Annotated in this window: 51 protein-coding genes and 2 tRNA genes (1 of these 53 cut by a window edge); 16 read left to right on the top strand and 37 right to left on the bottom strand. The window is 68.9% G+C overall.

Annotated features, from left to right (window positions below):
- The 15 genes from RT688_RS06235 to RT688_RS06165 all read right to left on the bottom strand — a co-directional run.
- On the bottom strand, positions 1–569 hold the 5' portion of the coding sequence (locus RT688_RS06235; RefSeq protein ID WP_313703974.1) for an AMP-binding protein. 1,111 nt of this gene lie to the left of the window's left edge; only the first 569 of its 1,680 coding nucleotides appear in the window; its start codon is at positions 567–569; its stop codon lies off the left edge, out of view.
- A 540-nt stretch (positions 570–1,109) separates the two neighbouring features.
- A complete protein-coding gene (locus RT688_RS06230; protein ID WP_313703973.1) occupies positions 1,110–2,804 on the bottom strand; it encodes a 4Fe-4S binding protein in 1,695 nt (564 codons plus the stop codon).
- Positions 2,801–3,529, bottom strand: a complete 729-nt coding sequence (locus RT688_RS06225) for a DUF3306 domain-containing protein (RefSeq protein WP_313703972.1) — start codon at positions 3,527–3,529, stop codon at positions 2,801–2,803. Before RT688_RS06225 ends, RT688_RS06230 begins: the two co-directional genes overlap by 4 nt.
- Positions 3,530–3,543: 14 nt before the next feature.
- The gene (locus RT688_RS06220) at positions 3,544–3,984 is read right to left on the bottom strand and encodes a DUF3305 domain-containing protein (RefSeq protein ID WP_313703971.1); all 441 of its coding nucleotides are present in this window, start codon (positions 3,982–3,984) and stop codon (positions 3,544–3,546) included.
- On the bottom strand, positions 3,981–4,586 hold the full coding sequence (locus RT688_RS06215; RefSeq protein WP_313703970.1) for a hypothetical protein: 606 nt from the start codon (positions 4,584–4,586) through the stop codon (positions 3,981–3,983). Before RT688_RS06215 ends, RT688_RS06220 begins: the two co-directional genes overlap by 4 nt.
- Positions 4,583–5,035 carry a hypothetical protein gene (locus RT688_RS06210; RefSeq protein ID WP_313703969.1) on the bottom strand — a complete coding sequence of 151 codons (453 nt, stop codon included), beginning with the start codon at positions 5,033–5,035 and terminating at the stop codon, positions 4,583–4,585. The genes RT688_RS06215 and RT688_RS06210 overlap by 4 nt, the downstream gene beginning before the upstream one ends.
- An 8-nt stretch (positions 5,036–5,043) precedes the next feature.
- Positions 5,044–6,159: a formate dehydrogenase subunit gamma gene (locus RT688_RS06205; protein ID WP_313703968.1), complete on the bottom strand. Its 1,116-nt coding sequence runs from the start codon at positions 6,157–6,159 to the stop codon at positions 5,044–5,046.
- 11 nt (positions 6,160–6,170) lie between these two features.
- A complete protein-coding gene (locus RT688_RS06200; RefSeq protein ID WP_313703967.1) occupies positions 6,171–6,389 on the bottom strand; it encodes a hypothetical protein in 219 nt (72 codons plus the stop codon).
- Positions 6,386–7,069 carry a formate dehydrogenase FDH3 subunit beta gene (gene fdh3B, locus RT688_RS06195; protein WP_312550355.1) on the bottom strand — a complete coding sequence of 228 codons (684 nt, stop codon included), beginning with the start codon at positions 7,067–7,069 and terminating at the stop codon, positions 6,386–6,388. The genes RT688_RS06200 and fdh3B overlap by 4 nt, the downstream gene beginning before the upstream one ends.
- A 48-nt stretch (positions 7,070–7,117) precedes the next feature.
- Entirely contained in the window at positions 7,118–9,952 is a 2,835-nt protein-coding gene (locus RT688_RS06190; protein ID WP_313703966.1) for a formate dehydrogenase subunit alpha, read from the bottom strand.
- A gap of 19 nt (positions 9,953–9,971) precedes the next feature.
- Positions 9,972–10,202, bottom strand: a complete 231-nt coding sequence (locus tag RT688_RS06185) for a twin-arginine translocation signal domain-containing protein (protein ID WP_313703965.1) — start codon at positions 10,200–10,202, stop codon at positions 9,972–9,974.
- A 24-nt stretch (positions 10,203–10,226) separates the two neighbouring features.
- Positions 10,227–10,913, bottom strand: coding sequence for a molecular chaperone TorD family protein (locus RT688_RS06180; protein WP_313703964.1), 687 nt, complete (start codon positions 10,911–10,913; stop codon positions 10,227–10,229).
- Positions 10,914–11,059: 146 nt separating this feature from the next.
- Positions 11,060–11,260, bottom strand: coding sequence for a DUF2474 domain-containing protein (locus RT688_RS23840; protein ID WP_409521887.1), 201 nt, complete (start codon positions 11,258–11,260; stop codon positions 11,060–11,062).
- Positions 11,260–12,267 carry a cytochrome d ubiquinol oxidase subunit II gene (gene cydB / locus RT688_RS06170; RefSeq protein ID WP_313703963.1) on the bottom strand — a complete coding sequence of 336 codons (1,008 nt, stop codon included), beginning with the start codon at positions 12,265–12,267 and terminating at the stop codon, positions 11,260–11,262. The genes RT688_RS23840 and cydB overlap by 1 nt, the downstream gene beginning before the upstream one ends.
- Before the next feature lie 15 nt (positions 12,268–12,282).
- Positions 12,283–13,740 (bottom strand): cytochrome ubiquinol oxidase subunit I, encoded by a 1,458-nt coding sequence (locus RT688_RS06165; RefSeq protein WP_313703962.1) that lies wholly within the window; start codon positions 13,738–13,740, stop codon positions 12,283–12,285.
- A gap of 232 nt (positions 13,741–13,972) precedes the next feature.
- Between RT688_RS06165 and fnr the strand changes: the two genes are divergently transcribed.
- On the top strand, positions 13,973–14,740 hold the full coding sequence (fnr, locus tag RT688_RS06160) for a fumarate/nitrate reduction transcriptional regulator Fnr (RefSeq protein ID WP_313703961.1): 768 nt from the start codon (positions 13,973–13,975) through the stop codon (positions 14,738–14,740).
- Between the two features lie 13 nt (positions 14,741–14,753).
- On the opposite strand, the gene RT688_RS06155 is transcribed toward fnr, so the two are convergent.
- From RT688_RS06155 to ccoN, 8 genes are all read right to left on the bottom strand, one after another.
- Complete coding sequence (locus tag RT688_RS06155) at positions 14,754–15,182, bottom strand: VOC family protein (protein ID WP_313703960.1); 429 nt, start codon at positions 15,180–15,182, stop codon at positions 14,754–14,756.
- Between the two features lie 249 nt (positions 15,183–15,431).
- Positions 15,432–17,267, bottom strand: coding sequence for a DUF885 domain-containing protein (locus RT688_RS06150; protein WP_313703959.1), 1,836 nt, complete (start codon positions 17,265–17,267; stop codon positions 15,432–15,434).
- A gap of 393 nt (positions 17,268–17,660) precedes the next feature.
- Positions 17,661–18,185 carry a FixH family protein gene (locus RT688_RS06145; RefSeq protein WP_313703958.1) on the bottom strand — a complete coding sequence of 175 codons (525 nt, stop codon included), beginning with the start codon at positions 18,183–18,185 and terminating at the stop codon, positions 17,661–17,663.
- Between the two features lie 12 nt (positions 18,186–18,197).
- Positions 18,198–19,580 carry a cytochrome c oxidase accessory protein CcoG gene (gene ccoG, locus RT688_RS06140; RefSeq protein ID WP_313703957.1) on the bottom strand — a complete coding sequence of 461 codons (1,383 nt, stop codon included), beginning with the start codon at positions 19,578–19,580 and terminating at the stop codon, positions 18,198–18,200.
- Positions 19,577–20,527, bottom strand: a complete 951-nt coding sequence (gene ccoP, locus RT688_RS06135; RefSeq protein ID WP_313703956.1) for a cytochrome-c oxidase, cbb3-type subunit III — start codon at positions 20,525–20,527, stop codon at positions 19,577–19,579. Before ccoP ends, ccoG begins: the two co-directional genes overlap by 4 nt.
- Positions 20,520–20,687, bottom strand: coding sequence for a cbb3-type cytochrome oxidase subunit 3 (locus tag RT688_RS06130; RefSeq protein ID WP_313703955.1), 168 nt, complete (start codon positions 20,685–20,687; stop codon positions 20,520–20,522). Before RT688_RS06130 ends, ccoP begins: the two co-directional genes overlap by 8 nt.
- Before the next feature lies 1 nt (position 20,688).
- The gene (gene ccoO, locus RT688_RS06125; RefSeq protein ID WP_313703954.1) at positions 20,689–21,306 is read right to left on the bottom strand and encodes a cytochrome-c oxidase, cbb3-type subunit II; all 618 of its coding nucleotides are present in this window, start codon (positions 21,304–21,306) and stop codon (positions 20,689–20,691) included.
- Positions 21,307–21,322: 16 nt separating this feature from the next.
- The gene (ccoN, locus tag RT688_RS06120) at positions 21,323–22,804 is read right to left on the bottom strand and encodes a cytochrome-c oxidase, cbb3-type subunit I (protein WP_313703953.1); all 1,482 of its coding nucleotides are present in this window, start codon (positions 22,802–22,804) and stop codon (positions 21,323–21,325) included.
- Positions 22,805–23,096: 292 nt separating this feature from the next.
- Here ccoN and RT688_RS06115 point away from each other — a divergent pair, with 292 nt between their 5' ends.
- Positions 23,097–23,492 carry a TraR/DksA family transcriptional regulator gene (locus RT688_RS06115; RefSeq protein WP_313703952.1) on the top strand — a complete coding sequence of 132 codons (396 nt, stop codon included), beginning with the start codon at positions 23,097–23,099 and terminating at the stop codon, positions 23,490–23,492.
- Between the two features lie 3 nt (positions 23,493–23,495).
- On the opposite strand, the gene RT688_RS06110 is transcribed toward RT688_RS06115, so the two are convergent.
- The 6 genes from RT688_RS06110 to RT688_RS06085 form a co-directional block, all read right to left on the bottom strand.
- Positions 23,496–24,935: an alpha/beta fold hydrolase gene (locus RT688_RS06110; protein ID WP_313703951.1), complete on the bottom strand. Its 1,440-nt coding sequence runs from the start codon at positions 24,933–24,935 to the stop codon at positions 23,496–23,498.
- A 65-nt stretch (positions 24,936–25,000) separates the two neighbouring features.
- The gene (gene ccoS / locus RT688_RS06105; protein WP_313703950.1) at positions 25,001–25,159 is read right to left on the bottom strand and encodes a cbb3-type cytochrome oxidase assembly protein CcoS; all 159 of its coding nucleotides are present in this window, start codon (positions 25,157–25,159) and stop codon (positions 25,001–25,003) included.
- Between the two features lie 2 nt (positions 25,160–25,161).
- Positions 25,162–27,585 (bottom strand): heavy metal translocating P-type ATPase, encoded by a 2,424-nt coding sequence (locus RT688_RS06100; RefSeq protein WP_313703949.1) that lies wholly within the window; start codon positions 27,583–27,585, stop codon positions 25,162–25,164.
- Positions 27,582–28,346, bottom strand: coding sequence for a sulfite exporter TauE/SafE family protein (locus tag RT688_RS06095; protein ID WP_313703948.1), 765 nt, complete (start codon positions 28,344–28,346; stop codon positions 27,582–27,584). The genes RT688_RS06100 and RT688_RS06095 overlap by 4 nt, the downstream gene beginning before the upstream one ends.
- A 4-nt stretch (positions 28,347–28,350) precedes the next feature.
- A complete protein-coding gene (gene hemN / locus RT688_RS06090; RefSeq protein ID WP_313703947.1) occupies positions 28,351–29,805 on the bottom strand; it encodes an oxygen-independent coproporphyrinogen III oxidase in 1,455 nt (484 codons plus the stop codon).
- 118 nt (positions 29,806–29,923) lie between these two features.
- Positions 29,924–31,474, bottom strand: a complete 1,551-nt coding sequence (locus tag RT688_RS06085) for a methyl-accepting chemotaxis protein (RefSeq protein WP_313703946.1) — start codon at positions 31,472–31,474, stop codon at positions 29,924–29,926.
- 163 nt (positions 31,475–31,637) lie between these two features.
- On the opposite strand from RT688_RS06085, the gene RT688_RS06080 reads away from it, so the two are divergent.
- The 14 genes from RT688_RS06080 (at position 31,638) to RT688_RS06015 (ending at position 50,817) form a co-directional block, all read left to right on the top strand.
- Positions 31,638–32,858 (top strand): metal-dependent hydrolase, encoded by a 1,221-nt coding sequence (locus RT688_RS06080; protein ID WP_313703945.1) that lies wholly within the window; start codon positions 31,638–31,640, stop codon positions 32,856–32,858.
- A 190-nt stretch (positions 32,859–33,048) separates the two neighbouring features.
- Entirely contained in the window at positions 33,049–34,371 is a 1,323-nt protein-coding gene (locus RT688_RS06075; RefSeq protein ID WP_313703944.1) for a sigma-54 dependent transcriptional regulator, read from the top strand.
- A 396-nt stretch (positions 34,372–34,767) separates the two neighbouring features.
- Positions 34,768–36,492: a hypothetical protein gene (locus RT688_RS06070; protein ID WP_313703943.1), complete on the top strand. Its 1,725-nt coding sequence runs from the start codon at positions 34,768–34,770 to the stop codon at positions 36,490–36,492.
- A gap of 106 nt (positions 36,493–36,598) precedes the next feature.
- Positions 36,599–37,042 carry a hypothetical protein gene (locus RT688_RS06065; RefSeq protein WP_313703942.1) on the top strand — a complete coding sequence of 148 codons (444 nt, stop codon included), beginning with the start codon at positions 36,599–36,601 and terminating at the stop codon, positions 37,040–37,042.
- The gene (locus RT688_RS06060; RefSeq protein ID WP_313703941.1) at positions 37,039–37,737 is read left to right on the top strand and encodes a C39 family peptidase; all 699 of its coding nucleotides are present in this window, start codon (positions 37,039–37,041) and stop codon (positions 37,735–37,737) included. Before RT688_RS06065 ends, RT688_RS06060 begins: the two co-directional genes overlap by 4 nt.
- 10 nt (positions 37,738–37,747) lie before the next feature.
- The gene (locus RT688_RS06055) at positions 37,748–38,287 is read left to right on the top strand and encodes a hypothetical protein (protein WP_313703940.1); all 540 of its coding nucleotides are present in this window, start codon (positions 37,748–37,750) and stop codon (positions 38,285–38,287) included.
- A 25-nt stretch (positions 38,288–38,312) separates the two neighbouring features.
- Positions 38,313–39,839 (top strand): hypothetical protein, encoded by a 1,527-nt coding sequence (locus RT688_RS06050; protein WP_313703939.1) that lies wholly within the window; start codon positions 38,313–38,315, stop codon positions 39,837–39,839.
- A 599-nt stretch (positions 39,840–40,438) separates the two neighbouring features.
- A complete protein-coding gene (locus tag RT688_RS06045) occupies positions 40,439–41,119 on the top strand; it encodes a hypothetical protein (protein ID WP_313703938.1) in 681 nt (226 codons plus the stop codon).
- Between the two features lie 215 nt (positions 41,120–41,334).
- The gene (locus RT688_RS06040) at positions 41,335–43,566 is read left to right on the top strand and encodes a TonB-dependent receptor (protein ID WP_313703937.1); all 2,232 of its coding nucleotides are present in this window, start codon (positions 41,335–41,337) and stop codon (positions 43,564–43,566) included.
- Positions 43,567–43,600: 34 nt separating this feature from the next.
- Positions 43,601–44,485, top strand: coding sequence for a carotenoid biosynthesis protein (locus RT688_RS06035; RefSeq protein ID WP_313703936.1), 885 nt, complete (start codon positions 43,601–43,603; stop codon positions 44,483–44,485).
- Between the two features lie 8 nt (positions 44,486–44,493).
- Entirely contained in the window at positions 44,494–45,909 is a 1,416-nt protein-coding gene (locus tag RT688_RS06030; RefSeq protein WP_313703935.1) for an oxygenase MpaB family protein, read from the top strand.
- Positions 45,906–49,433 (top strand): response regulator, encoded by a 3,528-nt coding sequence (locus RT688_RS06025; RefSeq protein WP_313703934.1) that lies wholly within the window; start codon positions 45,906–45,908, stop codon positions 49,431–49,433. Before RT688_RS06030 ends, RT688_RS06025 begins: the two co-directional genes overlap by 4 nt.
- Entirely contained in the window at positions 49,430–50,341 is a 912-nt protein-coding gene (locus tag RT688_RS06020) for a diguanylate cyclase domain-containing protein (protein ID WP_313703933.1), read from the top strand. Before RT688_RS06025 ends, RT688_RS06020 begins: the two co-directional genes overlap by 4 nt.
- Before the next feature lie 107 nt (positions 50,342–50,448).
- Positions 50,449–50,817: a transcriptional repressor gene (locus tag RT688_RS06015; protein ID WP_313703932.1), complete on the top strand. Its 369-nt coding sequence runs from the start codon at positions 50,449–50,451 to the stop codon at positions 50,815–50,817.
- 141 nt (positions 50,818–50,958) lie between these two features.
- Here the strand turns inward: RT688_RS06015 and RT688_RS06010 are convergent, their stop codons facing one another.
- The 8 genes from RT688_RS06010 to RT688_RS05975 form a co-directional block, all read right to left on the bottom strand.
- Positions 50,959–51,369 carry a MerC domain-containing protein gene (locus tag RT688_RS06010; RefSeq protein WP_313703931.1) on the bottom strand — a complete coding sequence of 137 codons (411 nt, stop codon included), beginning with the start codon at positions 51,367–51,369 and terminating at the stop codon, positions 50,959–50,961.
- Positions 51,370–51,420: 51 nt separating this feature from the next.
- Complete coding sequence (locus RT688_RS06005; protein WP_313703930.1) at positions 51,421–53,517, bottom strand: TonB-dependent receptor domain-containing protein; 2,097 nt, start codon at positions 53,515–53,517, stop codon at positions 51,421–51,423.
- 255 nt (positions 53,518–53,772) lie between these two features.
- Complete coding sequence (locus RT688_RS06000; RefSeq protein ID WP_313703929.1) at positions 53,773–54,387, bottom strand: PEP-CTERM sorting domain-containing protein; 615 nt, start codon at positions 54,385–54,387, stop codon at positions 53,773–53,775.
- Positions 54,388–54,470: 83 nt separating this feature from the next.
- Positions 54,471–54,803, bottom strand: a complete 333-nt coding sequence (locus RT688_RS05995) for a YnfA family protein (protein ID WP_409521885.1) — start codon at positions 54,801–54,803, stop codon at positions 54,471–54,473.
- A 255-nt stretch (positions 54,804–55,058) separates the two neighbouring features.
- Positions 55,059–55,397, bottom strand: coding sequence for a DUF1622 domain-containing protein (locus RT688_RS05990; protein WP_313703928.1), 339 nt, complete (start codon positions 55,395–55,397; stop codon positions 55,059–55,061).
- A 77-nt stretch (positions 55,398–55,474) separates the two neighbouring features.
- Positions 55,475–55,549: transfer RNA gene (locus tag RT688_RS05985), tRNA-Cys, on the bottom strand.
- A gap of 123 nt (positions 55,550–55,672) precedes the next feature.
- Positions 55,673–55,930 carry a hypothetical protein gene (locus RT688_RS05980; protein ID WP_313703927.1) on the bottom strand — a complete coding sequence of 86 codons (258 nt, stop codon included), beginning with the start codon at positions 55,928–55,930 and terminating at the stop codon, positions 55,673–55,675.
- Between the two features lie 71 nt (positions 55,931–56,001).
- Positions 56,002–56,075 (bottom strand) — tRNA-Cys (locus RT688_RS05975).
- Positions 56,076–56,203 lie beyond the last annotated feature (128 nt).

Here is a 56,203-nt window from a genome sequence, read left to right as displayed (position 1 = left end):
GTGACGCCCTTCGGCGTGAACACCGAGAGCACGCGGCGGCAGTCGTCGAAGTCGTGCCAGCCGTCGATGCTGCCGCCGACGGCGATGCGGGTGAAGTTGCCGCTCAGGCCCTCGAACTTGTGGGCCTCGGACACTTGCGCGATCACATGGCGAACCTTGCCGCGCTCCATGCGGTCCTGCAGGTCGGCGTTCGAGACCAGCATGGTGGTCGGCACCAGTACGGCGCCGAGCTTGATCCCGGCAAGCATGATTTCCCAGAGCTCGACACGGTTCGGCAGCATCAGCAGCACGCGGTCGCCGCGCTCGACGCCGCATTGCTGCAGCCAGCTGGCGACCTGGCTGGAACGCGCGGACATGTCGGCGAACGAGATCTTCTGCTCGCGCCCGTCTTCCTCGACCACCCACAGCGCAGAGTTGTCGTTGTTCCTTGCTTCGGCGTCGAAGAAATCGAGCGCCCAGTTGAACTCGTCGAGCTGGGGCGGCTGGTAGCCGGCGTAGGCGGTGTCGTAGTCGGTGCGGTGCTGTTGCAGGAAGTCGCGCGCCTGGGCGAAACGCTGGTACGGGGTCATGGTGTCTCCTGGTTGCTGATGACGATGGCCGGGGACGCGGCCTGCCGATGGCGGCCCTGTCTCGGCTGCTTATTGTCTGTTTGCATACATTGTGCCACGGGTTAGGCGCGACACGGGTTTCGCTGCGCAGGAGGCATTCGCCTATTGTGCGCCGCCGGCCCTTTGCGGTGCATGGTTATCGAAATGGAAAGGCCCGTCGTCGCACCGCCTGGTGCGGAAAACACCCGTAGGGTGGGCACGCTGTGCCCACGCGAAAGGCCGCGTCGCGTTTGCGCGGTTTAAACCCGACCCGGGGCCTCGTGTTGGCGCTTTCGGATAATCATTCGAAACGTCTCGACCATTCTCTGACGCGTTGTCAGGCCCTGTCGATGACACGCATCGTTCCGCGTGGGCACGGCGTGCCCACCCTACCAGGGCTGCCGACGATACGCATCGTTCCGCGTGGGCACGGCGTGCCCACCCTACGCAGACCTGGACAGGCCGCCATGGAATGCCGTGCCTGCCGTGGACCATGCCAGGCTGCGCGTGCGGAACCGGTCCTCAGTTGCGCGGAACAGGCCCGCCGGGCCGGCGCAGCGGCACGGCGAACTCGCCTTCCGGCTGCATCATGTCGATCACGCGGCAATCGCCGCACATGCGCAGGCGGTCGAGGTTGCCGGTGAAGGCGCTGTGCTGCGACAGGCGCGCGAGCATGTTCTCGACCATGTGCAGGGTGCCGAAGGGCTTGCTGCAGCGGATGCAATGGAAAGGCTGGGATTCGTTCAGGATCACGGTCTTGCGGCGGGTTTCGCCGAAGCTCATGCGCGGCACCAGCGCGATCGCGTTTTCCGGACAGGTGTTGGCGCACAGCCCGCACTGCACGCAGTTCTGCTCGACGAAGCGCAGCTGCGGCAGGTCCGGCGTGTCCATCACGGCCGAGGACGGGCAGGCGCCGACGCAGGCCATGCACAGGCTGCATTTCTGGGTGTCGACCGCGATCGCGCCGAACGGCGCGCCGCTTGGCAGCGCCACGTCGCGCGGTTGCTGCGGCGCGTGACGGTGCAGGTGATCGAGCGCGTAGTCGAGTGTGTTGCGCTTGTCCGGGGCCAGGTTGAAGCCGGCACTCTCGGCCGGGGCCTCGCCGCGCGGCGCATGGCGCAGGGCCAGGCCGAGTTCCTCGGGCGTGTTCACGCGCAGCAGCTGGAAGTGCGGGCCGGCGTAGCCCAGGCCGTCGAGCACGGTGTGGGCGATGCCCATCTGGTGGTCGAGGGCGGCGGTGTACTGGGGCGCCTCTTCGCCGGTCATCAGGACCGTGATGCCGGCCGCGCCATAGGCCAGCGCCGAGAACCAGACGTCGATGCCGGTCGAGGCCGTGTGGTGCAATGCCAGCGGGATCACCCGCCCCGGGATGCCGTCAGTCGCCTCGGCCTGCAGGCGCTCCAGTAGGCCGGCGCCGGCGTCGCTGTGCAGCAGCAGCACCGGGTCCTCGCCGCCGGCCTCGCGGTAGGCCGCCAGCGCGGCCTTGATGCGGCTGCCGGTGTGGGCGGCGGAGGGATAGGCATAGCCGAGCGCGCCCGTCGGGCAGACCGTGGTGCAGGCGCCGCAGCCGGCGCACAGGTAGGGGTTGACGCGGATCTTGTCGCCGGCGCCGGCGATCGCCTTGGCCGAGCAGATCTGGACGCAGGCATTGCAGCCGGCCTGGCCGTTGCGGCTGTGGGCGCACAGGCGCTCCTTGTAGCGGAAATACTTCGGCTTCTCGAATTCGCCGGTCATCTCGACCAGCTCGGCCGCGGCGGCGCGGCGCGCGGCCTCATCAAGACCCGGTGCGTAATAGCCGTGCGGATGCTGGTGGCTGTCGATCAGCGGGCTCGGGCAGAGGTCGAGCACGAGGTCGAACTTGCCCTGCTGCTGGGCCTGGCCCGGCGCCTGCCAGCGCGCCTCGAAGGCGCCCAGCCAGCCAGCCACGGCGACGGCCGGGGCCGCGAAGACGGGATAGGTGCGCGCAGCATCGCCGGCTTCACCGTCGAGCAGCAGCACGGTGACCGGCAGGCTGGCCGCCAGGTGGTCGGCCCAGGGCAAGGCCTGGGCGGCGGCGCCGACGACCAGGGTGCGCCCGAGCGAGCGGTAGCTGACCGAGTCGACGGCGTCGACCGGGGCGATGGCGTCGGCCGCCAGGATGGCGGCGGTCTTGGCGAGGGCATTGCGGCGTTCCTGCAGCGGATCGCCGGCCTGCCCTTCTAGGAATCGGATGTTCATGCTTGTCCTTGCAGGGATTGCTGGTGGGTGCCTGGCTGTGCGCAGGCGGGTCGTGCGTCAGTGTCGTGGACCGGTTCGTGGAATGGGCGCTGCGCGCCCCTGTCGAGGGCGGGCTCGGCGCCGGAGGGCTCGTCGCCATCGAACTCGGCGGCGGCGGCCGCGGCGGGCGGCTCGTCCTGGCCTTGCGCAGGCTGGACGCTGGCCGCAGGATCGGCGCCGGCCGGTTCCAGCGCGGGCGCGGCCGCGCCCTCGGCGGCATTCGCCGCCACCTGCGGCCGGTGCGGTTCCGAAGGACGCAGCGCGCTCTTCGCGTGCTCGAGGGCGGCGAACATCGCGGCCGACATCGGGCTCGGCTTGTTGTAGTCGTCCATGTACATGTCCAGCCCGTCCATCACGTGGAAGTGCGGATCGGCGAACAGTTTTTTCAGCGCCATGCGGCGCACCGACTTGTCGACGCCCTGGCCGACGAAGGCCGAGAAATCGGCGTCGGGCGTCAGGCGCGCGGCATCTTCCAGGGTCGGCGCATCCATGGCCGGCGCCGTGCCGGCGGCGGCGCGTGCGTGGGCCGCAGCGGACAAGGCCGGCTCGACCGGCGGCGCAATCGGTGGCGCAATCGGTGAGGTAACGGCGGGCGCCGCCGGCGCTGGGCGCGGCGGCGCCTCGGCCGCGTCGGCGCCGGTGGCCTTCAGGCGCGACCAGCGCCGCAGGAATCCTTCGTCAGGCATGCTTGCCGTTCCCCCTAGCCATGCTGGCGCCCGCGGCGCGGCTTCGGCTGGTAATGCTCGCGCAGGTAGCCGGCGACCCAGGCGTAGATCTCGGCCGGCATGGTGACGCCGTCGGCCGCTTCGCCCGAATCGAACATGCGCGTGCCCTCGACGTAGCTGACCGAGGCGCGCACCGGCATCGCGCGGCCCTCCTCCATGCGCCACAGCACGAAGACCTTGGATTCGGGCGCCATGCAGTTCTCGTAATAGCCCTCGTTCTCGTCGGTGAAGAGCTCGAGTTCCAGGCCTGAGACGAGATAGTAGTCGCGCTCCGGGCTTGCGCTGAGCACCTGCACCGGCGGCAGGTTGCCGCGGTCGGGCACGACGCCGACCGCGGCCCAGGCTTCGTCCACCCAGCGGTGCTGGACGGCGCGGCGCTGCATGATCACCGCGATCGGCATGCTGGCCATCTTCATTTGTTCTTCACCGCGTCCGCGTTGCCCTTGTCCACGGCCGGCGAAGCGCCCTTCGGCACCGACTTCGTCGGCGCCTTCTTGACGTCCTCGCTCGGCGCCGCGGTGCCCAGCTTTTCGCTCTTGATCGGCACGTTGGCCGAGTGCAGCGCCTGCGGGCTGAGCGGCGCCGCGCCGCGGCCCGGCGCCGCTGCCGTGGTGCCGGCGGCAGCGTTGGCCGGCGCGGCGGCGGCCACGCCGGCATTCGGCGGCGTCACTCCGGACGAGCCGACGCCAGGGGCGCCGGCGGCCGGCGCGGCCGTGCCGGGCGCCTGGATGCCGGGCGCTGGGGCCTGGGCGATGGCGGTCGGCGGATTGATCTTCCAGCCCTTGCCGGCGGCCTGCGAGCGCCAGCGCGCGCTGACCGCGTCCATCGAGGCGGACAGCAGCTCCTTGTCCTTCGCCGCCTTGGCGTCGGCCTCGGCCTTCTTGGCGGCGGCTGCCTGCTGCTGTTCCGGCGTCAGGGCCGGTTTCGCCAGCGCCGCCCAGGCGCCCTGCGCCAGCAGCGGGTTGATCGACAGCGCGGCGAACAGCAGCGCGGGGGCGGCAATCCATCGTTTCATCATTTCTTCTCCAACTGGTTCGGCGCCGCCGGGCCCTTGGGCGCGTCGTTGCTGGCCGCGCCCTTGTTCAGGTCCTGGGCCGAGGGGCCGCTCGGCGTGCCGGTATCGCCCGACGGGGCCTGGGTACCCTGCATGGCGCCCGAAGGCGGGGTCACGCCCGAGGTTGGGCCCTGCCCGGTCTCGCGCGTGGTGCCGCCGACCGCCGCGCCGGAGGTATTGCCGCCGGCGCCGCCGGCAATGCCCGGGGTGCCGCCGGCATAGGTGGCGTCGGTGACCGGCCGTTCGGTGCGGGCGATGATCTCGCCGCTGGTGCCGCCGCCGGCGGTGACCTGGCCGGGGAACTTGGTCTGGATCACGCCGTTGCTGGCGGGCGCCGTGTTGCGGCTGCAGCCCGTGGCGAGCAGCGCGCTTGCGGCCAGCGCGCAGGGGATCAGGAAGCTGTGTCGTTTCATTGCAATCCTCAGTGTGCGGGACCCGGGCGGGGCGGCGGCGGTGTACGCGGGACGCCCGGCGCACCCGGCGGCGTGCCCGCGGCCGGGCCGGGCGGCGTGCCCGGCACGCCCGCTTTCACGTCCTCGTACCAGAGCGAGTGGTGGGCCTTGGCCCAGTTCTCGTCGACGGTGCCGTGGCGCATGGCTTCGTAGGCGCCCGGCGTGCCCCAGGTGCCGATGTAGATGTGGCCCATGGCGGCCGCGATGTACAAGGTGGCGCCGATGATGTGCAGGTAGTTCGCGACCTGCAGGACGTAGCGGGTCTGGCCGAAGTTCACGAAGTTCAGCACCAGGCCGGTGATCGACATCACCAATCCCAGCAGGGTGACGCCGAACCAGAACCAGCTCTTCTCGCCGGCGTTGAAGTAGCCGGCCGGCACGTGCTTGTGCGAGACCAGTCCCCCGCCCTGCTTCACCCACTCCAGGTCGTTGCGGTTGTAGAAGTTACGGCGCAGGAAAGTGATGAACATCAAGATCGAGCACAGGATGAACAGCGGCCCGATGAAGTTGTGGACGTACTTCGAGATCCACGCGACCCAGGAAAAGAAGTTGTGTCCCATCCAGGGCAACAGGATCTTCTTGCCGAAGGTGATGATCAGCCCGGTGATGGCGAGCAGGATGAAGCTGATCGCCGTGGCCCAGTGCACCTGGCGGTCCCAGCGGCTGAAGCGCTGCAGCTTGCGTCCGGACTGCGGCTCTTCGCGCGCCGGTCCGATCGCCTTGTAGAACAGGAAGATCAACAGCGGCACGCCGATCAGGATGGTGCCGGCGATCGAGGCGATCGGGCCGTTGCGCAGGGTGCGCCAAGTATTGCCGCCGCGCTGGACGATGACGTTGCCTTCGCTTTCGCCGTACTGGCCGAGGAAGTGGCGGTCCATGTGCACGCGCCCGGATTCCGAGGACATCAGGCCCGGCTCGCGGACGCGCGAGTCGCCCTCGATCTGCAGCATGGTCTGTTCCTCGGCGTAGGCCGGCTCGGCACGCTGATTCGGCACCGCGCCCCAGGCGGCGGTCAGGGTAAGGCTTCCAAGCAGCGCCAGCACCAAGGCCAGCATGGCGCGCAGGACAGACAGGTTCGCTCGCATGGCAGGACTCCTCAGGGGTTGGCGCGGTTGTATTCGTTCTGCTTCTGGTTGCGGTTCTGGATCGTCGCCGACCAGGCCAGGCGGTCATTGTGGAAGTGCGTCTGGAAAGGGCGGTTGTCTTCCTTGCCGGCATATTCGCCGCGGATCCACTCGGGATGCTGGTCGACTTCCAGGCAGCCGGCCAGCAGCAACAGCGGCAGGGCCAGGATCAGGTAGCGTGGATTCTTCATTGAGGGAACCTCCCGCCGCCGTTCTGGAAGTCGCCGACCTCCTGGTTCTCGCGCGGCAGGTCGCCCTTGGCCTTGATCTCGCCGCCGCGCTTCGGACGGCCGTAGGCGATCTTCCAGCCCCACAGCTCGGGGCCGTAGCCGCGGGTTTCCACGCGCTGGCGGTAGATGTCGGCGATCAGGTCGGCTTCGCCGCCGAGCAGGGCCTTGGTGCCGCACATCTCGGCGCAGGCCGGCAGCTTGCCTTCGGCGATGCGGTTGCGGCCGTATTTCTTGAACTCGGCTTCCGAGGTATCCGGTTCCGGGCCGCCGGCGCAGAAGGTGCACTTGTCCATCTTGCCGCGGTGGTTGAACAGGCCGCTGCCGGCGAACTGCGGGGCGCCGAAGGGACAGGCGTAGTAGCAGTAGCCGCAGCCGATGCACTGGTCCTTGCTGTGCAGGACGATGCCATCCTCGGTGTGGTAGATGCAGTTGGTCGGGCACACCGCCAGGCAGGGCGCGTCGGTGCAATGCATGCAGGCGACCGACACCGAACGTTCGCCCGGCACGCCGTCGTTGATCGTCACCACGCGCCGGCGGTTCACGCCCCAGGGCGTCTCGTGCTCGTTCTTGCAGGCGGTCACGCAGCCGTTGCAGTCGATGCAACGCTCGGTATCGCAAATGAACTTCATCCTCGCGGCCATGTCAGCCTCCTCTGCTCTGCTTGTTTTTGTCTGCGCATGCGCGCCGGGTCAAGCCCGCACCACGCGGCACATCGACACCTTGGTTTCCTGCATCATCGTCACGGCGTCGTAACCATAGGTCCAGCCGGTGTTGATGGCTTCGCCGCGCACCGTCGGCGCGCCGTCCTCGGGGTAGTGTTTTTCCAGGTCCTCGCCCATCCACCAGCCGCCGAAGTGGAACGGCGCCCACACCAGGCCGATCGGCACGCGCTCGGTGACCATCGCCATCATCTTCAGGCGCGCACCGGTGGGCGTCTCGACCCAGACGTATTCGCCGATGCGGGCGCCGATCTGGGCCGCGTCCTTCGGGTTGATCTCGACGAACATGTTCTGCTGCAGTTCGGCCAGCCAGGGGTTGGAGCGGGTTTCCTCGCCGCCGCCCTCGTATTCGACCAGGCGGCCCGAGGTCATGATCAGCGGGAAGTCCTTCGAGTAGTCCATCGCCTGCACCGCCTTGTAGAGCGTCGGCAGGCGCAGGAAGTTGGCCTTGTCGTCGTAGGTCGGGTACTTGGCGACCAGGTCGCGGCGCGGCGACAGCAGCGGTTCGCGGTGGGTCGGGATCGGGTCCGGGAAGTTCCAGACGTTGCAGCGGGCCCGGGCGTTGCCGAACGGCGCGCAGCCGTGCGAGATGACGACCCGGATGATGCCGCCGGACAGGTCGGTCTTCCAGTTTTTGCCCTCGGCCATGGCCTGCTCGGCCGGCGTGAGTTCGTTCCACCAGCCCAGCTTTTTCAGGAACACGTGGTCGAACTCGGGGTAGCCGACGTCGAGCTGGCTGTCCTTGTTGGTCGAGCCGTCGGCCGCCAGCAGGCTTTCGCCGTTGTGCTCGACGCCCCAGTTGGCGCGGAACGGCAGGCCGCCCTCGGCCACGCTCTTGTTCAGGTCGTACAGGATGGGCGTGCCGGGGTGCTTCATTTCCGGCGTGCCCCAGCACGGCCACGGCAAACCGTAGTAGTCGCCCTTGCACGGGCCGTGGTCGGCGCGCAGCGTGGTCGGGTTGAAGGTGTGCTTGTTCTCCATGTGGAGCTTGAGGCGCTCGGGCGAGCAGCCCGTGTAGCCGATGGTCCAGCACGAGCGGTTGATCTCGCGCAGGATGTCCTCGACCACCGGCTCGTTCATCACGACCTTGATGTTCTTGCACAGTTCGTTGTGGAAGCCGAGCTTCTTGGCGAACAGGTACATGATCTCGTGGTCGGTCTTGCACTCGAACAGCGGCATGATGACGCGCTCGCGCCATTGGATGCTGCGGTTCGAGGCGGTGCACGAGCCCTGGGTCTCGAACTGCGAGGCGGCCGGCAGCAGGTAGACGCCGTCGGTGCGGCCGTGCATCGAGGCCGTCATGCTCGGATAGGGGTCGATCACGACCAGCATGTCGAGCTTCTGCATGGCTGCCTTCATGTCCGGCAGGCGGGTCTGGCTGTTCGGCGCGTGGCCCCAGTAGAACACGGCCTTCAGGTTCGACGGCTGGTCGATGTACTGGTTCTGTTCGTTCACCGCGTCGAACCAGCGCGAGACCGTGATGCCGGGCTTTTCCATCAGCTCCTTCGAGCCGAAGCGCGACATGATCCAGTTGTAGTCGACGCCCCAGACGTTGGCGAAGTGCTTCCAGGCGCCTTCCGCCAGGCCGTAGTAGCCGGGCAGCGAGTCGCCGTTCGGGCCGACGTCGGTCGCGCCCTGCACGTTGTCGTGGCCGCGGTAGATGTTGGCGCCGCCGCCGGGAACGCCGATGTTGCCCAGCGCCAGTTGCAGGATCGAGAGCGCACGCACGTTGGCGGTGCCCACGTGGTGCTGGGTGATCCCCATGCACCAGACCACGGACGACGGCCGGTTGGTGGCCAGCATCTCGGCGGCGGTGCGCACCGTTGCTTCCGGCACGCCGGTGATGTCCGATACTTTATCGGGCGTCCATTTCGCCACTTCCTTGCGCACGTCTTCCATGCCATAGGTGCGCGCGGCGATGTATTCCTTGTCTTCCCAGCCGTTGTTGAAGATGTGCCAGAGGATGCCCCAGACCAGCGGGATGTCGGTACCCGGGCGCACGCGCACGTAGTGGTGGGCAAAACGGGCCGTGCGCGTGAAGCGCGGGTCGATCACGATCATCTTCGCGCCCAGTTCCTTGGCGTGCAGGAAGTGCAGCATCGAGATCGGGTGGGCCTCGGCGGGATTGCTGCCGATGAAGAGCACGGCCTTGCTGTGATGCAGGTCGTTGAACGAGTTCGTCATCGCGCCGTAGCCGAAGGTCTGGGCCACGCCCGCGACGGTCGTCGAGTGGCAGATGCGCGCCTGGTGGTCGCAGTTGTTCGAGCCCCAGAACGAGACGAATTTGCGCAGCAGGTAGGCCTGCTCGTTGTTGTGCTTCGAGCTGCCGATCACCATCAGCGCGTCGGGACCGGACTTCTGGCGCAGCTCGAGCAGCTTGTCGCCGATCTCGTTGATCGCCTGGTCCCAGGAAATGCGGGTGTACTTGCCGTTCACCAGTTTCATCGGGTAGCGCAGGCGGTGCTCGCCGAAGCCGTGCTCGCGCACCGAGGCGCCCTTGGCGCAGTGCGCTCCCATGTTGATCGGCGAATCGAAGGCCGCTTCCTGGCGCACCCAGACGCCGTTGGCGACCACCGCCTCGACCGAGCAGCCGACCGAGCAGTGGCTGCAGACGGTGTGCTTGATCTCGGTCTTGACCGGCGCATCGGCCACCGGGTCGGCCGCCTGGGCCGGCTCGATGACGTTCAAAGGCAACTGGCGCGCCAGGGCGCCGGCGCCGGCCGCGACGCCGGCCCCGACCAGGAACCTGCGCCGCTTCAGGCCCCGATTGGCGCCCTGCTTGCTCGAACTCTTCACTAAGGACATGTCTGGTCTCCAGGCGCGCTCACCAGTAGGCGGCGGTTTGGTAGTAACGGCGGATGTGCTCGGTCTCGTGGTAGCCGCGCTTGACCTGCGGCTTGGCGGCCTCGCTTGGTTTCATCTCGGGCTTGGCCTCGGCGCCGCCGGCGACCGCGGCCAGGGCGCCCAGCGGCGCCGCCTTCAGGAAGCTGCGGCGCGCCGGATCGGGTTGCGCCTGTGCGGCCGGCTGCGTTGCGGGTGCGTGCTCGTGTTTCATCGCCTCGTCCTTCGCTTGCTTGGGTTAGTCATCATAGCCATCGTCCACGGCAAAGCCGGCCGCCTCGATCTCCAGCAGCGCACCGACGAAGTCGGTCACGACGCGGTAGAAATTGGCGCCCTCGGCGCGGCGGATGTCGTCCAGGCAGCGCGCGTACCAGGGAGCGATGCGGGCCTCGAAGAAGGCCTTCTGCTCGGCCAGGGGCTGGCGCCGGATGCCCGGCGCGCCGGCGACCAGGACGCGCATGGTCTCGCACAGCGCGCCCAGGTGGTCCTCGAACTCGGCGACGCCGCGCACGCGCCCGATCCCGAAACGGGCCAGGTCGCCGCGCAGCTCGGCCAGCGGCGCGTCGTTCATGAAGCCGGACAGGTAGAGCGAACCGTAGGGGTTCAGGGTCGGGGTGCCGTCGCTGACGAAGAGACGGTCGAATTCCTCGGCCACCGCTTGCGCGTCCACGACGCCGGATGCGAGGACCAGCTTTTCCCAGGCCCGTTCCAGGCCGGGGTCGCCGCCTTCGGAGAGGATGGGATCGGCCGCGGCCAACTGGCCCAGCAGGACCTCGCCCGGCGGCGCCAGCAGCAGGTGCGCGGCGAGGGCATACAGGTCGGCCCGGGCCTGGTCTTCGCTGGACAAGGGGTGCGCCACGGCGACCGGGGCGCGGACGGCGTCATTAGCCGGAGTGGAAGTGTGTTCGGGTAATGCAGACTGCATGGACACTGAGGCGCTCCGTTAATAAATCTTTATCGAAAGTGTAGTCCCTCACCCCGTCGAGGCGCGCACGTTTGAAACCGCTTGCATATCTCGACACTGACCAACAAGTCAATGCCGAGCTCCCTGTCGTGTTTCTTGCGGCCCAGCTAGCGCATGCCGGCCGCATGCATGATCATCCGGATCAGGCCCGCGACGAGGAACAGGGCCGCCACCCCGGCCGCCCACAGGCCGGCCATCCAGCCCAGGCGGCGCAGCCACAGCGGCGCCATGCGCTTGTCGGCCTGCCTGTTGGCCTGCCCGTTGGCCTGTCCGTTGGCGCCCGCCTCGGACCGGGAACGGGCGCGCATCAGTGGTACCCCGCGTCGGCCTTGACCTTGCCGCGGAACACCCAGTACGACCAGATCGTGTACATCAGGATGACCGGCAGGATGACCAGCGTCCCCACCAGCGCGAAGCCCTGGCTGGCCGGCGGCGAGGCCGCTTCCCAGATCGTGATGTGAGGAGGAACGATGTGCGGCCAGATGCTGATCGCCATGCCGGTGTAGCCGAGGAAGACCAGGGCCAGGGCGGCCACGAAGGGCCAGCGGTGCGGCCTGCCCTTGAGCGAGCCGAGCAGGAGCGCGATCGAGAGCAGCACCAGCACCGGCACCGGCGCCAGGAACAGGATGTTGGGGAAGGTGAACCAGCGGTCGGCCACCGCCGGGTCGCGCAGCGGGGTCCAGATGCTGACCACCACGATGGCGCCCAGCAGCATCAGCGCGAACGGGCGCGCCACCTGCACCATGCGCTCGTGCAGCTCGCCCTCGGTCTTCATGATCAGCCAGGTGCTGCCCAGCAGGGTGTAGGCGATGATCACGCCGAAACCGGCCAGGATCGGGAACGGCGCGATCCAGTCGAGCACGCCGCCGGCGTAGCTGCGCCCGGACACCGCGATCCCGTCCAGGAAGGCCCCGAGCGAGACGCCCTGGAAGAAGGCCGCCGTCACGGAGCCACCGATGAAGGCCTTGTCCCACAGGTGGCGCTCGTGCTCCTTGGCCTTGAAGCGAAACTCGAAGGCCACGCCGCGAAACACCAGGCCGACCAGCATGAAGATCAGCGGCAGGTAGAGGCCGGACAGGATGATCGAATAGGCCACCGGGAAGGCCGCCAGCAGCCCTTCCCCGCCCAGCACCAGCCAGGTCTCGTTGCCGTCCCAGACCGGGGCGACGGTATTCATCATGGTGTCGCGGTCGCGCTTTTGCTTGACGAAAGGAAACAGGATGCCGATGCCGAGATCGAAGCCGTCCAGCAGCACGTACATGAAGACGGCGAAGTAGATGATGACGGCCCATATGACCGAGGTGTCGATGCCCATGTCAGCTCCTCTCGTTCAGCGCTTGCCGTGGTCGGCGCCGTCGCCCGCGCCCTCGGCCGTGCCTTCGTCGTCGTTGCCCACGTCGGCGGCCGAGAGCGGACGCATCGGCGTGCGCTCCTCGCCCGGTCCTCCCTCGGGGGCGCGGTTCAGTTCGAAGTGCTGCGGCCCCTTGCGCATCAGGCGCAACACGTAGGCGGTGCCGGCGCCGAACACGAAGAAATACGCCACCACGAAGATCGCCAGCGTCAGGGCCAGGGCCGGGGCGCCGTGCGGCGACACCGCGTCGGCCGTACGCAGCACGCCGTACACCACCCAGGGCTGGCGCCCGACCTCGGTGGTCACCCAGCCGGCCAGGATGGCGACCAGTCCGGCCGGCCCCATCCACAAGGCCGCGCGCAGGAACAGGCGCTTCGTGAAGAGCTGGCCGCCGCGCCGCAGCAGCAGGCTCCACACGCCCAGCGCGATCATCAGGAGGCCCAGTCCGACCATCAGGCGGAAGCTCCAGAACACGATCAGGGAATTCGGCCGCTCGTCCTTCGGGAAGTCCTTCAGGCCGGGGAACTGGCCGTCCCAGCTGTGGGTGAGGATGATGCTGCCCAGGCGCGGGATGCCGACGGCGTAACGGGTCTGCTCGGCTTCCATGTCGGGTATGCCGAACAGCAGCAAGGGGATGGCCTCGCCCGGCTCGTTCCGCCAGTGCCCTTCCATCGCGGCCAGCTTGGCCGGCTGGTGCTCGGCGGTGTTCAGGCCGTGGAAGTCGCCGATGACGGCCTGGATCGGGGCGACGATGAGGAGCATCCACATCGCCATCGAGAGCATCTTGCGCACCGCCGGATTGTCGCGCCGCCGCAACAGTTGCCAGGCGCCGACCGCGCCGACGATCAGGGCCGTGGTGAGGTAGGCGGCGACCACCATGTGCAGCAGGCGGAACGGGAAGGAGGGGTTGAAGACGATCGCCAGCCAGTCGGCCGGCACCATGCGCCCGCCCTCGATGGCATAGCCCTGGGGCGTCTGCATCCAGCTGTTGGCGGCCAGGATCCAGGTCGCCGAGATCAGGGTGCCGACCGCGACCATGCAGGTGGCGACGAAGTGCAGCTGGGGCCCGACGCGGTTCCAGCCGAACAGCATCACGCCGAGGAAGCCGGCCTCGAGGAAGAAGGCGGTCAGGACCTCGTAGGCCAGCACCGGCCCCATGATGCTGCCGGCAAACTCGGACATATAGCTCCAGTTGGTGCCGATCTGGTAGGCCATCACGATACCCGAGACCACGCCCATGCCGAACATGACGGCGAAGATCTTCAACCAGAAGTGGTAGAGGTCGACGTAGACCTGGCGCCTGGTGCGCAGCCAGGACATCTCGAGCACGGCCAGGTAGCTCGCCAGGCCGATGGTCACTGCGGGGAACAGGATGTGGAACGACATCGTGAAAGCGAACTGGATGCGTGCCAGGTCCAACGCCGATAGGCCGAACATGAACCCTCCTCGTGATCTGCGGTGTCCAGAATCTAGCACGGCTTGGCAAGCGCACAATTGGCATCCTTGGCGCGCCTTGACCCGCATGCGCGCGCACAGAGTCCGCACAGGTCTCGCATCCATTGCACCAGCTTATCGATCTTTTCCGGCTGGACAGTCTTGCGGCAAAAGACTGGCCACGGCACCGGACCGGACTATAATCCCCGTATTGACCGCGACTATTCGTAGACCGATGACCCAAGCCACCCCTTCCCCCGCTTCGTCCCCGATCAGCATCCAGGCGCTGAAGGCCAGCTGCAGCGCCTGCAGCATGCACCAGCTCTGCCTGCCGATGGGCCTGGAAAACGCGGACATCGAGCGGCTCGACAAGATCATCGGGCGGCGCCGCCGCCTGGAGCGCGACGAGCGCCTGTACGCCATGGGCGAGCCCTTCCGCAGCCTGTACGCGGTGCGTTTCGGCCACTTCAAGACCTACCAGGTGAATGCGGCGGGCGAGCAGCAGATCACCGGCTTCCAGATGGCCGGCGAACTGCTGGGCATGGATGCGATCAGCGGCGACCGCCACCATTGCGACGCGGTCGCGCTGGAAAGCAGCGAGGTGTGCGAGATCCCGTTCTCGCGGCTGGAGGAACTGTTCGGCGAGGTGCCGGCCCTGCTGCGCCACTTCCACCGCATGATGAGCCAGGAGATCACGCGCGAACAGAACGTCATGCTCCTGCTGGGCAACATGCGCGCCGAGCAGCGCTTCGCGGTGTTCCTGGTGAACCTGTCGGCCCGCTACGCCGCGCGCGGCTATTCCTCGACCAGCTTCGCCCTGCGCATGTCGCGCGAGGACATCGGCAACTATCTCGGCCTGACCATCGAGAGCGTCAGCCGCCTGCTGTCGCGCTTCAAGAAACAGGGCTGGATCGCGGTCGACAAGCGCGAGGTCACCCTGCTCGAACCGGCCCACCTGCGCGCGATCGCCGCCGGCACCGAGCAGTGCAGTCCGATGGCGTGACCGGTTGGCCTGACTAGAACGTCACCTTGACCGACTGGGCGCTACGCGTGGCCGGACCATGGTACACGGCCTCGATGTTGTTGCCGTCGGGGTCGAGCACGAAGGCGCCGTAGTAGCCCGGATGGTAGCTGCGCTCGCCGGGCGCGCCGTTGTCCCGGCCGCCGGCCCGTAGTGCCGCTTCGTAGAACGCGTCGACCATGGCGCGGTCGGCGGCCTGGAAGGCCAGGTGGTGGCGGCCGGTCGGCACGCCCTGCGCCGCCGCGCTGCCGGGTGTCGAGACGAAGAGCTCGTCGACCCAGAAATAATCCTCGCCCTCGCCGCCCAGCGGCACGCCCAGGACCTCGAACACCGCGCCGTAGAACTTGCGGGCCGCGGCAAGATCGCGCACGACGAGCTGGAGGTGGTCGATGAGGCGTCCGCGGTGCAATTCCTGGGTTTCCATGCTGCGCTCCTTGTAGCGTGATCGGCGGGAGTCTCCAGATTACCGTAGGGTGGACACCCGTGTCCACGCCGTGTCATCGCACGCAGCCACACGCGGTTCTTGTTGTCGATGCGGCTGATCAGCCGCCCTACCGCGTGGACACAGGTGTCCACCCTACGCCCTTGCCGGCATCGTCATTCGGACGGAAGCAGTCGATCGGTCGACGGTTCGCGTGGGCACGGCGTGCCCACCCAAGGATCGCGTCAGCGCTTACGCCTTCGCCTTTTCCTTCGCGATCCACTGGTCGACCAGCTGGCCCAGCACCTCCAGCGGCACCGAACCGCTGCTCAATACCATGTCGTGGAAGCCCGGCAGCGAGAATTTCTCGCCCAGCTCGACCCTGGCCTTCTCGCGCAGTTCGACGATGCGCAGCATGCCGATCATGTAGGCGGTGGCCTGGCCGGGCCAGGCGACGTAGCGGTCGACTTCCTCGACGTTGATGCCATAGTCGACCGCCTGCTGGCGGGTCCAGCCCTTGGTGTGCAGGCCGGTGTCGACCACCAGGCGGCGGGCGCGGAACAGCTCGGAACCGAGCGCCCCCAACAAGCCCGGGACGTCGCCCTCGTACCAGCCCTGCTCCACCGCCAGGCGCTCGGTGTACAGCGCCCAGCCTTCGCTGTGCGCGCTGCCGCCGCTGAAGATGCGCCGGCTGCGGAATTTCGGGATGCCCTCCAGTTCCTGCTGGATCGCGAGCTGGAAGTGGTGGCCCGGCACCGCCTCGTGATAGGACAGGCTGCGCATGCGGATCATGCTGAAGGTGGGACCGCGCAGCGGCACCCAGAACACGCCCGGGCGGCTGCCGTCCGGCGCCGGCAGGCTGTAGTGGGCGGCGGCCGAGGCCTCGGTCAACGGCGGCTCGCGGCGCACCTCGACCGGCGCGCGCGGCTTCAGCTTGAACAGCGGCTCGCTGCGCGCTTCCGCGTCCTTCACCATCTCGGCATACTTCGCCAGGATGGCGGGACGGGGATCGCCCTCGCCCTTCGGCTGGAAGGTGGCGTCGAGCGCCTTCATGCGTTCCTCGATGCTGCCATCGTTGAAGCCGAGCGCGCGCAGGTGCTTGTCCATCTCGCCTTCGATGCGCGCCACTTCGCGCAGGCCGATGGCGTGGATCTGCTCCGCCTTCAGGTCGGTGCTGGTGTAGTTCGCCAGCGCGCGCTTGTAGGCGGCCAGGCCGTCCGGCAGGCGCGAAATGCCGGCGACGTCGTTCGTCTTCGGATGCAGCTCGGCCATGAAGGCCTGCACGCGGGTATAGGCCGGACGGATCTTGTCCTCGACGATGCGGGTCGCGCGCGCGATCGCGGCGGTACGGGCTTCCGGGCTCAGGTCTTGCAGCGACGCGGTGCGCTGCGCCAGCGAGGTGACCAGCACGTTCTCGGCGGCGGCCGGCTTGAGGAAGGTGTCGACCTGGTACTGGGCGCGCTCGAGGATGAAGCGCGGCGGGATCATTTTCTTCGCCGCGGCCGCGCGGGCGCGCCCCAGGGCTTCGTCCATGCGCGTGCCGACCTGCTCCAGGCGCGCCAGGTAGCTGTCCACGTCCGAGGCGCGGCGCATCGGGTGGGTCTGGGTCATGAAGTTCACCAGGCTGACCTGGGCGCCGCTGAACTGCTGGAACACGAAGCCATGGTCCTCGAAGGGCGCGTTGGCGACCGTGTTCGACAGCGACCAGCGCATCACGGCCGCCGAAATGCGCTGGGTCTCGTCCAGCGGACCGGCCATCCACTTGTCCAGGCGCGCGATGCCCTCTTTCGCCTTGGCGATCATCTTCTTGCGCTGGGCCGGGGTTTGCGGCGTGAGCTGGCGGTCCAGGGCATCCTGCTCGGCGCCGCCGAAGTACTGGGTGGCGGTGGCGAACTGCGGATTGCCGCGCACCCATTCCTGGGCGAACTGGTCGGCCCACTTGTCGAAGGCGGCGTTCGGCTTGACCGCCACAGCGGAGGTGGCCGGTGCGGCGAGCGCGGCCTGCGGGAGGACGGCGCCGGCGATGGCGAGCGGGACGAACAGGGAGGCGATGGCGGAGCGCAGGACGCGCTGGGAAGCTGCGGGCATGGGTGTCTCTTCTTTTAGTTAGACGGCAAGTTACCGTGACGAAAATCTAACATGGAAGAGTTGGGGAAGGACAGTCTTTACAGCTGCGGTGGGGGCGTAGGGTGGGCACTTGTGCCCACGCGTCTCACCGCTCGCGTGCCGGCGATGACATCACGGCCACGCACCACGATCAACGGTGCGGCACGCGACGGTACCATTACCGCGTGGACTCGGGAGTCCACCCTACAACTGCGCCGGCCGTTCGTAGGGTGAGCACCGGTGCCCACGCGGTCTCGCCGCGCGCGTGCCGGCGACGGCATCACGGCCACGAACCAGGATCAACGATGCGGTACACGACGGCACCATACCGCGTGGGTTCGAGAACCCACCCTACGAAAGGCGACAAGCCCGCAATTACGGTTGCACGTTATCCGCGGCGATCCGCAGGACCGCGTCCTTCCCCGGGCTCCAGCTGCGCGCCAGGCGCCATTGCCTGCCCTCGCCTTCGACAACGACCTGCCAGTGCGTCATCTCCAGCCCTGGCACCTGGACGCGGAAGTGGCCGTAATCGTCCGGCAGCACCTCGATCGCCAGGTCCTTCCCCGGCTGGGTCGGGTGCGCCAGGTAGATGCGAAACGGGGCCAGCATCGGCCGCCCGAAGCTGTGCAGGCGCCCCGCGAGCGTGCCGGTGCGGGCGTCGAAGCCGGCGTCGAGCACCAGTTTCAGGCTGGTGGCGACGTGGTCGCGGCGCAGGTCCTGGTTGATGGCCTTGCCCTGCTTGTAGTAGTCGTCGACCACCACCGCGTCCGGCGTGCGCAGCGCCAGGACGACCGTGACGGCGGTGGCCAGCATCACCGCCAGCGGGCCGAGCATGATGAACCAGGGCCAGCGGTGGCGGTACCACGGCGCGGTTTGAAGAACGGGTGAAGTCGCTTGCATGATCATTTCCTTTTAGCGCGGCACGATGAAGGCCGCTTCCTCGCGCACGGCGACCGCCGGGTCGTCGAGCGCCGTGACGGTGAAGTCGATGCGGTGCGAGCCGGCCTGGCCCGCGCCGTCGGCGCGCACCCGCACCGGCACCGCGCGCGTGCTGGCGCCGTCGAGCGCGACGACGTCGGCGTCGACGATGCTGGCGCCGGCCATGCCGCTCACCGCGAGCCGGTAGCGGCGCGGCGTCTCGCTGGTGTTCATCAGCTGCAGGCGGTAGACGTTCTCGATGCGGCCATCCTCGGCCTCGCGTCCCATCGAGCCGCGGTCGCGGATCACGTCCACCTTCAGCGGCGTGCGCAGGGCCAGCGAACTGGTCATCGCCGCGACCAGCAGGCCCAGCACCGCGGTGTAGACCAGCACGCGCGGGCGCGCCAGGCGGCGCCGCACTTCGCGCGTGCCCCAGCCTTTGGCGAGCGCATTCTCGGTGGCGTAGCGGATCAGGCCCGCCGGCTTGCCGACCTTCTCCATCACGCCGTTGCAGGCGTCGACGCAGGCGGCGCAGCCGATGCACTCGTATTGCAGGCCGCGGCGGATGTCGATCCCGGTCGGGCAGACCTGGACGCACATGCTGCAGTCGATGCAGTCGCCGGTCTTGGCTGCTTCCGTGCGTGCGCCGTGGCCGCGCGGTTCGCCGCGCGCGCGGTCGTAGGTGACTATCAGGGTGTCCTTGTCGAACATCGCGCTCTGGAAGCGGGCGTAGGGACACATGTACTTGCATACCTGCTCGCGCATCCAGCCGGCGTTGCCGTAGGTGGCGAAGCCGTAGAACAGCACCCAGAAGGCTTCCCAGGGGCCGATGCTCCAGCTCGCGATCTCGCCCAGCAGCGTGCGCACCGGCGTGAAGTAGCCGACGAAGGTAAAGCCGGTCCACAGCGCCACCGCCAGCCAGGCCGCGTGCTTGGCGCCCTTCTTCCAGATCTTCTCGACAGTCCAGGGCTGGCGGTCGAGGCGGATGCGGGCGCTGCGCGCGCCCTCGATCTTGCGCTCGATCCAGAGAAACAGTTCGGTGTATACCGTCTGCGGGCAGGCGAAGCCGCACCACACGCGCCCGGCCACCGCGGTGACCAGGAACAGGCCGTAGGCGCAGACGATCAGCAGGCCCGCCAGGTAGATGAAGTCCTGGGGCCACAGCACCAGGCCGAACAGGTGGAACTTGCGCGTGCCGAGGTCGAACAGGATCGCCTGGCGGCCGTTCCACTGCAGCCAGGGCGCGCCATAGAACAGGATCTGCGTGAGCCAGAGGCAGGCCCAGCGCAGCGTGGCGTAGCGGCCCTTCACCTCGCGCGGGTAGATCTCCTCGCGCGCGGCGTACATCTTGACGACCGCTTCATGGGGGGCGTTCATTTTGCCGCTACCTTGTTCTCTTCAACCGTACCGGAGGCGGGATTCGACAGGCTCCACACATAGGCCGCCAGCACGTGCACCTTGGGTTCGCCCAGGAACTCGCCGAAGGCCGGCATGGTGTTGCTGCGGCCCTTGCGGATGGTTTCCATCACCGTGTCGGCGCTGCCGCCGTAGAGCCAGACCTTGTCGGCCAGGTTGGGGGCGCCCAGCATCGGGTTGCCTTCGCCCTTGGCGCCGTGGCAGGCGGCGCAGGCCATGAACTTCGGCTTGCCGAAGGCGACCTTCACCGGGTCGGCGGTCAGGCCCGACAGGCTGCGCACGTAATGCGCGACCGCCTCGATGTCCTTGTCCGAGCCGAGCGCCGCGCCCATCGGCGGCATCTGGCCGATGCGGCCCGCCATGATGGTCTTCTTGATGGTGTCCGGTTCGCCGCCATGCAGCCAGTCGGAGTCCGTCAGGTTCGGGTAGCCCTTGTTGCCGCGCGCGTCAGAGCCGTGGCACTGGGCGCAGTAGTTCAGGAACATGCGCTCGCCGATCGCGCGCGCCTGCGGATCGGCGGCGACCGCCTTCAGGTCCTGGCTGGCGTAACGCGCGAACAGCGGGCCGTATTCGCTCTCGGCCTGTTTCAGTTCGGCCTTGTAGGCGCCCGTGGAAGCCCAGCCGAGCTTGCCCGCATAGCTGCCCAGGCCCGGATACAGCACCAGGTAGCCGACGCCGAACAGGATGGTCAAATAGAACAGGCCCATCCACCAGCGCGGCATCGGGGTGTTCAGTTCGGTCAGGTCCTCGTCCCAGACGTGGCCGGTGGTTTTCTCGGGCTGGCCGTCCTTGCCGATCTTCACGCGAAAGCGCGACTGCGACCACAACAGGATCGCGCAGCCGGCGATCGAGGCGATGGTGATCAGGGCGACGTACCAGTTCCAGAAGCCGCTCGTGAAGTCAGACATGCTCGTCCTCCTTGTCGTCGGCGAAGGGCAGCGCCGCCGCGCGGTCGAAGTCGGCGCTGCGCTTGAGCAGGAAGGTCCACAGCACGATGCCCATGAAGGTGGCGAAGGAGACCACCGTCATCACGCTGCTCGCGCTGTCAAAGATTTGTTCGATAGCCATGTCAGTTCCTCGTCTTGATCTGGGTGCCCAGGCCTTGCAGGTAGGCGACCAGCGCGTCCTGCTCGGTCTTCCCGGTCACTTCGGCCGGTGCGTTCTTGATCTCTTCCTCGCCGTACGGCACGCCAAGCAGCTGCATCGCGCGCATCTTCGGCACGATCTCGGCCGGGTTCAGCTTCGTCTTCGCCAGCCACGGATAGCCGGGCATGTTCGATTCCGGCACCACGTCGCGCGGGTTGTCCAGGTGGGTGCGGTGCCACTCGTCGCTGTAGCGCCCGCCGACGCGCGCCAGGTCGGGGCCGGTGCGCTTGCTGCCCCACTGGAAGGGGTGGTCGTAGACGAACTCGCCGGCCACCGAATAATGGCCATAGCGCTCGGTCTCGGCGCGCAGCGGGCGGATCATCTGCGAGTGGCAGTTGTAGCAGCCTTCGCGGATATAGATGTCGCGGCCGGCCAGGCGCAGCGGAGAATAGGGCTTCAGGCCGGCGACCGGCTCGGTGGTGGATTTCTGGAAGAACAGCGGCACGATCTCGACCAGGCCGCCGAAGGAGATCACCAGGATCACCAGGCCGATCAGCAGCCAGGGATTCTTCTCGATCCATTCATGGGTAAAGTTTTTCATTGCTTTCGACTCCAGTTCAGGCGTGCGTCGGAACGCGGTTCTCGACGGCGCAGGCTTCGACGTGGGCAGCGTCATGCTGCGGCTTGTGCGGCTGCGGGATTGGCGCATCCACGTTGACGGTGCCGGCCAGGGTCTTCCAGGTATTGAAGGCCATCAGCAGCATGCCCGACAGGTAGAGGAAGCCGCCCGTGAAGCGGATCACGTAGTACGGATAGGTCGCCTTCACGCTTTCGGCGAAGGTATAGGTCAGGGTGCCGTCCGGGTTCACCGCGCGCCACATCAGGCCCTGCATCACGCCGGCGATCCACATCGAGGCGATGTACAGCACGATGCCGATGGTCGCCACCCAGAAATGCGTTTCGACCAGCTGCATCGAATACATCTGCTTCTTGCCCGCCAGGCGCGGGATCAGGTAGTAGATCGAGCCCATGGTGATGAAGCCGACCCAGCCCAGGGCGCCGGCATGGACGTGGGCGACGGTCCAGTCGGTGTAGTGCGACAGCGAGTTGATGGTCTTGATGGACATCATCGGTCCCTCGAAGGTCGCCATGCCGTAGAACGAGAGCGAGACGATCAGGAACTTCAGGATCGGGTCCGAGCGCAGCTTGTGCCAGGCGCCGGAGAGCGTCATCACGCCGTTGATCATGCCGCCCCAGCTTGGCGCCAGCAGGATCAGCGAGAACACCATGCCCAGCGACTGGGTCCAGTCGGGCAGCGCGGTGTAGTGCAGGTGGTGCGGGCCGGCCCACATGTAGGTGAAGATCAGGGCCCAGAAATGCACGATCGACAGGCGGTAGGAATACACCGGGCGCTCGGCCTGCTTCGGGATGAAGTAATAGACCATGCCCAGGTAGCCGGCGGTGAGGATGAAGCCGACCGCGTTATGGCCGTACCACCACTGGATCATGGCGTCCTGCACGCCGGCGTAGACCGAGTAGGACTTGAAGGCCGAGACCGGGACGACCGCGCCGTTGACGATGTGGAGCACCGCGACCGCGATGATGTAGGCGCCGAAGAACCAGTTGGCGACGTAGATGTGCTGGACCTTGCGCTTGACGATGGTGCCGAAGAAGACCACCGCATAGGCCACCCAGACCACCGTGATCAGCAGCGCGATCGGCCACTCGAGTTCGGCGTACTCCTTGCCGCGCGTGAAACCCATCGGCAGCGTGACGGCGGCCGCCACCAGCACCGCCTGCCAGCCCCAGAAGGTGAAGCTGGCCAGCTTGTCCGAGAACAGGCGCACCTGGCAGGTACGCTGCACCACGTAATACGAGGTAGCGAACAGCCCGCAGATGCCGAAGGCGAAGATCACCGCATTCGTGTGCAGCGGCCGCAGGCGGCCGTAGGACAGCCAGGGGATGTCGAAGTTGAGCGCGGGCCAGGCGAGCTGGGCCGCGATGAAGACGCCGGCGGCCATGCCGATGACGCCCCACACGACCGTGGCGATGGCAAACTGGCGCACGATCTTGTAGTTATAGTTTAGACTGCCTTCCAAGATATTCTCCCGATGGATTGACTGCGATCACAGCCGGGAGAGTAGATTTCTGGACCTTAAAAATCCTTGATGTGAATCAAAATGTTGTAGGGTGGGCACTCCGTGCCCACGCGGAACGATGAGCGGTGTTGGCGGGTCATACAGAACAAAGTTGGCGCTCGCAGTCGATCGACAAGCCACGGAGCGAATCGTCGAGGCCGCCGGTTCAGGGATGAACACGTAACGCGTGGGCACGGAGTGCCTACGCCGGCCGCGCCCACCCTACGCCCCCATACATCGACAGGAAAATCCCATGCCCATCTCGCAAGCCCTGCACGACGAAGTCTCGAAACGATTGACGCAAGCCCGTGAAGAAACCCTCGCCACCGTCCGCGCCCGTACCGACAGCGACGGCGACACGCCGCCGCCGATCGCGCCGGGCGCCCACATGGCCCAGGGCGACGACGCGGGCGAAGCCGAAATGACGGCCCACGACGAACAGCATTTCGCCGACCACGAAACCGCCCTGCTGCACGAGATCGACGCCGCCATCGGCCGCCTGGAATCGGGCGGCTACGGCATCTGCGTCTCCTGCGGCTGCGACATCCCGGAACAGCGCCTGCTGGCCACGCCGACGGTGCAGACCTGCATCCAGTGCCAGGAACGCATCGAGAAGGAAGGCCATACCGGGCGCGGGCCGACCATGTAAGGCTCAGCTTCCGGTCACATACACCGTCCGGTTCCTGCATACCGCCTCGGGCTGGGGCGCGCCATCGACGAAGGCGCGCGCGGCCTGTTCGAAGCAGGACGGCATCGTCCAGAGCACGAAGTGCGCGCCGTTCTCGACCGTCGTCACCTCGACCGGGCCGGCCTTGCGCAGCACCTCGACGTGGCGCAGCGCAGCGCCGTGCGGCGTTTTCGGGTCGAGCGCGGCCTGGATCACCAGCGTGCGCGGCAGGCGCGCCGGGGCGCGGTTGAACTGGGCGTCGCGCGCATATACCGGCAGGCCCGGCTCGACCAGCAAGGCCGGCAAGGAACTGACGAACAGCAGCTCCTTCTCTTCCGCCTTCACGTCCTCGGCGCGCATCCCGGGACGCAGGTTGTTCTCGGAGGCGCTGATCATCGACACCAGCGGGATCGAGGGCGGCGACTGCGGGAAGGACCCGAGCGCCGATGCCGCATACTCGATCGCGCCGATCGCATGCTTGAGCCAGCCGTCCTTCCCGGCATTCATGTCCTTGACGACGTACGGCATCATCGCGGCCGCCACCGGCACGTCGAGCATGCCGCCGAAGAAGCGCCGCAGGTTCTTGCCCGGCACCGCCTCGCGCAGGGCCGTATCGGTTTCCAGCCGCGCCAGCAGCCGGCGGTAGGCCGTCTCGGCCGGCTCTCCGATCTGGCCACGGCAATGCGCATCGCTGTCGCAGCGCCCGAGCCATGCGCGGCCGACGGCATCGGTCACCAGCGAGCGCCGGCTCAGGTCGGCCGTGGCGTCGTCCTGCAGCGGCACCAGCGAATCGAGCACCACGCCGTCGACGCCCTGCGCGCCCAGCGCCAGCGTGCGCAGCACCAGCTGGGTGCCGTAGGATACGCCGTAGACGAAAGTCTTGCCTGCCCGCGGGCTGCGCTCGAGCAGCAGCTTCAGGTCATGGGCGGCATTCGTCTCGGAGAACTGGCGCGCGTAAGCGGGGTTCTCGTTCAGGCGCCGGAAGCAGCTTGCCCATTCGGCGCCGGCCAGCGCCGTGCCGCCGCTCGAGCCGGGCGCTTCCTCGTCCGGGCACAGGCGCGTCGAGAAGCCGGTGCCGCGGTGGTCCGGCATGACCAGGTCGAAGCCGGGAAACGCCTTGCGCAACTGCGGCACCAGGCCGTAGAACGACGCGCCCGACTCGCCGGGGCCGCCGGCGACCAGCCAGAGCTGGCCGCGGGACGACCCCGCCACCGGAAACTTGCGCACGAAGAGCCGGACGTCGGCGGCCGGCGCGCCGGCCAGGCCGGATGGATCGCCCGGCACCTGCTCGAGCGCGCACAGGCTGCCGGCAAGGGCTGGATTGGCGGCGTCATCGTCGCAGGGCCGAAAATCGGCGCCCTGCGCGGCGCCGGCCGTTCCCAGGATCCATCCCGCCAGGACCAGGCGGCGCATCGGCTTCATCATCGTACCCTCGCAAGCTTGTAAAAAAATCTAGAGTAACTGCAAGGAAACTGATTGTCGAGAAGGGATTAATCTGTATGCGCGGCGCGGTCGTCGTCGCGCAGCACCCGCAGCGCCGGGCCTTCCAGGTCGTCGAACTGGCCGCTGTCGGCGGCCCCGAAGAAGATCCAGATCGCCACGGCGACCAGCACCAGGCTGAGGGGAATCAGCAGATACAGGGCTTCCATGCTTATTTCCTTAATCTGAGCGCATTGAGCACGACGATGGCCGAACTGGCCGCCATGCCGATGCCGGACAGCCAGGGGTTGAGCAGCCCGGTCGCCGCCAGCGGGATCGCGGCCAGGTTGTAGACGCTGGCCCAGGCCAGGTTCTGGCGAATAATCGCCAAGGTGCGCCGCGCGGTGTCGGCGGCGTCCACCAGCGGCAGCAGGCTGTCGCCGAGCAGCACGCCGTCCGCATGCAGCTGGGCCAGCGCCGCGCCGCCGCCCATCGCGAACGAGACGTCGGCGCCGCGCAGCACGGCGGCGTCGTTGATGCCGTCGCCGACCATCGCCACGACCGCCCCCTCGCCCTGCAGCCGGCGCACGAAGTCCAGCTTCTGGTCCGGCAGCTGGCCGCCCGCCGCGACCTTGACGCCGAGCCGGCTCGCCACCGCCGCCACCGTGCGCGCGTCGTCGCCGCTGAGCAGGACCACGGTCTTGCCGGCGGCCTCGAAGCGGCGCACCACCTCGAGCGCCTCGGGCCGCAAGCCGTCGGCGATGTCGAAGCGCGCCAGCCAGGCGCCGGCGCTGCCGAGCCAGACGGCGCTGCCCTCGCCGTCGGGCGCAAGCGGCGGCGCATCGCCCGCCAACGCCGCGACGAAGGCCGCCCCGCCGAGGCGGTAGCGCAGGCCGTCGATCTCGCCCTCCAATCCCTGCCCGACCGTGTAGGCGACACCGCTGGCCTGGGCCGTCGCCGACGGCGCCGCGGCGCGGATCGCCTGCGCCAGCGGGTGGGCGCTGCCCGCTTCCAGCGCGGCGGCGATCGCCAGCGCCCGGTCCGCGTCGACGCCGCCGAAGGTGTGCGTCGCGCACAGCACCGGCCGGCCCAGGGTCAGGGTGCCGGTCTTGTCGAACACGACGTGGGTGGCGCGCTCCAGCGTTTCCAGCGTGTGCGGGCTCAGCGCCAGCACGCCACGGCGCAGCAGGCGATCGGTGGCCGCCGCCAGCGCGGTGGGCGTGGCCAGCGACAGCGCGCAGGGACAGGTCACGACCAGCACCGCGATCGCCGCCGGCCAGGCGCGGGCCGGGTCGATCATTTGCCAGCTTGCGAACACGAGCGCGGTCAGCACCAGCAGCGCCGCGACCGACCAGGCGGCCACCCGGTCGGCCCACAGCGCCAGCGCCGGCTTGCCCTGCCCGGCTTTCTCGACCAGGCGCACCAGCAGGGCCAGCGTGCTGTCGCGCGCCGCCGCGCCGACGCGCAGCACCACCGCCTGCGCCACGTTCACCGCGCCGCCGGGCAGCGTGTCGCCCGGCCCCATGCGGCGGGTGCGGCTTTCGCCGCTCAGCAGCGACAGGTCGGCCTCGGTCTCGCCTTCCAGGATGACGCCATCGGCCGGCGCCGCCTGGCCCGGCGCCACCAGCACGACGTCGCCCGGCCGCAGGCTGCCCGCCGCCGCCAGTTCGGTGGCGCGGCTGTGCGGATAGCCCGGCATGCGCAGGCTCGATGCCGGCATGCCTTCCTGCAGGGCTTCGAGCGCACCGGCCGCGCGGCGGCGGGCCAGCAGCTCCAGGTAGCGGCTGGCCAAGAGCAGGAACACGAACATCGTGATCGAATCGAAATAGACCTCGCCCTGGCCCTTGACCAGGGCCGCGGTGCTGCCCACGAAGGCCGCGGCGACGCCCAGCGCCACCGGCACGTCCATGCCCGGCACGCCGCGGCGCAGGTCGCGCCAGGCCCCAAGAAAGAAGGGCAGCGCCGAATAGCACACCGCCGGCAGCGTCAGCAGCAGCGAGGCCCAGCCCATCAGCGCGGCCATGTCGGCGTCCATGGTGCCGTCGGTGGCCATGTAGACCGGGAACGCGTACATCATCACCTGCATCATCGACAGGCCGGCGACGAACAGTTGACGGAACAGCTTCTTGCGCGCCCGTTCCAGCTGCTCGCCGTGGCGCCGCGCGTCGTAGGGATAGGCGGTGTAGCCGATCGCGCGCAGCGCGCGCAGGATGTCGCTGACCTTGCACCGCGCCGGATCCCAGCGCACCTGCAGGCGCTCGGTGCTGACGTTCAGCAGCGCTTCGCGCACGCCCGGCACGGCCTGGATGCGGCGCTCGATCAGCCAGACGCAGGCGGCGCAGCGGATGCCTTCGACCGTGAGGCCGCCCTCGCCGGTGTTGCCCGCATCGTCGAACAGCGCCAGCTCGGGCGCGTCAAGGCGCTCGACGGTGGCGCCGTAGCCGCTGCGGGTCTCGTAGTAATCGGTGCAGCCGGCGTCGACGATGGCCTGGGCCGCCGCGGCGCAGCCGGGGCAGCACATGGCGCGTTCGACGCCGCCGACCGTCGCACGCCAATGCCGCACGGTCGGCGACGGCGGCGGCAGCGCCAGGCCGCAGTGGAAGCAGCCATCCTGCGCGATGGCGCCCCCGCTGTCCGGCAGGCTGCCGTCCCTCATGGAGCCACTCCCGGCGTCACGCACAGCGTGTGCAGCCAGCTCGGCGGCAGGCCGCCCGCGGCGCGCGCCAGGCCCAGCACGCCGAAACCCAGCACCAGCGCGCCGCAGGCGATGCGTACCGCCGGCAGGCGCAGCCAGCCGCGCAGGCGGGCGCCAAGCAGGCCGAGCGCCAGCATCATCGGCAGCGTACCGAGTCCGAAGGCCAGCATGGTCAGCGCGCCCGAGGCGGCCGAGCCGCTCAGCATGGCGGTCACCAGGACGCTGTAGACCATCGCGCAGGGCAGCCAGCCCCAGAGCGCGCCGGCCGCAACCATGCGGCCGGGCGTGTCGGGCGGGCCGATGCGCTTCAATTGCGGCTGCACCCGGCGCCACAACCACTGCCCTGCCCGCTCGACGTGGGCGATGCCGGACCAGGCGCCCATCAGGTAGAGGCCCATGGCGACCAGCATCAGGTTCGCGAGCCAGTAGGCGCCGGCCTGCAGCAGGGGCAGGCCCGAGAGCGCGCCCGCGCCTTGCGCCAGGCCGCCCGCAAGCGCGCCGGCCGCCGTGTAGCTGGCGATGCGCCCGAGGTTGTAGGCGGCCACGTTGACGCCGGCCGGCGCGGCGGCCACCGGACGCAGGGCGATGACCGCGGCGCCCGCGCCCGTGCCCGGGCGGCGCGGCGCGAACGACAGCGCGCCGACGATGCCGCCGCACATGCCGGCGCAGTGGACGCTGCCGAGCAGGCCCACCACGAACACCGGGAACAGGCTGACGCTCATGGTTTCAGACGGTGCGCGAGTAACGTGGCACTGCGGGCGGCGTCATGGCCGGCGCCGCCAGGTAACGGTCGAACACCATGCAGACGTTGCGGATCAGCAGGCGTCCGCGCATCGTCACCGAGATCCAGTCGCCCTCGATGCTCACCAGGCCGTCGCGCTCGAGGTGGCGCAGCACCGCCATCTCGGCCGCGAAATACTGGCCGAAGGCGATCGGGAAGGCCTGCTCGATGGCGGAGACCGACAGCTCGAACTGGCACATCAGCTTCTGGATCACGGTGCGGCGCAGCAGGTCGTCCATGCCCAGCGCGATGCCGCGCACGACGGGCAGTTCGTTGTTGTCCAGCGCCTCGTAGTACGCCGCCAGGGTCTTGGCGTTCTGGCTGTAGGTGGCGCCGACGGCGCTGATGGCGGACACCCCGCAGGAGATCAGGTCGGCGTCGGCATGGGTCGAGTAGCCCTGGAAGTTGCGGTGCAGGCGGCCCTGGCGCTGGGCCACGGCCAGGTCGTCGTCCGGCTTGGCGAAATGGTCCATGCCGATGTAGACGTAGCCGGCATCGGTCAGGCGTTCGATGCACAGCGCCAGCATGCCCAGCTTCTCGTTCGACGAGGGCATGTCGGCCTCGAGAATGCGGCGCTGCGGCTTGAACACGTGCGGCAGGTGGGCGTAATGGTAGATCGAGATGCGGTCCGGGCTGGCATCGATCACCTTCTCGATGGTGACGGCCATGCTTTCCAGGCTTTGCTTCGGCAGCCCGTAGATCAGGTCGATGCTGACCGAGCGGAAGCCGGCGTCGCGCGCGGCCCCGATGATGGCGCGCGTATCGAGCTCGGGCTGGACCCGGTTCACCGCCTTCTGCACGTCCGGGTCGAAGTCCTGCACGCCCAGGCTGATGCGGTTGAAACCCTGGGCACGCAGGCTGTGCACGCGCGCGGCGGACACCGTGCGCGGATCGACCTCGATCGAATACTCGCCCGCTTCGTCGGGCGCGAAGCGGAAGCTGCGGCGCAGGTGGGCCATCAGCTCGCCCATCTGCTCGTCGCTCAGGTAGGTCGGCGTGCCGCCGCCGAAGTGCAGCTGCTCGACTTCGTTCATGCCGGCGAACAGCCCGGCCTGCATCGTGATCTCGCGCTTCAGGTAGCCGAGGTAGGTCGCGGCCTTCTCGCGGTTCCTGGTGACGATCTTGTTGCAGGCGCAGTAATAGCAGACCGTGTCGCAGAACGGGATGTGCAGGTAGAGCGAAAGCGGGCGGGCGCCGCCGCGGGTGCGGACGGCGGCGACGGCGTGCAGGTAGTCGCGGTAGTTGAAGCGGTCGTCGAAGCGGTCCGCCGTCGGGTAGGAGGTGTAGCGCGGGCCGTTCTTGCCGAGGCGCTGGATGAGTTCGGGGTCGAATTCGACGGTTTTCGCGGCCACGACCGGCGGGATGCGTTTGGACGCGAACGGGATTTCCTGGTGAAGCATGTTGAGTGACTCCTGCTGCCTGCCGTGCCGCACGGCGCGGCACAGCTGATGGCAGGAGTCTATTGATGCACGTCGGCAAAATCCTTGACTTGCATCAAATCCGGCGGAGCCAGGCCCTCTATTCCCGGCCCAGCTTGAACACCGACAGCGCCTGCCCCAGCTGCGCCGCCTCCTCCGCCACGTTGGCCGAGGCGCTGGCCGACTGCTCGACCAGCGCCGCGTTCTGGCGCGTGATCGCGTCGAGTTCGGCCATCGCCGCGTTCACCTGGGCGATGTCGCCGCCCTGTGCGCGGCTGGCCAGCGTGATGTCATGCATGATGGTGGCGGCCTGCTGCACCGAGGAGACCACCTCGCGCATGGTTTGGCCGGCTTCGCCCACCAGCGCGTTGCCCTGGCCGACTTTGTGCACCGAGTCGTCGATCAGGGCCTTGATTTCCTTGGCGGCGCCGGCCGAGCGCTGGGCCAGGCTGCGCACTTCGCCGGCGACGACGGCGAAGCCGCGCCCCTGCTCGCCCGCACGCGCTGCTTCGACCGCGGCGTTCAGGGCCAGGATATTGGTCTGGAAGGCGATGCCGTCGATCAGGCCGATGATGTCGACGATGCGGGTGGCCGAGGTGCTGATCTGGCCCATGGTGCCGCCGACGCGGTCCACCGCATCGCCGCCGCGCCCGGCCACGTTGGCCGCGGCGTCGACCAGGCCATCGGCGCGCTGGGCGCTGTCGGCATTGCGGGTGGCGGCCGCCGCGATCTGGTCGAGGCTGGCCGCGGTCTGCTCCAGGCTGGCGGCCTGGGCTTCGGTGCGGCCGGCCAGGTCCGTGTTGCCGGCGGCGATGTCGCGCGTCGTCTGCTCGATGGTGTGGACGTTGCCGCGCACGTCGCCGACGATGGCGCGCAGGTTGACGTTCATCTGGCGCAGCGCCAGCAACAGCTGGCCGATCTCGTCGTCGCGGCCGACCTCGACCGAGTGCGACAGGTCGCCGCCGGCCAGTGCGTACACGGTATCGGTGGCGTGGCGCAGCGGCGCCACGATGCTGTGGTGGAGTTGCGCCCAGGCGGCCAGGGTGCCGAGCACGCCCAGGCCGGCAAGCAGGCGCCACGGCGTACCGTCCGCAGCCACGCCAAGCAGCGCCAGCAGCACGGCCTGGCCCCCCATGACCAGGCCGAGCCGGCGGCCCAGCGGCAGCCGGCGCAGGTCGCGCAGGCGTCCGGCCAGGCCGGTCTTCACCCCCTGGCCGCCGCGGATCGCCAGCTGGCCCTGCTGGCCGGCGCGGAACTTGCGGTACAGCGCATCGGCGGCCTCGACCTGTTCGCGCGTCGGCGTCGTGCGCACCGACATGTAGCCGATCACCTGGCCGCGCTCCTTGACCGGCACCACGTTCGCCACCACCCAGTAGAAGTCGCCGTTCTTGCGGCGGTTCTTGACCATGCCGGTCCAGGGGCGGCCGGACTGCAGGGTGCGCCACATGTCGGCGAAGGCTTCGGGCGGCATGTCCGGATGGCGCACGATGTTGTGGGCCTTGCCCAGCAGTTCTTCTTCGCCGAACCCGCTGACTTCGATGAAGCTCGGGTTGACGTAGGTGATCCGGCCCTTGGTGTCGGTCTTCGAGACGATCGACTGGCCTTCCTTCATCCGGTATTCGATCCCGGTGACCGGCAAATTGGTACGCACTGCGCTCTCCTTTGTTTCCGTACGGCAAATATCCAAGGGCGGATTGTACGCGAGCATGTGTACGCCATCACGAAAACTTGCCCCAACCACAATGGCAGAAGCGCAAACGACGCGCTTTCGTACCGTTGCCGCAACGCTGTATACAGAGTGATAAGATTGCCGGATGGATAACCTGACCCATTCCCTTGCCGGCCTTGCGCTGGGCGAACTGACCCACCGCCTGCTGCCGCCGGAGGCCGATGCCGGGCGCGCCGGCACGCGCCGCCGCCTGCTGCTCGCCTGCGCGGCCATTGCCAGCAATTTCCCCGACCTCGACCTGGTGCTCACCCCGCTCGCCGCGGAGCCGCTCGGCTATTTGCTGCATCACCGCGGCCACACCCACACCCTGCTGTATGCCCTGCCCCAGGCGCTGCTGCTGGCGGCGATCTGGCTGCTGTGGCCGGCCGCGCGCGCCCTGCTGCGCGCCAGCCCGCAAGCGCGCCTCGGGGCCGGCGCCGCCATCGTTCTCGGCCTCCTGCTGCACTTCGGGATGGACGCGATGAACGTCTACGGCATCCATCCGTTCGCGCCGTTCGACCCGCGCTGGTTCTACGGCGACATTGTGTTCATCGTCGAGCCGGTGTTCTGGGTCGCGCTCGGGACGCCGCTCGCGGCCCACGTCGCGCGGCCCTGGCTGCGGCGCACCTTCCTGGCGCTGCTGCTGGCGGTGCCGGGCCTGTTCGCGCTGGCCGGCTTCCTGCAGTGGGGCTCGTTCGCCGCGCTGGCGGCGATCTGGCTGCTGTCGTCCTGGCTGACCCGGCGCGCGAGCGAACGCGGCGCCCTGGTCGCCGGCGTGGCGCTCGTGCTCGGCTTCGTGCTGGTGCAGGCGGGCAGCGCGCGCCTGGCGCGCGAACAGGTGGCGGCGTCCCTGCGCCAACTCGACCCGGGCGCGCGCATCCTCGACACGGCGCTGTCGGCCTTTCCCGCCAATCCCTTGTGCTGGACCGTCATCAGCGTGACCGGCGGCGGCGACGAGTACCGGGTGCGGCGCGGCGTGCTGAGCCTGGCCCCCGGCGTGACGCCGGCGGCGTCCTGCCCCTTCATGATCCACGGCGAATACGTCGGCCAGGCGCCCGGCGGGCTATCCTGGACCTGGGAAGAGCGCGGCTCGACGGCGCGCCTGCGCGCGCTGCGCGCGTCCGATTGCCGCTTCGACGCCTGGCTGCGCTTCGCGCGCATGCCGTCGGTCAGCGGCGGGGTTGCCACCGACGTGCGCTACGCGCCGCGCGGAGAGCGGAATTTCTCGAGCCTGCCCTACGCGCGGCAGGCGCAGGCGGGCACGCCCTGCCCGTCGCCCGTGCCGCAGTGGGGATACCCACGCGCCGATCTACTCGGCCTGCATTAAATTTGCGCAAGCGGACCGGGCTGTCAAGTCAACATATTGTCGCGTTGGTAACACGATACGTCGATTTCAATTGTCGGGCGTACAACTCCCGCAATGCGGTATGCTTACCTCCGGTTACACGGCGGCGCCCGCACGGTGCGGGGCAAGCATCCGCGCTCGCGGATCGTCGCGGCTCGTGCCAGGAGAATGGATGACCCCGAAGCGCCTACTCTGCATTGCCCCCGACAGCCCCGGCGCGGCCGCCATGTTGCGCGCCGACATGCCCGACTGGGAGATCCGCGCTGTCGCCAGCCTCGACGAAGCGCGCTCGGCGCTGCGCCAGGAAGCCTATCTCGTCGGCCTGCTGGTGCACGTGATCGGCGCCCGTCCGCATCTCGAAGTCGACCGCTTCCTGCGCCAGCACAGCCAGGTCCAGTGGGTCGGGGTGCTGCGTGTCGAAACCCTGGTGATTCCGGCCTGCCGCGACCTGGTCGCCGACTACCTGTGCGACTACCACACGGCGCCGCTCGACATGCGGCGCCTGGTCCACACCCTGGGCCACGTGCACGGGCATGCGCTGCTGCGCCGGCCGCGCCCGCGTGCCGGCTCGGCGCCCTCGGCCCTGATCGGCAGCTGCGAGACCATGCAGCGCCTGCGCAGCCAGGTCGAACGGGTGGCCAAGGTCGATGCGCCGGTGCTGATCTGGGGCGAGAGCGGCAGCGGCAAGGAGCTCACCGCCCAGGCCATCCACCGCCAGTCGCTGCGTGCCACCGGGCCGCTGGTGCCGATCAACTGCGGCGCGATCGCCCCCAACCTGATCCATTCCGAGCTGTTCGGCTACGAGCGCGGCGCCTTTACCGGCGCGGCGCGCGACAAGGTCGGCCTGATCGAGTCGGCCAACGGCGGCACCCTCTTCCTCGACGAGATCGGCGACCTGCCGAAGGACCTGCAGGCCAACCTGCTGCGTTTCCTGCAGGACAAGACCATCATCCGCCTCGGCGCCACGCGCGCCATTCCGGTCGACGTGCGCGTGATCTCGGCCTCGCACGTCAACCTGCAGCAGGCCGTGGCCAGGGGCGACTTCCGCGAAGACCTGTACTACCGGCTGTCGGTGCTGCCGGTCACGGTGCCGCCACTGCGCGAGCGGCGCGAAGACCTGGTCGAACTGGCCGAGCACTTCTTCCACCTGTACGCGGCCGACCGGCCGGCGCGCCTGAAGGGCTTCAGCAGCAAGGCGGTCACCGCGATCACGGCCCACAGCTGGCCGGGCAACGTGCGCGAACTCATCAACCGCGTACGGCGCGCGATGGTCATGGCCGACGGCAAATGGATCGAGCCCGACGACCTCGACCTGGCGATGCCGTCGCCGCCGATCGAGGCCGTGCTCGACGACGCCCGCTGCAGCTCCGAGCGCCTGGCGATCCGCGCCTGCCTCGACCGCAGCGGCCAGAACGTCAGCCGCGCCGCGCGCGACCTCGGGGTCTCGCGCACCACGATGTACCGCCTGCTCGCCAAGCACGGCATGCGGCCCTGAGCCGCCACGCCTCCCCCATCCCCCGCACCCGCTCCTTCTTCCGTGGCGCGCCGCGCTGACGGCGGCCTGCGCACGCGCCTGTAGGAGCGCGTCCAGGCGCGGCGTCGGCGCGGACTGTCACGCGCCGTATGCATGGCGGGTGAACACTTCGCCGCAGGAGTGTCCACTGCCAGGCGCGCGAAACGGCACACAACTGTTCCATATCCGGTACACCCACCACGCATTAAATTCCTGACAACAATGACTATCCGCAATTTTGACATTTCCTAGTGGACTTGTGCTGAAAATTCAATAACTTGAGGATATTTCCTCCCCGCTGGCATCGGTCTTGCATAAGGCGCTGTAGCTGGTACGACTGCCAGTCGGAACTCAACCACACACCCTAGGGGAATTTGCATGAACAAGACCTTGCTCGTTACCGCCCTGTCGCTCGCTTTTGGCCTGAACGCCCATGCCCAGACGACGGACCCGACCACCGACTCTTCGACCACCGTCACGCAGAGCGGTAGCGGCCAGACTGCCAACGACGGCGGCACTGCTTCCTTCACCGACAGCTCGACCGTCACCACGACGACCACGACCGACAACTCGAATCAGGGCAACGACGCGTCGATGCGCGACAACTCGAACCAGGGGAACGATTCGTCGACCAACACGACGACCACGACCACCGACAATTCGAACCAGGGCAATGACTCGTCGATGCGCGACAACTCGGGCCAGAACCGCAGCTCCGGCAGCGCCACGGCGAGCGAGCAGGCGGCGGCGGCGGCCAACAACGGCGGCACCGCTTCTTCGAGCATGGCCAATTCGTTCAACACCTCGAGCGCGACCGCCACCAGCTCGCTGAACGGCAGCGTCAGCGGCAACGCGATCAGCAACATCGGTAACGTCGCCAGCAACACCGGTGGCGCCAACGGCGCTGGCGCAACCGGCGGCGCCGGCGCAAACGGCATGGGCGGCAACGCCAATGGCGACGGCGGCGCGGGCGCGGCCGGCACCGGCGGCCAGGCGGCCTCGGGCTCGACCGGCGGCAACGCCACGAGCGGCAACACCGGAAATGCCGACGCGATGGCTGGCGGCGCCACCGGCGGCGCAGGCGGCGCGGGCGGCGCGACCGGCAACGCACAGAGCGGCTCGGGCGCCGCAGGCGGCGTCGGCGGCCTCGGTGGCGCAGGCGGCTCGAACGGTAACGTGGCAGGCGGCAACGGCGGCAACGCCGGCCAGGCCATGGCAGGCACGGGTGGCGCGGGCGGCGAAGCCGGCGCAGCCACGGGCGGCAGCGGCGGCAACGGCGCCGAAGGCGCAATGGGCGGCAGCGGCGCCTCGGGCGGCGGCGTGACCGTCGGCGACGCGTCGAGCAGCGGCGACTCCTCGGGCGCCGGCAGCTCCAGCGGCGGCAACATGGCCTCGAGCGGCAGCGGCGCCGGCACTCCGGACAGCACCGGCGGCGCCAGCGGCTCGGCTGAAGGCGGCTCGTCCAGCAGCACTGGCGGCACCGTGACCGGCGGCGGCAACACCGCCACGGCCGGCACCGGCACCGGCGGCGCGGGCGGCGCGGGCGCGGCCGGCGGCAACGGCGGCACTGCGGGTTCGGGCGCGATGGCCTCGACCACCAGCGGCGCGGGCGCGGCAGGCGGCGCAGCGACCGGCGGCACCGGCGGCGCGGGTTCGGGCGGCAGCTCGACCGCCGGCTCGGGCGCGGCTGGCGGCGCGGGCGGCGCAGGCGGCAGCACCGGCCTGGCCTCGAACACCTCGGGTTCGGGCGCGGCCGGTGGCACGGCCACCACTGGTTCGGCCACCGGCGGTTCGTCGACCTCGGGCAGCGCCACCGCCGGTAACGGCGGCGCGGGCGGCACCGGCGGCACCGGCACCGGCGGCGCCGGCGGCATGGGCGGCACCAACACCGCCGGCACCGGCACCGGCGGCATGGGCGGCTCGGCGACCGGCGGCAACGGCGGCACCAACACCGTCTCGGCAGGCACCTTCGACATGTCGAACGCGATGTCCAGCGTCGGCCAGTCGGCTGCCGGCATCATGGTGATCAGCCAGAACAACGGCTTCTCGTCCCTGATCCAGCAAAGCGTCAACGTGCAGTCGAACATGCAGGTTGGCCCGTAATCGCCACGCTACACATGCAGCGCGGTAGAACGAAGTAAGCAGCAGTAGAAGGAGCGTGGCCTGCCGCCCCCAGGGTGCGGCAGGCCACAGCCGATCAGGAGAAACGATGAAAACGATTTTTGCAAGCGCGCGGATGCGCCAGGCCTGCGGCCTCGCCTTCGCAGCCGTCGTCGCAGGCCAGGCCCACGCCGCCGAACCGGTCCTGCTCGACGCACCGGAACTCGGCAGCCTGCCGGCACTGGAAGACGCCAAGGCATTCACCGCCATGCCGACTGAGATCAAGGAGACGCCAAACATCGGTGGCGAGACCGTTCACGCCGTCGACCTCGAACGCCTCGACCACGAACGCGGCAAGGCCGACACGGTCCTCAACGACACCAAGCTCAACGGCGACGTCGCCAACAACAGCGCGGTCAACGTCAACACCGGATCGAACACGATCGATGCCGGCTCGTTTGCCAACATGTCGGGAATTCCCGTCGTGATCCAGAACAGCGGTGCCAACGTCCTGATCCAGAACGCCACCGTCATCAACCTGCAATTCCAATGAAGCGCCCTGCCCTTTTTGCCAGCGTGGTCCTGCTGCTGGGCGCATCGGCCGGATCGGCCCCGTCGATCGCGGGCGCGGCCGAGATGGCCCTGCCCAGCGGGATGCGGGTCGGGATGCCGGTCAAGAGCATGAAGGACCTGCGCTTCCAGGCCACGCTGCGCCAGCAATACGACTTCAGCTGCGGCTCGGCCGCGCTGGCCACGCTGCTGACCCACCACTACGGCGTCCCGACCAGCGAGCAGGACGCTTTCCAGCAGATGTTCCTCGGCGGCGACCAGCAGAAGATCCGGCGCGAGGGTTTTTCGCTGCTCGACATGCAGCGCTTCCTGAAAAGCCGCGGCTTCACCGCCAACGGTTTCCAGCTGCCGCTGGACAAGCTGATCGAAGCGAAGCTGCCCGCGATCGTGCTCGTTTCCGACAATGGCTACCACCATTTCGTGGTCGTCAAGGGCGCCGAGGACGGCCGCATCCTGCTGGGCGACCCCTCGCGCGGCACGCGCGCCATTCCGCGCGCGCGCTTCGAGCAGATGTGGGCCAACCGCATCCTGTTCGTGATCCACGAGGGTCCGAAACAGGCCGCATTCAACCTGGCCGCCGACTGGCGCAACGCGCCGCGCGCGCCGCTGGACGACGGCGTGAACCGCGCCATCGACACCACCTACACGCTGCCGAAATTCGGTCCCGGCGATTTTTGAGGAGACCATCATGCGGCTACCCCTTGCCTTATCCCTCCTGCTGGCGCTGCCCGGCGCCGCGCTGGCCGCCGGCGAGCCGTTCATCGATCCAGCGAACGGCTCGCCAGCGGCCGACCGTTCCTCTCCCTTCGTCGCCGCCAACGCCGTCGACGGCGAGACGCTGGACGAAGCGCGCGGCGGCTTCCTGGTCGCCGAGGGCCTCCTGGTCACGCTCGGGATCGAGCGCATGGTCACCATCAACGGCAACGTCGTCGAGCGCAGCGACCTGCAACTGGGCGACATCGGCAAGCTGGCCCAGGGCAACGGCCTTGTTTCCAGCGAGGCGCTGGGCGAACTGCGCCTGATCCAGAACGGCGTGGCCAGCGCCCTGCGCGGTGACGCGAATGCCTCGCTGCTGGGCGGCACCATCATCCAGAACACCCTCAACGACCAGTTGATCAACAACCAGACGACGATCAACGCCACCGTCAACACCGCCGGAATGTTACGTGCGCTCAATTTCGCCGAAGGATTGAATAATGCTTTGTCAACAGCCGTCGCACCCCGCTGACGGTGTACCGAACATGGAGCGATTTATGCACACATTCCCGGCACGCTGTGTCGGCGCGCTCATCGTCAGCGCGGCCTTCGGCGCCATGCCGGCGCAGGCGCAGTCCGTCGACGAGCTTGTAGAACAGGTCAAGGCCATGCGCCAGCAGCTGGAAGCGCAGCGCGCGCGCATCGACGAGCTCGAGCGCGACGTGCGCAGCGCGCGCCAGGCCGCCGTGCCCCCGCTACCGGCACAGCCGGCCCAGCCCGTGCTGGCCGGGACCGCGGCCGCGCCGCCGGCGGACGGCCTGCCGCTGCCGCTGCCGGCATCGGAGCTCGACGTCTTGCGCGGCACCGGCGGCGCCGGGCAACAGCCGCCACCGGCGCAGCAGCAGCAGCAGCAGCAGCAACGTACGGCGCAGCAGGGCGCGCAGCAGAACGGCCAGCGGCCGGCGCCGGCGGGCCAGCCGGCCGCGCAACAGCTCGCACAACAACCGGCGCGGCCGGCCACGCCGCAGCCTGCGGCGCCCGCCGCCCCGGTCGGCGGACCGGCCAGCGCGCCGGCCGCCGGCATCAACACCGCCGCCGTCGGCCGCCCGCCCGCGGCCGAGAGCCGCACCCCGGACGTAGCGCCGATCTTCGAACAGCCCGGCGTGCTGACCCCGCGCGGCAAGTACGTCTTCGAGCCCGCCATCCAGTACGGCTACTCGTCGAGCAACCGCGTGGCCCTGGTCGGCTATACCGTGATCCCGGCGCTCCTGATCGGCCTGGTCGACGTGCGCGAAGTCAAGCGCAACACCGCCACCGCCAGCGTCACCCTGCGCCGCGGCCTGACCAACCGCTTCGAGGTCGAGGCCAAGCTGCCCTATGTCTACCGCAGCGACGCCACCGTCAGCCGCGAGGTGTTCACCGGCACCGCGGTCGAGCGCGCCTTCGAGACCAGCGGCAAGGCCCTGGGCGACGTCGAACTGGCGGCGCGCTACCAGCTCAACGACGGCGGGGTCGACAAGCCCTTCTTCATCGGCGGCCTGCGCTTCAAGTCGCGCACCGGCAAGGACCCGTTCGAAGTGATCACCGACTGCACCCGCCGCTGCATCGGCGAGAACGTGACCGGCAGCGGCCTGCCGCTGGAGCTGCCGACCGGCTCGGGCTTCTACTCGCTGCAGCCGAGCCTGACCTGGCTGTTCCCGTCGGACCCGGCCGTGTTCTTCGGCAGCTTCAGCTACCTGCACAACTTCAAGCGCAGCAACGTCGAGCGTACCGTGCTGGGCGGCGAGAAGGAGCCGCTGGGCGAAGTGGCGCCGGGCGACGTCTTCGGGTTCAACTTCGGCATGGGCCTGGCGCTGAACGACAAGGCCTCGTTCAGCGTCGGCTACGACCACAACTCCGTCGGCCGCACCAAGCAACGCGGCGTCCCGGTGCCGGGCTCGGTGCGCACCCAGCTCGGCACGCTCCTGATCGGCTACTCCTACCGCCTGACCGACAAGAAGACGCTGAGCGTGGCGGTCGGCGCCGGCCTGACCCGCGACACGCCGGACGTGACGCTGATGCTGCGGGTGCCGATGTCGTTCTGATTGCTGGCGGGGCACCTGTGCTGGCGCGCCACCGTGTGTGGCGGTGCGATGCCGGCGGCGGCGCGAGAGCAAAGGCTCGCGCCGTCTTTTTTTGGGGCGCGTCCAGCCGTCATCCATACGGCAAGCGCCTCAGCCAGGCATGCGGCTGCCCCTCCCTTCGCTCGCGATCACCCTGCGGAAGAAGTCTTCCAGCGCCGGCACGTGGCTGTCGAAGCAGAATTCGTCGCGCGCGGTAAAGGAGTGACCTGGTGCGTGGGCTGATGCGCGGACACCGTCTCGATCTCTTCCATGAAACTCGCCTGGACAAGGAGATGGGGGGCAGCTTAGGACTCGGTCTTGTCTGCGGCTTGTGCGGGATCAGCCGTCTCCCGGGAACTGTTCAGTTATCTGATGTTCCAACTTGCCAAACGCACGGATTTCACATTGAACCGGCGACAACAGCCGGGCGAGGAACCAGAGCCCAGGAGCCAGGGATGACTTTCCATCGTCTTGCGCGGCACGGCCGCGACCGTTCACCGGCCCCTCGCCGCCGGCGGTCCGGCCCGGGCCGCCCTCCATAAGGTGACCTTATGCAAACGCCTCAAGCATTAGCCAAACTGATGCGAGGAGCCAGCCTGGCGCTGGAACTCGCGCGCTTGCCGGTGGCGCAGCTGTGTTTCGAGCGCCGCCTGAACCCGGCGGCCATTCCCGATGTGTACGCCAACTTCACGCGTCCGCATCCGCGCTATAAAGTGTTCGGCAACAAGGCCATGGGCGCCGCCCTGATTGACCTGAGCCGTTTCGACAACCCCGCGGCCTATCTCCACAGCGTGCGCCAGCATGGCCGCGCCGGTCACCAAAGCCGCAAGGCGGCCGCGCGCGGCTACCGGCTGCGGCGCATCGATCGCAACGAACACCTCGACGAAATCCATGCCATCCATGTCTCGTCCCCGGAACGGCAGGGCCGGCCCATGGACGATTCCTACCTGATGCGCCGGAGCTCCTATCCGAGCGAGCCCCACTGCGAATGCCACGGCGTCTTCGATGCCGGGGGCCGGCTGGCGGCTTACTGCAATATTGCCCTGTACGGCAATTTTGTCGCGACCGACCAGCTGATGGGCTACAAGAACAACGACGGCATCATGTATCTGCTGCTGTCGAGCATCATTTGCAGCCTCATCGAAGCGCGCCAGGTGAACTGGTTCATGTACGACACCTGGTTCGGCGCCCGGCAGGGCCTGCGCCAGTTCAAACAGTATGTCGGCTTCCAGCCCTACCGGGCACGCTATCGCCTGGTCTGACCCCGCGGCTTGCAATTGGCAATTCGACATCCTCCCCTTGCCGCATTGTCGTTTCCTTACGTCAATGGTCGAAAAAGCTATTTCATGGTTACATGTCCTGATAGACTTCGAGGCTTGGCTCAGCCGAATGATGTGTTGCCATAAAACACACGCGGCAAAGAAGGCGCAGTACCAGGGCGCCGGATGCAATGACAGAAACAGAACTAGGGGAAAGCATGTCCAACCGTCAGGTTCGTTCGAACCTTACGCTGCTGGCTGCCGCCATCTCGGGCTTGGCCTGGGGTGGCGCGCAGGCGCAGGTAGCACCCGCCGTCGACGACGGCCAGATCCAGGAAGTCCTCGTCACCGCGCAGCGCACGGCGGCGCCCGAATCGAAGACGCCGGTGGCGTTGTCGGTCGTCAGCGGCGCCGCATTGGCCGAATCCGGCTTGAGCCGTCCGTCCGACCTCGGCGCCCGCCTGCCGGGCGTGCACCTGGACCCGGCCGCCGACGGCCTGCGCATCACCATCCGCGGCGTCAGCAATGCCGACGCCACCGAGAAAGGCGACCCTTCGGCCGCCTTCATGCTCGACGGCGTCACCATCGGCCGCCCGCACAGCCAGAACCTCGACTTCCTCGACGTCGACCGGGTCGAGGTGCTGCGCGGCCCGCAGGGCACGCTCTACGGGCGCAACACCACGGCCGGCGTCGTCAACGTCATCTCGCACGAACCCGGCGACACGCGCGAGGGCGCGCTCGGCCTCGAACTCGGCAACCACGGCAGCCGCAAGGCCAGCGCCATGTTCAACATCCCGGTGAACGACGCGCTGGCGCTGCGCGCGGCGCTTGCCGCCGACCGCCGCGACAGCCTGCTGCGCAATGCCCAGGGCACGCCGCACACGCTGGGCCTGGACCGCGACAGCCGCGCCGCGCGCCTGTCGGCCGGGATGCGCATCGGCGCCGACGCCGCGCTGCTGCTGCGCTACGACCGCACGGTCCAGCGCGACAACAACGACGTGATCGTCCCGGACACCAACTTCTACCGCGGCGTCGAGACCGGCAACCCGGTGCCCTACGACGCCGGCACCACCGCCCGCCTGACGAACGCCTTCGTGCCGCCGAACGCCGTGCCCGAACAGGGCCACAGCCGGCGCGATACGCAAGGCCTGTCGGCCCGGCTGGAATGGCAGCTCGGCCCGGCCACCCTGCACTACTTGGGCGCGCACCGCACATTCGACCACGACTTCCTGGTCAACTATTACTACCGCATCATGCCGGGCTACGCGCTCGGCGTGCGCCAGTCCTTTGCCGGCGAATACGAGCAGGATTCGCACGAGCTGCGCCTGGCCACCCGCGCAAGCGGCCCGGTCTCGGCCCAGGCCGGCGTCTACTGGTTCCGCGAAGACATGACGCAGCTGACCAGCTTCCGCGACCTGGAGCCGATCGGCCTGCCGCCCTACTACGTGTTCCCCGCCGGCCCCGTGGTCTCGAAGAGCCGCGCCGTGTTCGGCCAGGCCACCTGGCGCGTGCTGGACGACGTGCGCCTGACCGCCGGCGCCCGCCGCACCGAGGACGAGAAGTCGCGCGTCGGCTCGACCAACCTGCAGGCCGGCCCGGTGTTCAACCCGGCGCTGGACTTCGCCATGCCGAACGTGGCAGCGCTTGAACAAGGCAAGACCACCTGGCGCCTCGGCCTGGAAGCCGACGCCGGTCCTTCCACCCTGTTCTACGCCACGGTCGCCACCGGCTACAAGTCGGGCGGCTTCAACGACGGCTGCGCGGCAAGCGCCGGCTGTCCGGCCGCCATCGCCGTGCCCGCGGAGACCCTGGTCTACCGTCCCGAGACGCTCACCTCGTATGAAGTGGGCATGAAGAGCCGCTTCTGGGGCAAGCGCGCCAGCCTGAACCTGGCGGCCTACCGCTACGACTACAGCGACCTGCAATTGTCGGGCGTGGCGATGGTGAACGGCGTGCCGCGCTACGTCACCAGCAATGCCGGCGTGGCCAGCGTCAAGGGCCTGGAAGTCGAAGGCATGGTCAAGCCGACGTCTGCCTCGCGCCTGTGGGCCACCCTGGCCCTGCTCGACGCCCATTACGTGTCCTACAGCCCGGACGGCGTGCATTCCTGGGCGGGACACAAGCTCGACCGCGCGCCGAGCGCCGTGCTGACCCTGGGTGTCGAGCACGGCTTCCGGGTCGGCGCCGGCACCTTGACGGCCGGCGCCTTCTCGCGCATCTCCAGCGACTACCAGATCGGCATTCCGAGCCAGCTGCTGCGCTACCGCGTGCCGGGCCGCAGCGAAAGCGCCCTGACACTGGGCTATGCGCCCCAGGGCGGCCCCTGGAGCGTGCTGCTGCGCGTGCGTAAGGTCGAGGACAAGGTCGCCCCGGTCAACATCGACAGCTTCGGCATGACCGTGCCGAGCGAACCGCGCGCGCTCGCCGTGCGCATGGACTACCGCTTCTGATCACCCGCTTCGAATACCAATAAAGGATCACGTCATGAAGTCGTTGCAGCGCAACCTTCCCCGCATCACCTTCGTCCTGCTGGCCCTGTCGCTCGCAGCCCTCGCCACGCGCGGCCTGGAAGACACCACGCGCATGCTGATCGTCGGTTCGCTGGCGATGTTCGCCTGCGCCTGGAGCAGCGCGATCCACCTGCTGGGCGCTCGCGCGGCCCTGCACTTCGTGCTGATCGCGGTCAGCCTCGGCTGGGCCTCCGAGGAGCTCGGCTCGCAATACGGCTGGTTCTTCGGCGACTACACCTACACCGACGTGCTCGGCCCGACGGTCGGCAGCGTGCCCTTCGTGATCCCGCTGATGTGGTTCGTCCTGACCTACATCGCCTACGTGCTCGCCAACCTGATGGTCTGGCAGACCCCGAGCGACGGCGCCACGCCCCTGGGCCAGACCCTGACCCAGTCCTTCCTGGCGGCGATGATCGTCACCGCCTACGACCTCGGCGCCGACCCCTACCTGGTATTCAAGCTCAAGGCCTGGGTCATGCACAAGCCCGACGGCTGGTGGTTCGGCGAGACCCTGCAGGGCTTCGTCGGCTGGATGTTCGTCTCGTTCACCATCGTCTTCCTGTTCCGCCTGACCCTGCGCCGCCATCCTCCGGTCGCGGCGGCCACCGTCTCGCGCATCCATACCCTGGTGCCGCTGGCGATCTACGGCGGCAACATGGTGTTCCAGGCCTGCCTCGGCGTGCCGGTCGAGACCCGCACCATCGCCCTGTTCGCGATGGGCATCCCGCTGCTGACCGCGCTGTTCGGCTGGAGCCGCTGGCAGATGCCCGCCGGCGCCGCGGTTGCGGCCAGCGCGGCCACCGTGGCAAACGCGGCCGCAGCGGCAGCTCCTGTCATCGTCGTCGCCCGGGAGGCATGATGGGCGCCATGCTCGATCCCGCCAGCGCGCTCGACCCGCGCTACCGCGCCGATCCGCTCGCCGACGACGCCATCGCGCGCATCCTGGACTGCGGCGTCGACCGCTGGCAGGCGATCGACATCGTCAACCGCGAGATCGCCTCCTGGCAGACCAACGGCGCGCTGGCCGGCTGGCGCGCCGGCGCCGCCACCCCGGCGCCGATCGCCGCCGTGCTCGAGGACTTCGTGCGCGACGCGCGCAGCCTGCCGGCCTGGGCCGATTGCGGGCGCATCGGCCAGGCCGAGGAGGTGTTCGTCGGGATGAGCGTGCTGTCCTGCACCCTGCTGTTCTGCGCCAGCCTGCCCGAGTGCTACGTGCCGGTCGACCTGGCCAGCGTGCTGCACAGCGCCGGCCAGCTGGAACGGCACACCGACTACCGGGTGCGCGCCACCGCCGCGATGATCTTCCCGGTGATGCTGCGCGGCGGCCTGACCGCGCCCGAGGGCGGCGGCGTGGCGCAGGTGCTCAAGGTGCGCCTGATCCACGCCACCATCCGCCACCTGATCATGCGCGGCCACCCGGCGGCGGCCGTGGCCGGCGGCGAACCGGCGGGGCTGCCGCCGCTGGCGCCCGACGGCCCCGGCCTGCACCGCACCCTGTACGCGCGCGGCTGGGACGTGCAGGCCCACGGCCTGCCCTGCAACCAGGAAGAGCTGGCCTATACCCTGCTGACCTTCCACTACGTGTTCCTGCGCTCGCTGCGCCGCCTCGGCCTGGGCCTCACGGCGCAGGAGGAAGCGGCCTACCTGCACGGCTGGAACGTGGTCGGCCACCTGCTCGGCATCGAGCAGTCCCTGCTGGTCGAGGACATGGACGCGGCCGCCGCGCTGTTCGAACGCTTGCAGGCGCGCGGACGCGAGGCCGCCGCCGCCGGCCTGCCCTACGCGACGCCGGACCCGCGCCCGGCGCTGGCCACGGCCCTGATGCGCGCGATGCAGGACCAGATCCCGTCGCCCCTCGTAAAACCCTTCCCGGTGCTGCTGACGCGCTACCTGTGCGGCCGCCGCAATGCGCGCGAGCTCGGCCTCGACGGGCCGGTGGCCCTGCTCTCGCAGGGATTGTTCGTGGCGGCGATGCTGGCCGTGCGCGGCGTCGACTGGCTGGGGCGCCGCGTGCACCCGGGCTTCTCGATCTCGCGCCTGTGCAGCCGCATCCTCGGCTACCGGCTCACGGTCAGGCTGCTGATGGACCAGACCCGCCCGCTCAAGCTGCCCGATGCGCTGCTGAACCAGGTCGACCATGCGGTGCAGGGCTGGGACCTGGACCCGGCGGCGCCGAAGTGGATGAACGCGCTCGAGCAGCGCCTGCGTCCGCCGCCTCCCGCCGCGGCGCAACGCGAACAACACGAACAACACGAACAACACGAACAACGCGAGGAGGCATGATGGCGCGCGCGCTGCCCGGCTGGTCCGTCCTGCGTGCAGCCTGCGCAGCCCTGCTCCTGGTCCTGGCCCTGGTCCTGGTTGCCCTGCTTGCGCCGTCCGCGGCGGCAACGCCGGCGGCCCCGGCGGCGCCCCTGGTGCTCGACGACCGCGTCGGCGCGCTCGAGGCCTGGCCCGCCGTCACCATCCTGGCCGATCCCGGCGGCCGGCTCGACATCGACGACGTCATGGCGCGCGGCGCGGCGTTCGCGCCGCCGACGCTGGCCTACGCCACGCTGGGCGTGCAGCGCGACGTGCTGTGGCTGCGCATCCCGTTCGCGGTCCCGGCGGGCAGCGTCGGCCACTGGATCATGGACATCGACTACGCGGTGCTGAACCGGGTCGAGATGTTCCTGACGGTCGACGGCCGCGTGCGCCAGCACGGCCTGGCCGGCAACCTGCAGCCGGCCGACGCCGCCGCGCGCAGCACCCGCACGCCGGCGCTGCTGCTCGACCTCGCCCCCGGCGAACGCTACGAGCTCTACCTGCGCATCGAGAACACCGGCGCCATGATCCTGCCGATCCGCTTCTCGCAGCCGAGCGTGTTCTTTCACGACGCCGTCGGCGAGCAGATGCTGCAGGGCCTGCTGGCCGGCCTGTCGCTGTGCCTGCTGCTCTACGCCCTGGCCCAGTGGGTCAACCTGCGCGAGCCCCTGTTCGCGAAGTTCGCGCTGCTGGTCGCCGGCACCTCGCTGTTCTCGGCCGAGTTCTTCGGCCTGGGCAGCCAGTACTTCTGGGGCAACCACGTCTGGCTGAACATCCACGCCGGCGGCCTGTTCGCCCTGATGTCGTCCTGCGGCGCCTACCTGTTCGTCGGCCAGGCGCTGGCCCGTCCCGGCATGGACCGCGTCTTCAGCCGCCTGATGCACACCGGCGCCGCCCTGTGCGTGATCGCGGCGCTGGCCTACGCCTCGGGCCTGATCGGGGTCGACATGCTGGTCGCGATCGTCAGCACCCTGGGCATCATGCCGATGCTGCTCGGGCTGCCGGGCGCCTTCATGCGCGCGCGCCGCGGCGACCGGGTCGGCATCTACTTCCTGGTCGGCTGGACCATCAGCTTTTCCAGTTCGCTGGTGCTGAGCCAGACCATCAACGGCGCCCTGCCCGCCAACTTCTGGACCATGCACGCGCTGCAGTTCGGAAATGCGATCGACATGCTGATCTTCATGCGCATCCTGGGCCTGCGCACCAAGGCGATCCAGAACGCGATGCTGCGCGCCGAAGCGGCCACGCGCATGAAGTCGGACTTCCTGGCCAACATGAGCCACGAGATCCGCACCCCGATGAACGCGATCATCGGCATGAGCCGCCTGGCCCTGATGGCCGATCCCGATCCGAAGCTGCGCAACTACCTCGGCAAGATCCTCGGCGCCGGCGAGCACCTGCTCGGCCTGGTCAACGACATCCTCGACTTTTCCAAGATCGAGGCCGGCAAGATGACGCTCGAGCGCCTGCCCTTCGACCTGGGCGAACTGCTCGAGCACCTGTCGAACCTGACCGCCGTGAAGACCGACGCGCGCCGCGTCGAGCTGGTGTTCCGGGTCGGGCGCGGCGTGCCGGCGCGCCTGGTCGGCGACCCGCTGCGCCTGGGCCAGATCCTGATCAACCTGACCAGCAACGCGGTCAAGTTCACCGAACGCGGCGAGATCGTGGTCGCGGTCGAGGTGGCGGCGCGCACGATCGACGCCGTGACCCTGCGCTTCTGCGTCAGCGACACCGGGATAGGCATGGACGAGGCCCAGCTGGCCCAGCTGTTCCAGTCGTTCAGCCAGGCCGACGGCTCGATCACGCGCAAGTACGGCGGCACCGGCCTGGGGCTGTCGATCTCGAAGCAGCTGGTCGAACTGATGGGCGGGGGGATTACCGTCGCCAGCACCCCGGGCGTGGGCAGCAGCTTCAGCTTCACGGTGCGGCTCGGCGCCGGCGACGAGGCCGCGGACGGCACGCTGGCGACGCCGGGCGCGCCGCTGCAGGCCATGCGCGTGCTGGTGGTGGACGACAGCGAGACCGCGCGCGAGGCGCTGGTCGAGATGCTCGACTCGTTCGGCGTGGCCGCCGACGCGGTCGATTCCGGGGAGCGCTCGTTGGCGCTGCTCGCCGGCGCCAGCGAACGCGGGGCGCCTTATCACGTGGTGCTGATGGACTACATGATGCCGGGCTGGGACGGCGTGGAGACGATCCGCCGCATCCATGCCCAGGCCGCGCTGGCGGCGCCGCCGGCGATCCTGATGGTCAGCGCCTGCACCCGCGAGACCGTGCTGCAGCAGGAGGGACAGCTGCCCCTGCACGGCTTCCTGACCAAGCCGGTCGGCCCGGCCCTGCTCTACCACAGCCTGCTGCAGGTGCTGCGGCCGGAACTGGCGCGGGCGCAGGCGCCGGCGCGGGTCGACACCGGCGCGCGCGAGCTGGCCCGGCTGCGCGGCGCGCGCGTCCTGCTGGTCGAGGACAACAGCAACAACCGCGAAGTGGCGCTCGACTTCCTGGCCGCGGCGCCGGTGCAGGTGGACGTCGCCATGAACGGGCTGGAAGCGCTGCGCATGGTGCAGGAGCGCGACTACGACCTGGTGCTGATGGACATCCAGATGCGCGAGATGGACGGCCTCACCGCCACCCGCCGCATCCGCGCCATCGAACGCCTGCGCGGCCTGCCGATCGTGGCGATGACCGCGCACGCGATGGCCGGCGACCGCGACAAGAGCCTGGCGGCCGGCATGAACGACCACATCACCAAGCCGATCGACCCCGCGCAACTGCTGCGCGCCCTGCTCGCCTGGATCGATGCGGCGCGCCTGGCCGGCCGGGCCGATCCGGGCGCGCCGCCGCCGCACGATGGGCCGGCCGCATCCGTCGATCCCGTCGTGCTGCCGGCGATCGCGGGCGTCGACTGGGACAGCGCGCTGGCCGGGGTGAACGGCCAGCAGGCGCGCCTGCTCAAGCGCGTGCGCAGCTTCGTCCAGGAATACCGCCAGGCGCCGCGCCAGCTGGCCGAGGCGCTGGCGGACGGCGACAACGCGCCGCTGCAGATGCTGGCGCATAACCTGAAGTCGAGCGCGGCCTATGTCGGCGCGCATGCGCTGTCGGGCCAGGCCGGGCAGCTCGAAGAGGCCCTGCGCGACGGCGCCGCCCCGGCGGGATCGGCGCGGGAGCAGGCCGAAGCGCTGGCCGCGGCACTGGCGGCTGAACTGGCCACTACGCTGGCCGCGGTGCTCGACGGCTTCGGCGAGCTGGTCAACCCGCGCGCGCCGCAGGCGGCGACGCCGGCCGCGCTGCCGGCGCTCGTCAAGCGGCTCGAAGCCTGGCTGCAGGAAGACGACGCGCGCGCCGGCGACGCCGCCGCGGAACTCCAGGCCCTGCTGCCGGGCGAAGAGCACGCGGCGCTGGTCGCCGCGGTGGCCGCCGCGGTCGAGGATCTCGAATACCAGGCCGCGCTGGCGCCGCTGGCGCAACTGGCGCGCCGCCTCGGCCTGCCCATGGAGGAGCCGGCATGAACACCGAACCGCAAAAGGTCCTGATCGCCGACGACGACGCCATCAACCGCGACGTCCTGTGCGAGCTGCTGCAGCCCGAGTACACGGTGCTGCTGGCCAAGAACGGCGCCCAGGCGCTGGAACGGGCGGCGCGCCACGTGCCGGACCTGGTGCTGCTCGACGTGATGATGCCCGACATGAGCGGCTACGAAGTGCTGCGCCACCTGCGCGCCGCGCCCGCCACCGAGCACGTGTCGGTGATCTTCATCTCGGGCCTGGACCGCCCGGAGGACGAGGCCGCCGGCCTGAAGATGGGCGCCTCGGACTACATCGCCAAGCCCTTCAACGCGACCGTCGTGCTGGCGCGCGTGGCCCTGCACCTGCAGCTGGTGCGCCAGCGCCGCATGCTGGAACACCTGGCCAACGTCGACGGCCTGACGGAACTGGCCAACCGGCGCCGTTTCGACGAGGTCTATGCGCTCGAATGGCAGCGCGCCCGCCGCACCGGCGAGCCGCTGTCGCTGGCCCTGCTCGACGTCGACTGCTTCAAGCAGTTCAACGACCTGTACGGGCACCCGGCGGGCGACCGCGCGCTGCGCGCGGTTGCCCGCGCCGCCAGTTCCCATATGCGGCGGCCGGCCGACCTGGCGGCGCGCTACGGCGGCGAGGAACTGGTGCTGCTGATGCCGGGCACCGACGCCGGCCAGGCCCGGCACGTGGCGAACACGATCCGCGAGGCGGTGGCGCTGCTGGCGATCGCCCACGCCGGCTCGCGCGCGGCGCCCTACGTCACCGCCAGCATCGGCGGCGCCACCTGCGAGCCGGCGGGCGGCGAGTCGGCCTGCGCGCTGTTCGAGGCGGCCGACACGCACCTGTACAAGGCCAAGCAGGCCGGGCGCGACCGGGTGGTATGGCGCGACCGCGCCTGAGCCTTCAGGCGCGGCGCAGTACCGGCCGGACGCGAATCGCGCGATAATACGAGATTGACCCTTTACGAGATTGACGTTGCCGCCTTGCCGGCCGAAGGACCGATCGAATGGAACGAAACACGCGACAGCGCAAGGCCATCCAGGAATGCATTGCCGCCGCCGGACGCCCGCTGTCACCGCAGGAGATACTGGAACACGCGCAGGGCGCGGTGCCGGGGATCGGCATGGCCACCATCTACCGCAACATCAAGGCGATGCTGGAGGCGGGCGACATCGCGACGGTGTCGCTGCCGGGCGCCGGCGACCGCTACGAGATCGCCGGACACGAGCACCACCACCATTTCCACTGCCGCGGCTGCGACAAGATGTACGAGGTCCATGCCTGTCCGGGGGACATGAAGAAGCTCACGCCCGAGGGCTTCGTGCTCGAGTCGCACGAGTTGACGCTGTACGGCTTGTGCAGCCAGTGCCGCTGAACGGCATTTTGCTTCTTAACGAACGCGTGATTTGAACGCGTGGACGGGGAACCCGTCCACCCTACGTCCTGCTGCCCGCGTTTCGAGAACTTCTCCCTCGCCCCGTAGGGTGGACGGCTGCGCCGTCCACGCGTCCAACGATCAGTGAGCAGCCCGGCTGTCCTTCCCAGCCGCGACACAGCGCTTGCATCCCCGATGATTGCGCAGGTGCGCTCCCACCAACAGCACGCTGCTGGCGATCGCCAGCGCCGTCTCCGCCGCCTGCCCGTAGCGCGGGCCGACGAAGAAGACCGCGGCCAGGAAGCAGGCCAGGCCGGCCAGCCCGACCGGCAGCACCAGCGGATCGCGGTGCGCCAGGTAGCCGGGCAGCAGCGCCAGCAGCACCGGCAGGGTCACGGCGGCGAGCAGCATGTCGTGGAAGGCGTGGTCGTGGCCGCCGAGGCCCAGCATGGGGAAGGCCAGCACCAGCAGCGGCGCGGCCACGCAATGGACGAGGCAGAGCATGGAAGCGGCAATGCCGGCGTAGTCGCCCAGCCTGATCAGGTTTTTCATTCGGTTCTCCGCAAGGCGCGGTCGCCCACGCCTTGCCTGTTCTTGTTACGGTCAGAAGATCAGGCGCAGGCCCGCCGTCAGGTTACGGCCCGGCAGCGGCGCCGCGTCCTTGATGAAGGAGGTGTGGCTGAAGGCCAGCTCGTTCGTCAGGTTGTTCACCCGCGCATAGAACTGGGCCGGCAGCTTGCCGATCCGGGTCGTGTAGTGGGTGCCGATGTTGAGCATGTTGTAGCCGCCGGTTTCGCCCTCGTACCGGGCAACGTCGTCCTGGCGGCCGACGCGCACCAGCTCCACCATGCCGTGCCAGGATTGCCAGTCGGCGTTGAACTTCGCGCCGATGCGGTGCGGCGGGATGCGCGGGATGTTGCGGTTGGCGCCGTCGTCGAAGCGGGCGCGCACCAGGTCGCCGAACAGGGTGGCGCTGTACGTTGTCGAGAACTTGTGGCGCACCTCGCCTTCCAGGCCGGTGAAGGTGGCGTCGCGCTGGGCGTACTCGACCAGCTGGAAGCCTTCATGGTTGTCCAGCGTATTCGCATAGATGTAGTTCTTCACGCGGTTGTGGAAGGCGCTGACCGAGAAGGTGGTGGCGCCGGCGAACTTGCGCAGCGTGAGGTCGACGTTGTTCGAGGTTTCCTTGCTCAGGTTCTCGTTGCCGAGCTCATAGGTGCTGGTCGCCAGGTGCACGCCGTCGGCGTACAGTTCCTCGGCGGTCGGCAGGCGGTGGCTGCGCGAGACCGAGGCGCGCAGCGAATACTGCGGGCTGAACTTCCAGACCGCGCCGGCCGCCAGCGACGTGGCGCGGGCGTCGGTGTCGCGCCGGGTGGCGCTGTCGACCTTGATGTCCTGCCACTCGTGGCGGGCCGCCGCCTCGAAGCGCCAGTCATTCCACTTGTATTCCTCGGTGACGAACACGCCGTGTTTCTTCGTGACGGTGGCAGGGACGTAGGCTTCGTCGCCGACCGTGCTGAAGTCGCGGCGGCTGGTCTGGGCGCCGACCACGCCGCGCCAGCCGGCCAGCGGCTTGTGCTCGAGTTCGACGCGGCCGTCGTGGGCGCGGTTGTTGAAGCTGGTGGCGACGATGCCGTCCTCGAGCTCGTCGTGGCGGTAATCGGTGAGCGAGGCGCGCATGCGGACCTTGCTGAAGCCGGGAAGCGGATCGCGGTATTCGCCGCGCACGTCCCAGCGCTCGCTGTCGAGCTTCACGACCGGCACCTCGCCTTCCTCGTGTTCGTGCTCATGGTCGTGGTCGTGGCCCTCGTGCCCCGCTTCGTCGTGGCCGCCGCAGTGCAGGTGGTCGCCGTGCGGATGGCAGGAACCGAATTCGTGGTGGTGGCCCGGGATGCCGTATTCGGTCTGCTCCCTGGTATAGGCCGCGCCGATGAAGCCGCGCTCGCCGATCCAGGACAGGCCGACGCTGCCGGTCTGGGTATCCTTGAAGCTGCCGGCCACGCGGCCGCCCTCTTCCCAACCGCTGCCGACGCGGTAGGCGCCGGCATCGCGCTTGACGCCCTCGAGGTGGACCGCGACATTGCCCGCGCCACCGGTCAGCTCGAAGGCGCCGGTCTTCTCGCGCGCCACCGTGTTGGCGCGCAGCTCCATCGAGCCTTCGACCGGCTGTTCCGGCATCGCGGTCGGGATCTTGCGGTCGAGGATGTTAACCACGCCGCCGACCGCGCCGCCGCCATAGGCCAGCGCCGACGGGCCGCGCAGCACTTCGATGCGCTCGGCCAGCACCGGTTCGAAAGCGACCGCGTGGTCGGGGCTGATGGTCGAGGCGTCCTGCACTTCGGCGCCGTCGGACAGGATCTTCACGCGCGGGCCGTCCATGCCGCGGATCACCGGGCGGCTGGCGCCGGCGCCGAAATGGCTGGAGGTGATGCCGGGCTGGCTGCCCAGGGTCTCGCCGAGCGTCGATTCGCGTGCCCGCACCAGTTCGCCGCCGCCGAGCGAGGTCACCGGCGTGACCATGTCGTCGCCGACCAGGCCCAGCGCGCTGGCCGAGATCACCACGGTCGGGATGCTGTCCGGGTCGGCGTGCAGGCGGGAAGCGTCGGCCTGGGCTTGGGTCTGGGCATGGGCCGCCAGCGGGCTGAAGGCCAGCAGGATGGACAGCGTGAGCGGCGTGGGTTTGCAGGCGAAGTCGTGCATGGGACGGGTTCCTTATCGGATGGCGGTTCGTTCTTGTTGGGAGGGCCAAGGCTGGCTGAGCTAATTATAATGAGAATTCAGTATCATTAAAAGATGAGAATTCAAAATCATTAGCGAAAGACCGACGAGATCGGGCGCGCGGGAAGGATGCAGGCGGAAGATGGGAAGGAAGCGGGCAGGAAGCGGGCAGGAAGCGGGCAGGAAGCGGATGAAGACGGTGGGCGGCGCGGCGCCGCCCGGGGAGCGCCGTCGTCCTTATGCGCGGCGCCTGCGCAGCGCCGCAAGGGCGAGCAGGCCGAGGCCGCCCAGGGCGAGCGTGCCCGGTTCCGGCACCTTGAACAGGTTCAGGACGTGGTCGTCGAAGAAGCTGTCGAGGTCATGGCCGAAGTGGCGCACGAAGTGCATTGTGTAGTCGACCGAGAAGGCCGAGGCCGGCACGTCGAACCAGCCGCGGTACTCCTGCCAGACGCCGTCGTGGGAGTCGAGCACCGTGCTGGCGGCGACGCCGAGGATGCTGCCGTCGAGCGCGCGCCAGGTCAGCGACACGTAGCCGTTGTCGCTCGGCGTGCCCTGGTCCAGCCCCTGCTGCCAGAACGACAGTTGCAGGCGGCGCGGCGCGCTGCCGCCGCCCAGCGCCACGTTCTGGGTCAGCGAACCGAGCGCGCCGCGTCCGCCGAGGAACATGGTCACGCCGCCGTGCGGATCGATGCCGGGATCGAAGCGGCCGTCGTCGATCGTCGGGTTCGCATCGCCGCCGGCGGTCCAGCCGGCCAGGCTGCCGTCTTCGGCGCCGCCGTTGACGAGCAGGTTGGCATGGGCGGAAGCGGCAAGGAACAGCGACGCGAGGGCAAATGCAAGTTTCGAACGCATGGGGAGGACAGGAAAGGAATGAAAGGGCCAGACCTTAACAGCTCCCTTTCCTGTCGACAAGCTTGAGCACGACAGGACCTGTCTCAGCCCTGCCGGCTCCACCCCGACACGATGATCGCCATGCCGCCCAGGGCGATCGCGGCGCCCGCCCAATCCAGGCGCGTCAGTTCGATGCCGTCGACGAAGCGCAGCCAGGCCAGGGCGGTGGCGACGTACACGCCGCCATAGGCCGCGTAGACGCGGCCGCTGGCCGCCGGATGCAGGCTCAAGAGCCAGACGAAGAGCGCCAGGCTGGCGGCGGCCGGCAGCAGCAGCCATGCGGAACCGCCCTTGCGCAGCCAGAGGTAGGGAAGGAAACAGCCGACGATTTCGGCAATCGCGGTCGCGACGAACAGCAGTGCGGTTTTCAGGATCATGGATCGGAAGGGGGAGCAACCAGGCCGGTTGCGTTGCCAATGTGCAAAGGGAACGGCATTGTGCCATACCCGCCGCGCGCCGTGCCGAGCAGCGGGCGCGGGCGCGACCTCAGGTAGGTGGCCAGGCGCTGCGCTCCGGGCAGGACCGCGCGAAGCCCGGCGCCGGGCGCAACGGCGCCGGCGCGGCGGGTGCGGCGTCCATCCCCTTACCTGTCGGCATCGGCATGGCGGCGTGCGTCCGGCGCGGCGTTCGCGCTATCGCCCCTCGTCCCGGAGTTCCTTGCTGAGGAAATAGTTGAGCGTGGTGCGGATCACCGCGATCGCGGCCAGCTTGCCGATCCGGTCCCAGGTCGGCGCCACCGCTGTCGAGAGGATGTCGGCGGCCAGCTGCAGCTCGAGCGCCAGCGTCAGATAGCGCGTGAACGCCAGGCGGATCGGCGTGAAGCCGCCGCCATCGCGCCCGAACACGTGGCGCGCCAGCGACGCCACCACCAGCACCAGGCCGGCCGCGATCACCGCGGCGCCCAGCGCCTCGACCATCAGGCGCAGCCACTCGACGCACGACTGGACCTGCTCTTCGACCTCCTGGAACACGCAAGTCTCCCCCTCAGCGGCGGAACGGGCAGGCAGAAAGCATATCGCCGGCAGGAGCCGGCGATATCGACGTTATATGGAGGCGAGGACGGGAGTCGAACCACGTCTGGACGGCTTTGCAGGCCGCTGCATGACCGCTTTGCTACCTCGCCAGACTTCATGGTACGACTGCTGGGCTGGCTGAGCGCTGAGGAAGATCAAGCAGAGGCGAGCTCTTCGTTCGATCCGGGTGCGCGAGCGCCCTGCCGATGCGCAGGACGCCAGCTCCGACGTCTTCAGCCGAAGGGCCAGGTCACGATGCGCTTCACGTGCAGTACCGAGCGCAGCGCGACGTAGCCGATCGCGAAGCCGAAGGCCAGCAGGCTGCGCGCGTCGTGCAGGACGGCCAGGAACAGGCCGCCGACGGTGGCGCCGGCGACCAGCACCATCAGCCACAGCTCGATACTGAAGAAAAACGGGGAGGCGTCACGCCAGACGCGCAGGGTGAGCGCGCAGGCTTGCTTGAGGGTGTCGATGTCGCGGCGGGTGATCATTTTGGAAATCTTGCATGAGGCCCAGAATGAAAATAGCCCAAACGACGTTGGGCTATTTTGAACATCTATTCTGGAGGCGAGGACGGGAGTCGAACCCGTCTAGACGGCTTTGCAGGCCGCTGCATAACCGCTTTGCTACCTCGCCAGAGTATATGGTACTACTGCTGAGCTGGCGGGTTATAAGCCAAATCAACACGAGAAGGCAGCCTTCTCTGAATTCTGGAGCGGGAGAAGAGTCTCGAACTCTCGACCTCAACCTTGGCAAGGTTGCGC

Source organism: Massilia sp. (assembly GCF_032106685.1).
GTDB lineage: Bacteria > Pseudomonadota > Gammaproteobacteria > Burkholderiales > Burkholderiaceae_D > Telluria.
The sequence above is the reverse complement of the archived record's forward strand: the minus strand, read 5'-3'. Positions and strand labels throughout refer to the sequence as shown.

What these genes read in the sequence shown, in the direction of transcription:
- RT688_RS06230 (WP_313703973.1), bottom strand. Translation starts at nt 2,804, where the DNA reads ATGAACATCCGATTCCTAGAAGGGCAGGCCGGCGATCCGCTGCAGGAA.
- RT688_RS06225 (WP_313703972.1), bottom strand. Translation starts at nt 3,529, where the DNA reads ATGCCTGACGAAGGATTCCTGCGGCGCTGGTCGCGCCTGAAGGCCACC.
- RT688_RS06220 (WP_313703971.1), bottom strand. Translation starts at nt 3,984, where the DNA reads ATGAAGATGGCCAGCATGCCGATCGCGGTGATCATGCAGCGCCGCGCC.
- RT688_RS06215 (WP_313703970.1), bottom strand. Translation starts at nt 4,586, where the DNA reads ATGATGAAACGATGGATTGCCGCCCCCGCGCTGCTGTTCGCCGCGCTG.
- RT688_RS06210 (WP_313703969.1), bottom strand. Translation starts at nt 5,035, where the DNA reads ATGAAACGACACAGCTTCCTGATCCCCTGCGCGCTGGCCGCAAGCGCG.
- RT688_RS06205 (WP_313703968.1), bottom strand. Translation starts at nt 6,159, where the DNA reads ATGCGAGCGAACCTGTCTGTCCTGCGCGCCATGCTGGCCTTGGTGCTG.
- RT688_RS06200 (WP_313703967.1), bottom strand. Translation starts at nt 6,389, where the DNA reads ATGAAGAATCCACGCTACCTGATCCTGGCCCTGCCGCTGTTGCTGCTG.
- fdh3B (WP_312550355.1), bottom strand. Translation starts at nt 7,069, where the DNA reads ATGGCCGCGAGGATGAAGTTCATTTGCGATACCGAGCGTTGCATCGAC.
- RT688_RS06190 (WP_313703966.1), bottom strand. Translation starts at nt 9,952, where the DNA reads ATGTCCTTAGTGAAGAGTTCGAGCAAGCAGGGCGCCAATCGGGGCCTG.
- RT688_RS06185 (WP_313703965.1), bottom strand. Translation starts at nt 10,202, where the DNA reads ATGAAACACGAGCACGCACCCGCAACGCAGCCGGCCGCACAGGCGCAA.
- RT688_RS06180 (WP_313703964.1), bottom strand. Translation starts at nt 10,913, where the DNA reads ATGCAGTCTGCATTACCCGAACACACTTCCACTCCGGCTAATGACGCC.
- RT688_RS23840 (WP_409521887.1), bottom strand. Translation starts at nt 11,260, where the DNA reads ATGCGCGCCCGTTCCCGGTCCGAGGCGGGCGCCAACGGACAGGCCAAC.
- cydB (WP_313703963.1), bottom strand. Translation starts at nt 12,267, where the DNA reads ATGGGCATCGACACCTCGGTCATATGGGCCGTCATCATCTACTTCGCC.
- RT688_RS06165 (WP_313703962.1), bottom strand. Translation starts at nt 13,740, where the DNA reads ATGTTCGGCCTATCGGCGTTGGACCTGGCACGCATCCAGTTCGCTTTC.
- fnr (WP_313703961.1), top strand. Translation starts at nt 13,973, where the DNA reads ATGACCCAAGCCACCCCTTCCCCCGCTTCGTCCCCGATCAGCATCCAG.
- RT688_RS06155 (WP_313703960.1), bottom strand. Translation starts at nt 15,182, where the DNA reads ATGGAAACCCAGGAATTGCACCGCGGACGCCTCATCGACCACCTCCAG.
- RT688_RS06150 (WP_313703959.1), bottom strand. Translation starts at nt 17,267, where the DNA reads ATGCCCGCAGCTTCCCAGCGCGTCCTGCGCTCCGCCATCGCCTCCCTG.
- RT688_RS06145 (WP_313703958.1), bottom strand. Translation starts at nt 18,185, where the DNA reads ATGCAAGCGACTTCACCCGTTCTTCAAACCGCGCCGTGGTACCGCCAC.
- ccoG (WP_313703957.1), bottom strand. Translation starts at nt 19,580, where the DNA reads ATGAACGCCCCCCATGAAGCGGTCGTCAAGATGTACGCCGCGCGCGAG.
- ccoP (WP_313703956.1), bottom strand. Translation starts at nt 20,527, where the DNA reads ATGTCTGACTTCACGAGCGGCTTCTGGAACTGGTACGTCGCCCTGATC.
- RT688_RS06130 (WP_313703955.1), bottom strand. Translation starts at nt 20,687, where the DNA reads ATGGCTATCGAACAAATCTTTGACAGCGCGAGCAGCGTGATGACGGTG.
- ccoO (WP_313703954.1), bottom strand. Translation starts at nt 21,306, where the DNA reads ATGAAAAACTTTACCCATGAATGGATCGAGAAGAATCCCTGGCTGCTG.
- RT688_RS06115 (WP_313703952.1), top strand. Translation starts at nt 23,097, where the DNA reads ATGCCCATCTCGCAAGCCCTGCACGACGAAGTCTCGAAACGATTGACG.
- RT688_RS06110 (WP_313703951.1), bottom strand. Translation starts at nt 24,935, where the DNA reads ATGATGAAGCCGATGCGCCGCCTGGTCCTGGCGGGATGGATCCTGGGA.
- ccoS (WP_313703950.1), bottom strand. Translation starts at nt 25,159, where the DNA reads ATGGAAGCCCTGTATCTGCTGATTCCCCTCAGCCTGGTGCTGGTCGCC.
- RT688_RS06100 (WP_313703949.1), bottom strand. Translation starts at nt 27,585, where the DNA reads ATGAGGGACGGCAGCCTGCCGGACAGCGGGGGCGCCATCGCGCAGGAT.
- RT688_RS06095 (WP_313703948.1), bottom strand. Translation starts at nt 28,346, where the DNA reads ATGAGCGTCAGCCTGTTCCCGGTGTTCGTGGTGGGCCTGCTCGGCAGC.
- hemN (WP_313703947.1), bottom strand. Translation starts at nt 29,805, where the DNA reads ATGCTTCACCAGGAAATCCCGTTCGCGTCCAAACGCATCCCGCCGGTC.
- RT688_RS06080 (WP_313703945.1), top strand. Translation starts at nt 31,638, where the DNA reads ATGGATAACCTGACCCATTCCCTTGCCGGCCTTGCGCTGGGCGAACTG.
- RT688_RS06075 (WP_313703944.1), top strand. Translation starts at nt 33,049, where the DNA reads ATGACCCCGAAGCGCCTACTCTGCATTGCCCCCGACAGCCCCGGCGCG.
- RT688_RS06070 (WP_313703943.1), top strand. Translation starts at nt 34,768, where the DNA reads ATGAACAAGACCTTGCTCGTTACCGCCCTGTCGCTCGCTTTTGGCCTG.
- RT688_RS06065 (WP_313703942.1), top strand. Translation starts at nt 36,599, where the DNA reads ATGAAAACGATTTTTGCAAGCGCGCGGATGCGCCAGGCCTGCGGCCTC.
- RT688_RS06060 (WP_313703941.1), top strand. Translation starts at nt 37,039, where the DNA reads ATGAAGCGCCCTGCCCTTTTTGCCAGCGTGGTCCTGCTGCTGGGCGCA.
- RT688_RS06055 (WP_313703940.1), top strand. Translation starts at nt 37,748, where the DNA reads ATGCGGCTACCCCTTGCCTTATCCCTCCTGCTGGCGCTGCCCGGCGCC.
- RT688_RS06050 (WP_313703939.1), top strand. Translation starts at nt 38,313, where the DNA reads ATGCACACATTCCCGGCACGCTGTGTCGGCGCGCTCATCGTCAGCGCG.
- RT688_RS06045 (WP_313703938.1), top strand. Translation starts at nt 40,439, where the DNA reads ATGCGAGGAGCCAGCCTGGCGCTGGAACTCGCGCGCTTGCCGGTGGCG.
- RT688_RS06040 (WP_313703937.1), top strand. Translation starts at nt 41,335, where the DNA reads ATGTCCAACCGTCAGGTTCGTTCGAACCTTACGCTGCTGGCTGCCGCC.
- RT688_RS06035 (WP_313703936.1), top strand. Translation starts at nt 43,601, where the DNA reads ATGAAGTCGTTGCAGCGCAACCTTCCCCGCATCACCTTCGTCCTGCTG.
- RT688_RS06030 (WP_313703935.1), top strand. Translation starts at nt 44,494, where the DNA reads ATGCTCGATCCCGCCAGCGCGCTCGACCCGCGCTACCGCGCCGATCCG.
- RT688_RS06025 (WP_313703934.1), top strand. Translation starts at nt 45,906, where the DNA reads ATGATGGCGCGCGCGCTGCCCGGCTGGTCCGTCCTGCGTGCAGCCTGC.
- RT688_RS06020 (WP_313703933.1), top strand. Translation starts at nt 49,430, where the DNA reads ATGAACACCGAACCGCAAAAGGTCCTGATCGCCGACGACGACGCCATC.
- RT688_RS06015 (WP_313703932.1), top strand. Translation starts at nt 50,449, where the DNA reads ATGGAACGAAACACGCGACAGCGCAAGGCCATCCAGGAATGCATTGCC.
- RT688_RS06010 (WP_313703931.1), bottom strand. Translation starts at nt 51,369, where the DNA reads ATGAAAAACCTGATCAGGCTGGGCGACTACGCCGGCATTGCCGCTTCC.
- RT688_RS06005 (WP_313703930.1), bottom strand. Translation starts at nt 53,517, where the DNA reads ATGCACGACTTCGCCTGCAAACCCACGCCGCTCACGCTGTCCATCCTG.
- RT688_RS06000 (WP_313703929.1), bottom strand. Translation starts at nt 54,387, where the DNA reads ATGCGTTCGAAACTTGCATTTGCCCTCGCGTCGCTGTTCCTTGCCGCT.
- RT688_RS05995 (WP_409521885.1), bottom strand. Translation starts at nt 54,803, where the DNA reads ATGATCCTGAAAACCGCACTGCTGTTCGTCGCGACCGCGATTGCCGAA.
- RT688_RS05980 (WP_313703927.1), bottom strand. Translation starts at nt 55,930, where the DNA reads ATGATCACCCGCCGCGACATCGACACCCTCAAGCAAGCCTGCGCGCTC.